At 73.7% G+C, this 54,573-nt stretch carries 55 protein-coding genes and 1 pseudogene (2 of these 56 cut by a window edge); 31 read left to right on the plus strand and 25 right to left on the minus strand.

Going from position 1 to position 54,573, the window contains the following annotated elements:
• On the plus strand, window positions 1–610 hold the 3' portion of the coding sequence (locus GA0074704_RS12550) for a peptidylprolyl isomerase (protein ID WP_088970671.1). It extends 149 nt beyond the left edge of the window; only the last 610 of its 759 coding nucleotides appear in the window; the start codon falls outside the window, past its left edge; its stop codon occupies window positions 608–610.
• A 125-nt stretch (window positions 611–735) separates the two neighbouring features.
• Here GA0074704_RS12550 and GA0074704_RS12555 read toward each other — a convergent pair whose 3' ends face one another.
• Window positions 736–1,965, minus strand: coding sequence for a LysR family transcriptional regulator (locus GA0074704_RS12555; protein ID WP_088970672.1), 1,230 nt, complete (start codon window positions 1,963–1,965; stop codon window positions 736–738).
• A gap of 230 nt (window positions 1,966–2,195) precedes the next feature.
• Here GA0074704_RS12555 and GA0074704_RS12560 point away from each other — a divergent pair, with 230 nt between their 5' ends.
• The gene (locus GA0074704_RS12560) at window positions 2,196–3,497 is read left to right on the plus strand and encodes a CARDB domain-containing protein (protein WP_157743660.1); all 1,302 of its coding nucleotides are present in this window, start codon (window positions 2,196–2,198) and stop codon (window positions 3,495–3,497) included.
• 601 nt (window positions 3,498–4,098) lie between these two features.
• Here GA0074704_RS12560 and GA0074704_RS12565 read toward each other — a convergent pair.
• Window positions 4,099–6,360 carry a catalase gene (locus GA0074704_RS12565; protein WP_088970674.1) on the minus strand — a complete coding sequence of 754 codons (2,262 nt, stop codon included), beginning with the start codon at window positions 6,358–6,360 and terminating at the stop codon, window positions 4,099–4,101.
• Between the two features lie 195 nt (window positions 6,361–6,555).
• Here GA0074704_RS12565 and GA0074704_RS12570 point away from each other — a divergent pair, with 195 nt between their 5' ends.
• From GA0074704_RS12570 to GA0074704_RS12590, 5 genes are all read left to right on the plus strand, one after another.
• Window positions 6,556–6,828 (plus strand): GlsB/YeaQ/YmgE family stress response membrane protein, encoded by a 273-nt coding sequence (locus GA0074704_RS12570; protein WP_088970675.1) that lies wholly within the window; start codon window positions 6,556–6,558, stop codon window positions 6,826–6,828.
• 89 nt (window positions 6,829–6,917) lie between these two features.
• Window positions 6,918–7,610, plus strand: a complete 693-nt coding sequence (locus tag GA0074704_RS12575; protein WP_088970676.1) for a YdcF family protein — start codon at window positions 6,918–6,920, stop codon at window positions 7,608–7,610.
• Window positions 7,611–7,789: 179 nt separating this feature from the next.
• A complete protein-coding gene (locus GA0074704_RS12580) occupies window positions 7,790–8,587 on the plus strand; it encodes a glycosyltransferase family 2 protein (RefSeq protein ID WP_088970677.1) in 798 nt (265 codons plus the stop codon).
• A gap of 151 nt (window positions 8,588–8,738) precedes the next feature.
• Window positions 8,739–8,957 (plus strand): hypothetical protein, encoded by a 219-nt coding sequence (locus GA0074704_RS12585; protein ID WP_088970678.1) that lies wholly within the window; start codon window positions 8,739–8,741, stop codon window positions 8,955–8,957.
• A gap of 43 nt (window positions 8,958–9,000) precedes the next feature.
• The gene (locus GA0074704_RS12590) at window positions 9,001–10,116 is read left to right on the plus strand and encodes an NHL repeat-containing protein (protein ID WP_231926837.1); all 1,116 of its coding nucleotides are present in this window, start codon (window positions 9,001–9,003) and stop codon (window positions 10,114–10,116) included.
• A gap of 72 nt (window positions 10,117–10,188) precedes the next feature.
• On the opposite strand, the gene GA0074704_RS12595 is transcribed toward GA0074704_RS12590, so the two are convergent.
• On the minus strand, window positions 10,189–10,638 hold the full coding sequence (locus tag GA0074704_RS12595; protein ID WP_231926838.1) for a CGNR zinc finger domain-containing protein: 450 nt from the start codon (window positions 10,636–10,638) through the stop codon (window positions 10,189–10,191).
• Between the two features lie 51 nt (window positions 10,639–10,689).
• Between GA0074704_RS12595 and GA0074704_RS12600 the strand changes: the two genes are divergently transcribed.
• Window positions 10,690–11,085 (plus strand): substrate-binding domain-containing protein, encoded by a 396-nt coding sequence (locus tag GA0074704_RS12600; protein ID WP_088970680.1) that lies wholly within the window; start codon window positions 10,690–10,692, stop codon window positions 11,083–11,085.
• Here the strand turns inward: GA0074704_RS12600 and GA0074704_RS12605 are convergent.
• A complete protein-coding gene (locus GA0074704_RS12605; protein ID WP_231926839.1) occupies window positions 11,039–12,301 on the minus strand; it encodes an MFS transporter in 1,263 nt (420 codons plus the stop codon). The genes GA0074704_RS12600 and GA0074704_RS12605 overlap by 47 nt on opposite strands.
• Before the next feature lie 147 nt (window positions 12,302–12,448).
• Between GA0074704_RS12605 and GA0074704_RS12610 the strand changes: the two genes are divergently transcribed.
• The 4 genes from GA0074704_RS12610 (at window position 12,449) to GA0074704_RS12625 (ending at window position 15,740) form a co-directional block, all read left to right on the plus strand.
• On the plus strand, window positions 12,449–12,949 hold the full coding sequence (locus tag GA0074704_RS12610; protein WP_377470871.1) for a SigE family RNA polymerase sigma factor: 501 nt from the start codon (window positions 12,449–12,451) through the stop codon (window positions 12,947–12,949).
• Window positions 12,942–13,868, plus strand: coding sequence for a hypothetical protein (locus tag GA0074704_RS12615; RefSeq protein ID WP_088970681.1), 927 nt, complete (start codon window positions 12,942–12,944; stop codon window positions 13,866–13,868). The genes GA0074704_RS12610 and GA0074704_RS12615 overlap by 8 nt, the downstream gene beginning before the upstream one ends.
• Window positions 13,869–13,994: 126 nt before the next feature.
• Window positions 13,995–15,362 carry an FAD-dependent oxidoreductase gene (locus tag GA0074704_RS29660; RefSeq protein ID WP_269458917.1) on the plus strand — a complete coding sequence of 456 codons (1,368 nt, stop codon included), beginning with the start codon at window positions 13,995–13,997 and terminating at the stop codon, window positions 15,360–15,362.
• Window positions 15,363–15,398: 36 nt separating this feature from the next.
• Entirely contained in the window at window positions 15,399–15,740 is a 342-nt protein-coding gene (locus tag GA0074704_RS12625; protein ID WP_088970682.1) for an MmcQ/YjbR family DNA-binding protein, read from the plus strand.
• Between the two features lie 6 nt (window positions 15,741–15,746).
• On the opposite strand, the gene GA0074704_RS12630 is transcribed toward GA0074704_RS12625, so the two are convergent.
• Window positions 15,747–16,571 carry an SAM-dependent methyltransferase gene (locus GA0074704_RS12630; protein ID WP_088970683.1) on the minus strand — a complete coding sequence of 275 codons (825 nt, stop codon included), beginning with the start codon at window positions 16,569–16,571 and terminating at the stop codon, window positions 15,747–15,749.
• A 164-nt stretch (window positions 16,572–16,735) separates the two neighbouring features.
• Here GA0074704_RS12630 and GA0074704_RS12635 point away from each other — a divergent pair, with 164 nt between their 5' ends.
• A complete protein-coding gene (locus tag GA0074704_RS12635) occupies window positions 16,736–17,464 on the plus strand; it encodes a hypothetical protein (protein WP_088970684.1) in 729 nt (242 codons plus the stop codon).
• A 43-nt stretch (window positions 17,465–17,507) separates the two neighbouring features.
• On the opposite strand, the gene GA0074704_RS12640 is transcribed toward GA0074704_RS12635, so the two are convergent.
• Window positions 17,508–18,152, minus strand: coding sequence for a response regulator (locus GA0074704_RS12640; RefSeq protein WP_088970685.1), 645 nt, complete (start codon window positions 18,150–18,152; stop codon window positions 17,508–17,510).
• On the minus strand, window positions 18,149–19,276 hold the full coding sequence (locus tag GA0074704_RS12645; protein WP_088970686.1) for a sensor histidine kinase: 1,128 nt from the start codon (window positions 19,274–19,276) through the stop codon (window positions 18,149–18,151). The genes GA0074704_RS12640 and GA0074704_RS12645 overlap by 4 nt, the downstream gene beginning before the upstream one ends.
• A 120-nt stretch (window positions 19,277–19,396) precedes the next feature.
• Here GA0074704_RS12645 and GA0074704_RS12650 point away from each other — a divergent pair, with 120 nt between their 5' ends.
• The 7 genes and pseudogenes from GA0074704_RS12650 (at window position 19,397) to GA0074704_RS12680 (ending at window position 26,346) form a co-directional block, all read left to right on the plus strand.
• Complete coding sequence (locus GA0074704_RS12650) at window positions 19,397–20,284, plus strand: ABC transporter ATP-binding protein (RefSeq protein ID WP_088973642.1); 888 nt, start codon at window positions 19,397–19,399, stop codon at window positions 20,282–20,284.
• The gene (locus GA0074704_RS12655) at window positions 20,281–21,279 is read left to right on the plus strand and encodes an ABC transporter permease subunit (protein ID WP_088970687.1); all 999 of its coding nucleotides are present in this window, start codon (window positions 20,281–20,283) and stop codon (window positions 21,277–21,279) included. Before GA0074704_RS12650 ends, GA0074704_RS12655 begins: the two co-directional genes overlap by 4 nt.
• A gap of 79 nt (window positions 21,280–21,358) precedes the next feature.
• Complete coding sequence (locus GA0074704_RS12660) at window positions 21,359–22,204, plus strand: SAM-dependent methyltransferase (RefSeq protein WP_231926840.1); 846 nt, start codon at window positions 21,359–21,361, stop codon at window positions 22,202–22,204.
• Between the two features lie 353 nt (window positions 22,205–22,557).
• A pseudogene (locus GA0074704_RS12665) lies at window positions 22,558–23,739 on the plus strand (quaternary amine ABC transporter ATP-binding protein); the annotation flags it as partial.
• A gap of 71 nt (window positions 23,740–23,810) precedes the next feature.
• Window positions 23,811–24,689 (plus strand): ABC transporter permease, encoded by an 879-nt coding sequence (locus tag GA0074704_RS12670; RefSeq protein ID WP_088970689.1) that lies wholly within the window; start codon window positions 23,811–23,813, stop codon window positions 24,687–24,689.
• Between the two features lie 91 nt (window positions 24,690–24,780).
• Window positions 24,781–25,662, plus strand: coding sequence for a glycine betaine ABC transporter substrate-binding protein (locus GA0074704_RS12675; protein ID WP_088970690.1), 882 nt, complete (start codon window positions 24,781–24,783; stop codon window positions 25,660–25,662).
• Window positions 25,663–25,809: 147 nt separating this feature from the next.
• Window positions 25,810–26,346, plus strand: a complete 537-nt coding sequence (locus GA0074704_RS12680; RefSeq protein WP_088970691.1) for a hypothetical protein — start codon at window positions 25,810–25,812, stop codon at window positions 26,344–26,346.
• Between the two features lie 85 nt (window positions 26,347–26,431).
• Here the strand turns inward: GA0074704_RS12680 and GA0074704_RS12685 are convergent, their stop codons facing one another.
• Both GA0074704_RS12685 and GA0074704_RS12690 read right to left on the minus strand, forming a co-directional pair.
• A complete protein-coding gene (locus GA0074704_RS12685) occupies window positions 26,432–27,052 on the minus strand; it encodes an L-threonylcarbamoyladenylate synthase (protein WP_088970692.1) in 621 nt (206 codons plus the stop codon).
• A gap of 54 nt (window positions 27,053–27,106) precedes the next feature.
• A complete protein-coding gene (locus GA0074704_RS12690; protein ID WP_088970693.1) occupies window positions 27,107–27,736 on the minus strand; it encodes a TetR family transcriptional regulator in 630 nt (209 codons plus the stop codon).
• A 122-nt stretch (window positions 27,737–27,858) separates the two neighbouring features.
• On the opposite strand from GA0074704_RS12690, the gene GA0074704_RS12695 reads away from it, so the two are divergent.
• Window positions 27,859–28,851: an aldo/keto reductase gene (locus GA0074704_RS12695; protein WP_088970694.1), complete on the plus strand. Its 993-nt coding sequence runs from the start codon at window positions 27,859–27,861 to the stop codon at window positions 28,849–28,851.
• 96 nt (window positions 28,852–28,947) lie between these two features.
• Here GA0074704_RS12695 and GA0074704_RS12700 read toward each other — a convergent pair whose 3' ends face one another.
• The 6 genes from GA0074704_RS12700 to GA0074704_RS12725 form a co-directional block, all read right to left on the minus strand.
• A complete protein-coding gene (locus tag GA0074704_RS12700; RefSeq protein ID WP_088970695.1) occupies window positions 28,948–29,952 on the minus strand; it encodes a sensor histidine kinase in 1,005 nt (334 codons plus the stop codon).
• A complete protein-coding gene (locus GA0074704_RS12705) occupies window positions 29,949–30,785 on the minus strand; it encodes an MEDS domain-containing protein (RefSeq protein WP_231926841.1) in 837 nt (278 codons plus the stop codon). Before GA0074704_RS12705 ends, GA0074704_RS12700 begins: the two co-directional genes overlap by 4 nt.
• 74 nt (window positions 30,786–30,859) lie before the next feature.
• The gene (locus GA0074704_RS12710) at window positions 30,860–34,159 is read right to left on the minus strand and encodes an ATP-binding protein (protein ID WP_088970697.1); all 3,300 of its coding nucleotides are present in this window, start codon (window positions 34,157–34,159) and stop codon (window positions 30,860–30,862) included.
• Window positions 34,156–34,824, minus strand: coding sequence for a hypothetical protein (locus tag GA0074704_RS12715; protein WP_088970698.1), 669 nt, complete (start codon window positions 34,822–34,824; stop codon window positions 34,156–34,158). The genes GA0074704_RS12710 and GA0074704_RS12715 overlap by 4 nt, the downstream gene beginning before the upstream one ends.
• Entirely contained in the window at window positions 34,811–35,911 is a 1,101-nt protein-coding gene (locus GA0074704_RS12720) for an endonuclease domain-containing protein (protein ID WP_088970699.1), read from the minus strand. Before GA0074704_RS12720 ends, GA0074704_RS12715 begins: the two co-directional genes overlap by 14 nt.
• A gap of 47 nt (window positions 35,912–35,958) precedes the next feature.
• A complete protein-coding gene (locus GA0074704_RS12725) occupies window positions 35,959–36,474 on the minus strand; it encodes a 2'-5' RNA ligase family protein (RefSeq protein WP_088970700.1) in 516 nt (171 codons plus the stop codon).
• 86 nt (window positions 36,475–36,560) lie between these two features.
• Here GA0074704_RS12725 and GA0074704_RS12730 point away from each other — a divergent pair, with 86 nt between their 5' ends.
• Complete coding sequence (locus GA0074704_RS12730) at window positions 36,561–37,070, plus strand: mycothiol transferase (RefSeq protein ID WP_088970701.1); 510 nt, start codon at window positions 36,561–36,563, stop codon at window positions 37,068–37,070.
• 45 nt (window positions 37,071–37,115) lie between these two features.
• Here GA0074704_RS12730 and GA0074704_RS12735 read toward each other — a convergent pair whose 3' ends face one another.
• The gene (locus GA0074704_RS12735; RefSeq protein WP_088970702.1) at window positions 37,116–38,162 is read right to left on the minus strand and encodes an NAD(P)-dependent alcohol dehydrogenase; all 1,047 of its coding nucleotides are present in this window, start codon (window positions 38,160–38,162) and stop codon (window positions 37,116–37,118) included.
• Window positions 38,163–38,633: 471 nt separating this feature from the next.
• On the opposite strand from GA0074704_RS12735, the gene GA0074704_RS12740 reads away from it, so the two are divergent.
• Both GA0074704_RS12740 and GA0074704_RS12745 read left to right on the plus strand, forming a co-directional pair.
• A complete protein-coding gene (locus GA0074704_RS12740; RefSeq protein ID WP_088970703.1) occupies window positions 38,634–39,011 on the plus strand; it encodes an SCP2 sterol-binding domain-containing protein in 378 nt (125 codons plus the stop codon).
• Window positions 39,008–41,083 carry an amylo-alpha-1,6-glucosidase gene (locus tag GA0074704_RS12745; RefSeq protein WP_088970704.1) on the plus strand — a complete coding sequence of 692 codons (2,076 nt, stop codon included), beginning with the start codon at window positions 39,008–39,010 and terminating at the stop codon, window positions 41,081–41,083. Before GA0074704_RS12740 ends, GA0074704_RS12745 begins: the two co-directional genes overlap by 4 nt.
• Before the next feature lie 9 nt (window positions 41,084–41,092).
• Here GA0074704_RS12745 and GA0074704_RS12750 read toward each other — a convergent pair whose 3' ends face one another.
• Together GA0074704_RS12750 and GA0074704_RS12755 are read right to left on the minus strand one after the other, a co-directional pair.
• The gene (locus GA0074704_RS12750) at window positions 41,093–41,833 is read right to left on the minus strand and encodes a Pr6Pr family membrane protein (protein WP_172880530.1); all 741 of its coding nucleotides are present in this window, start codon (window positions 41,831–41,833) and stop codon (window positions 41,093–41,095) included.
• A gap of 31 nt (window positions 41,834–41,864) precedes the next feature.
• Window positions 41,865–42,326, minus strand: coding sequence for a DUF427 domain-containing protein (locus tag GA0074704_RS12755; protein ID WP_088970705.1), 462 nt, complete (start codon window positions 42,324–42,326; stop codon window positions 41,865–41,867).
• A 102-nt stretch (window positions 42,327–42,428) separates the two neighbouring features.
• On the opposite strand from GA0074704_RS12755, the gene GA0074704_RS12760 reads away from it, so the two are divergent.
• Together GA0074704_RS12760 and GA0074704_RS12765 are read left to right on the plus strand one after the other, a co-directional pair.
• Window positions 42,429–42,896, plus strand: a complete 468-nt coding sequence (locus tag GA0074704_RS12760) for an LIC_13387 family protein (RefSeq protein WP_157743661.1) — start codon at window positions 42,429–42,431, stop codon at window positions 42,894–42,896.
• Window positions 42,897–43,015: 119 nt separating this feature from the next.
• Window positions 43,016–43,624, plus strand: coding sequence for a TetR/AcrR family transcriptional regulator (locus tag GA0074704_RS12765; protein ID WP_197697624.1), 609 nt, complete (start codon window positions 43,016–43,018; stop codon window positions 43,622–43,624).
• A 156-nt stretch (window positions 43,625–43,780) separates the two neighbouring features.
• Here GA0074704_RS12765 and GA0074704_RS12770 read toward each other — a convergent pair whose 3' ends face one another.
• Window positions 43,781–44,548, minus strand: a complete 768-nt coding sequence (locus GA0074704_RS12770) for a hypothetical protein (RefSeq protein WP_157743662.1) — start codon at window positions 44,546–44,548, stop codon at window positions 43,781–43,783.
• Window positions 44,549–44,650: 102 nt separating this feature from the next.
• A complete protein-coding gene (locus GA0074704_RS12775; RefSeq protein WP_088970709.1) occupies window positions 44,651–45,157 on the minus strand; it encodes a DinB family protein in 507 nt (168 codons plus the stop codon).
• Between the two features lie 121 nt (window positions 45,158–45,278).
• Between GA0074704_RS12775 and GA0074704_RS12780 the strand changes: the two genes are divergently transcribed.
• Together GA0074704_RS12780 and GA0074704_RS12785 are read left to right on the plus strand one after the other, a co-directional pair.
• The gene (locus GA0074704_RS12780) at window positions 45,279–46,166 is read left to right on the plus strand and encodes a DUF72 domain-containing protein (RefSeq protein ID WP_088970710.1); all 888 of its coding nucleotides are present in this window, start codon (window positions 45,279–45,281) and stop codon (window positions 46,164–46,166) included.
• A gap of 80 nt (window positions 46,167–46,246) precedes the next feature.
• A complete protein-coding gene (locus GA0074704_RS12785) occupies window positions 46,247–46,441 on the plus strand; it encodes a GTPase activator (RefSeq protein WP_088970711.1) in 195 nt (64 codons plus the stop codon).
• A 65-nt stretch (window positions 46,442–46,506) separates the two neighbouring features.
• Here the strand turns inward: GA0074704_RS12785 and GA0074704_RS12790 are convergent, their stop codons facing one another.
• Window positions 46,507–48,135, minus strand: a complete 1,629-nt coding sequence (locus GA0074704_RS12790) for an alpha/beta fold hydrolase (RefSeq protein WP_088970712.1) — start codon at window positions 48,133–48,135, stop codon at window positions 46,507–46,509.
• Window positions 48,136–48,373: 238 nt separating this feature from the next.
• Here GA0074704_RS12790 and GA0074704_RS12795 point away from each other — a divergent pair, with 238 nt between their 5' ends.
• Window positions 48,374–48,976 carry a GNAT family N-acetyltransferase gene (locus GA0074704_RS12795; protein ID WP_088970713.1) on the plus strand — a complete coding sequence of 201 codons (603 nt, stop codon included), beginning with the start codon at window positions 48,374–48,376 and terminating at the stop codon, window positions 48,974–48,976.
• Between the two features lie 102 nt (window positions 48,977–49,078).
• On the opposite strand, the gene GA0074704_RS12800 is transcribed toward GA0074704_RS12795, so the two are convergent.
• Window positions 49,079–49,732, minus strand: coding sequence for a GOLPH3/VPS74 family protein (locus GA0074704_RS12800; RefSeq protein ID WP_088970714.1), 654 nt, complete (start codon window positions 49,730–49,732; stop codon window positions 49,079–49,081).
• A 194-nt stretch (window positions 49,733–49,926) separates the two neighbouring features.
• Here GA0074704_RS12800 and GA0074704_RS12805 point away from each other — a divergent pair, with 194 nt between their 5' ends.
• Window positions 49,927–51,441: an APC family permease gene (locus GA0074704_RS12805; protein ID WP_088970715.1), complete on the plus strand. Its 1,515-nt coding sequence runs from the start codon at window positions 49,927–49,929 to the stop codon at window positions 51,439–51,441.
• Between the two features lie 66 nt (window positions 51,442–51,507).
• Here the strand turns inward: GA0074704_RS12805 and GA0074704_RS12810 are convergent, their stop codons facing one another.
• The 3 genes from GA0074704_RS12810 to GA0074704_RS12820 form a co-directional block, all read right to left on the minus strand.
• Window positions 51,508–52,302, minus strand: a complete 795-nt coding sequence (locus GA0074704_RS12810; protein ID WP_088970716.1) for an SGNH/GDSL hydrolase family protein — start codon at window positions 52,300–52,302, stop codon at window positions 51,508–51,510.
• Window positions 52,303–52,693: 391 nt separating this feature from the next.
• The gene (locus tag GA0074704_RS12815; protein WP_088970717.1) at window positions 52,694–53,071 is read right to left on the minus strand and encodes a hypothetical protein; all 378 of its coding nucleotides are present in this window, start codon (window positions 53,069–53,071) and stop codon (window positions 52,694–52,696) included.
• A gap of 50 nt (window positions 53,072–53,121) precedes the next feature.
• Window positions 53,122–53,748 (minus strand): hypothetical protein, encoded by a 627-nt coding sequence (locus tag GA0074704_RS12820; RefSeq protein ID WP_088973644.1) that lies wholly within the window; start codon window positions 53,746–53,748, stop codon window positions 53,122–53,124.
• 223 nt (window positions 53,749–53,971) lie between these two features.
• Between GA0074704_RS12820 and GA0074704_RS12825 the strand changes: the two genes are divergently transcribed.
• Window positions 53,972–54,573, plus strand: partial view of a SpoIIE family protein phosphatase gene (locus tag GA0074704_RS12825; protein WP_088970718.1) — the beginning only. Its footprint extends 1,201 nt past the window's final position; the window shows 602 of its 1,803 coding nt (coding positions 1–602); its start codon is at window positions 53,972–53,974; its stop codon lies off the right edge, out of view.

The raw sequence follows: 54,573 nt of genomic DNA on the forward strand, positions 1-54,573 counted from the left end.
CGCGTACACGCCGACGCCGGACGAGCCGGCGGCCCGGCCGGTGTCGCTGCCGCCGGACCCCCGGCGGACGCCCGACCACGGCACGGTCCGGGTCACCCTGCACACCAGCCAGGGACCGATCGGGCTCACCCTCGACCGGGAGCAGGCGCCCTGCACGGTGCAGAGCTTCCTGCACCTGGCCCGGCACAAGTTCTACGACCGCACGCCCTGCCACCGGCTCACCGCGTCACCTCGGTTGAAGGTGCTCCAGTGCGGCGACCCGACCGGCACCGGCGAGGGCGGCCCCGGCTACCGGTACGCCGACGAGCTGCCGACCGACCTGCCGCCGACGCCGATCGACCCGACCGGCGTCCGCCGGCTCTACGCCCGGGGCACCCTGGCGATGGCCAACGCCGGCCCCGACACCAACGGCAGCCAGTTCTTCCTGGTGCAGTCCGACTCGGCGCTGCGCCCCGACTACACCATCTTCGGCACCATCGACGCGGCCGGGCTGGCCACCCTGGACCGGATCGCGGCCGGCGGGATCGCCGCCACCCCGGAGAACCCGACCCCGATCGACGGCGCGCCGGCCCTGCCGGTGGAGATCTGCCGCGCCAAGCGGGGCGCCTGAGCGCCGGCCCGGCGGAGCGGACCACTCGCCCAGCCGGGCCCCCGAGGGCCGACCTGCTGTCCGCCCTGGCGAAGCCCTCCAGCGGGTCTTCACCGTGCGGAGCGGTCGGGTCGTCGGATGACCGCTCAAGCCTGGCGACGCGGTGTCGGGCCGGGTGCGGCGTGACAGGGCCAGGCCACGGGGTCGCCCCGCAACTCCGCGAGCAGTTCCGGCCGCCGTTCGGCCAGTCGCTGGATGTGCTGGTCACGCAGCCAGCGCGCGATCCACCGGGCGGTCGCGGTGGCCGGGCCACCACGTTGCCACCCGACGACCACCTTGACCCGTACGTCCTCGGCGAGGCGCACCGCCCGCGACGCGCCCGGTGGAACCAACGTCGCGCCCGTGAGGGCGACGGCGCCCCCCTCCTCCAGGATGTGTCGACCGCTGGGGCCGTTGAGGGCGGTGTGCCGGATCCGTGGTGCGAAGCCCGCGGCCCGACAGACGGCCAGGATCGACCGGTGGTTCCGGGTGCCGACCGGGCCGGTGAGCCAGTCGTGGCCGGCCAACTCACGCAGCCCGATGCTCGTCCGTCCGGTGTCGGCCCCCGGTGGCACGAGAGCGTACGCCGGTTCGTCGAAGGCGAGGGTCGTGTCCCATCCCGGTGGTGTGGTGAGGCTGGCCAGCGGCAGATCGGCGTAGACGCAGATGTCGGCTGCCACCATCTCCGGCACCCAGTCCGGACCGGGGATGCTCACGATGTGCTGCCGCACGTCGACGAGCGCCTCGTCGCGGAGCGCATCGAGCAGTCCGGTGAACCCGAACTCGCTGGCCACCTCCAGGTCGCACGGTACGGACGGGTCGTCGTCGGGCATCCCCGTCTCGGCCAGCCGGGCCAGCGCCCGCTCCAGGACCCGCAGGTGCGGCAGCAGCTCGACGAGCGCCGGGGTGGCGGACACCCCACCCGCGGCGCGATGGAACAGAGCGGACCCCCAACGCCGTTCGAGCCGGGTCACCTGGGCGCTCACCGACGGTTGGGGCAGTCCCAGGTGCCGGGCCGCGCAACCGATCGACCCTCGTGCGAGAACCTCGGTCACCACCCGCACATGCCGCACCGGCAGGACGTCGACGCCGACGAGCGTGCCGATCGCCGCGAGCGCGGCAGCCGTCTCGCCGATGGTGCCCAGCGCGGCCTGCCCCCGATCGGTGAGGCGGTACCGCGGCCCGGTCCGGTACAGCCATCTCGTGCCGGGGACGCCGACGAGCCGACGTAGCCGTTTGCGGACAGCGGTCTCGCTGAGCCCGAGCCGAGTGGCGAGGGACAGAACGTCGTCCCCGTCGGCGACTCCGAGTACCAGTCGCAGATCCACAGTGTCCACATCAACAGATGGTATGGGCTAGCGAACCTGTTGGTAATGCCGCCCATCGAGACATCCTGATGAAATTGCGGGGCCGGCCGGCCACATGGCGGCCGTCATCGGGCCGGACGAGCTACGGACGGCATCCCGATTCGTCCAACCTGGGAAAGGTACCTTTCATGTCAGGAAAATCGATTGTCAGGGTCGCCATGCTGGCGGTCCTGGGGCTCCTGTCCGTGCTCATAGCGGTCGTGACGCCCCCGGCGGGCGAACCCGCCGCTGCCGCCACCCGCACGTGGACGGGACTGGTGGACTGCTTCGGCAACGTCAAGAGCACGGGCCTCACCGTCAACAAGGGTGAGAGCGTGCAGGTCACCGCGACTGGTCTCTGCTACTTCTACCCTGGTCGGCCGTCCAACCATACCCCCGGTGAGGGCCTGCACTCCCGCATCGACGAGCAGGACTTCACCTACGGCGCCCCGACCACCGGTACCGCCCCGATCACCGGCGTCCTCGGCTTCTACTTCGGAGACAGCCTCTACACCGACAACTCGGGCTACGGGTACACCGTGACGGTCACCATCACCTCGGCCACTCCGTCACCCACGCCCAGCCCCACCGGCCCCGCCGACCTCGTGGTCATGTTCGACGTGCTCAGCCCGACGGTGGTGCAGAAGACCGTGGTGAACGGCAGCGCCTACTCGGTGAGAGCGTGGGTCAAGAACCAGTCCACGGTGGCCGCCCAGTCCGTCCGGGTGCCCTTCACCCTCAACGGTCTGACCATCGCGTCGGCCACGCCGAGCGTCGGATCGTGGAGCAGCTCGACGTCGACGTGGAGCGTGGGGACCCTCGCCGCCGGGCAGGAGCGACAGATCACCATGTCCGTGAAGACACCGACCGGGACCGCCACGTCGATCCTCAAGACGCTCCAGGTGAACACCAGCTCCGCCAACGCCGATCCGAACACGAACAACAACAAGGCATCGGTTCAGTTGGTCTCCCAGTCGCCCTCGTCGAAGAGCGCGGCGTGCACCAATGGGACGACCCAGACCCGTACGGTCACCTCGGTGGTGAACGCCAACGGGCTTCGCGCCGACGGGCTGTGGCGCGTCTTCCGTGTTCCGGTGGTCAGCGCGACCATGGTCTGGACCGGCGTCTGCATGGACGGCAGCGGCAACCTCAACGGTAACGGCAGCTACAGCGTGACCGCCCGCGGGCTCAACGGTTGGACCCTGAGCACCGTCGGCGCAGCCCAGTGCAGCGGCGACAAGAACGCCCGCCACTGCAACCGGTACGTCACTCTGCAGGCTCCGCCTGGGCTGACGTTCAACGACCTGACCGCTGTCGGCTCGATCGGCCTGAACCTGAACGCCGGAGTCACCGGCGCAGCGGAGACGGCGAGCGTCACGCTGAACCCGAACGTCAGCCTCACCGCGACCTGGGCGACCCAGAGCCGGTCCTTCAAGCTGCCGTTCAGCATGCTGATGCTCAAGGGCGGCTGCACCTGGGCCGCCGGGCAGGGCAACTCGGCGATCGCCAACTCCTGCTCGTAGCCGTCTGACGGGCTGTGAACCACCGGGGCCAGCCCGTTTGACTGTGCTGAATTTCCTCGCCGTCCTGCGGGCGGGCAGCCGAGGCGTCCCGGACGGAGATGGTTCGTCCGCGCGACGCGGGCCGGGCGTCCGGCCTCGCCACGGCAGCGGTGGGGGAGCTCGGTAGGCGCAGCGTCGGACGTGGCTCGTCTTCGCGGACGGGGCCGGTCGGGCGCTGCGCCCGTCGGGCCGCTCGCAGGTGATGCCGGCGCCGACGAGTCCACCCTGGCCGCCCGGCTGGGGCAGCCCCTCGATCCTGCTCTGGCACCTCACCGGTCCCGCCGTGGTCCGCCGCCTCCGCGCCGGCACACCGACCCGGCTGCGCCACCGGTCCTTCCCTTCCATTCGTCGGTCGCCCCGACCGCTGGCCAGCCACCTCCTGACGCGATCGTCGAGGCTGCGTCACCTGCACGATCGTGCTGCAAGCTGGTGGTAGTGGCCCCGAGGCAGGCACGAGGCCGCTACGACCAGGATCGAGTGCGATGTTCGCAGCGGGCCTGGACGGCGCGGGGCCGCCTACCGCGGTCTGCGGCGCCGGCGGCCCCTCGTCGGGTGGTGCGAGTCAGGCGATGGAGGCGGGGAAGCGGTCCCAGACCCGGTGAGCGGCCATCAGGCGTTGCACGGCATCGAGGACCTCGCCGCCGGTCCCACTGGTGACGACGCCCGGTGTGCCGGCCACCCCGGCCCGCTCCAGCACCGCGACGCCCGGGCCCCAGGCGCCGATCACCTTGGCGTGCCGCCAGCACTCCTGGACCATCAGCAGCACCCGCGGGTCGATCCCCGGCGCGCCCGGCGCCCCCGCCTTGTCGTCCCAGGCGGGCAGCGCGTCCGGCGCCGGGGCGGGCGCCCCGGCCAGCAGCAGCGCATCGAACTCGACCGACCGGGCGGTGGCGAAGCTGCGCTGCACCGGCATCCCGTCGACGGTGCCGCCGTGTGCGGCGACCAGCAGCGGCACCATGCCGGCGGAGAACACCGCCCGGCGTACCTGTCCGACGCCGTCGGGGTCGCTGTCGGCGTCCACCACGATGCCGACCGTCCGGCCGTCGGACGGCCACTCGCGGCCCAGCTGGGACAGTGCGGGGCTCGGCGCGACCTCGGCGAGCGGCTCGCTCGGCTGCGGCGCGGGCAGGCCCAGGCCGGCGGCCACCTGCGCGCAGAGCACCGGGTCGATGTTGGCCAGCGCCCGCAGCTGCCGTTCCTTGATCGCCTGGTGGTAGCACTTGCCCAGCTCGAAGGCGTACGCCCGGACGATGTGCTCCTTCTCCACCGGCGACATGCTCAGCCAGAACAGCCGGGCCTGGCTGAAGTGGTCGTCGAACGAGGCGGGACTGGCCCGTACCTTCGGGGCCTCGGCCACCGTGACCGGCACGTCGACGAACGGGTGGTCGTCCGGACCGGCTGGGAAGGGGTTGCCGCCGTCCAGCGTGTTCGGTCGGTACGGCGCCACCCCCGCGTGCACGGCCTGCTGGTGGAAGCCGTCGCGCAGCATGTCGTTGACCGCCGCGTGCGGCCGGTTGATCGGGATCTGGGTGAAGTTCGGCCCGGCGAGGCGGGTGAGCTGCGTGTCCAGGTAGGAGAAGAGCCGGCCCTGGAGCAGCGGGTCGTTGGTGACGTCGATGCCGGGCGGCAGGTGGCCCAGGTGGAAGGCGACCTGTTCGGTCTCGGCGAAGAAGTTCGTGGGCGTACGGTTCAGCACCAGCCGGCCCACCGGCTGCACCTCGGCCAACTCCTCCGGCACGATCTTCGTGGGGTCGAGCAGGTCGATCCCGGCGAAGGTCTCCTCCGGGGTGTCCGGGAAGACCTGGATGCCGAGTTCCCACTCGGGGAACGCGCCGGCCTCGATCGCGTCGTACAGGTCCCGGCGGTGGAAGTCCGGGTCGAAGCCGTTGAGCATCTGTGCCTCCTCCCAGGTCAGGGAGTGCACACCCAGCTTCGGCTTCCAGTGGAACTTGACCAGCACCGTCTCCCCGGCGGCGTTGACCAGCCGGAAGGTGTGGACGCCGAAGCCCTCCATGGTCCGGTACGAGCGGGGGATGCCCCGGTCGGACATGTTCCAGATGGTGTGGTGCTGCGCCTCGGTGTGCAGCGACACGAAGTCCCAGAAGGTGTCGTGCGCGCTCTGCGCCTGGGGGATCTCCCGGTCCGGGTGCGGCTTGCCGGCGTGGATGATGTCGGGGAACTTGATGGCGTCCTGGATGAAGAAGACCGGCATGTTGTTGCCGACCAGGTCGAAGGTGCCCTCGTCGGTGTAGAACTTCGTCGCGAAGCCGCGGGTGTCCCGGACGGTGTCGGCCGACCCGCGCGAACCGAGCACGGTGGAGAACCGGACGAAGACCTCGGTCTCCCTGCCCTTGGCGAGGAAGCCCGCGGTGGTCAGCCGCTCGGCGGTGCCGTAGCCGGTGAAGACGCCGTGCGCCCCGGTGCCCCGGGCGTGCACCACCCGCTCGGGGATGCGCTCGTGGTCGAAGTGGGTGATCTTCTCGCGGAAGTGGTGGTCCTGGAGCAGGATCGGTCCCCGCGGGCCGGCCTTGAGCGAGTGGTCGGTGTCGCGCAGCCGGGTGCCGTTGGCGGTGGTCAGGTAGGCGCCCTGCTGGCCCTTGGCGGTCTTGGGGACGCCGGTGCGGGCACCGGTCGGCGTGACCGTCTCCGGGGCGCCCTGTTCCTTCTTCGGCGGCAGCGGGTCGTGCGGAGTGGTGGGCTCCTCGAGCGGCGGCGGCGCGCTGCCGGGGGCGCCGGGCACGTCGGGGGTGAGTACGTCGGCCACCTTCTCCGCCGCGTTTCCCACGGCGTCCTTGACGGCCCTGGCGGGGTTGCTGGATTCCACTGGACGGATCCTTCCGTGGAGCTGGTTGCGGGTAGGCCCACCGATGCTCGTCGGGGCAGCCTGCTATCGCCCTACCCGGGGCGGATCAGGCAAAACGCACCGATCTGGTCGGAGTGTCTCCGGCGGTGGTTTGGCCGCGACCGGCATCGGGCAATGCTGGGGTCGACGTAAACCCCCTGGAAGGAACGGGCTCTCATGACTGTTACGGGCATCCTCACCGCCATCGTCATCGGTTTGATCATCGGCGCGCTCGGCCGGCTGGTCGTACCGGGCAAGCAGAACATCCCGATCTGGCTCACGCTGCTGATCGGTGTGGTCGCCGCGATCCTCGGCACCATCGTCGCCGGCGCGTTCGGCGTGAAGGACACGAGCGGCATCGACTGGATCGAGCTCCTGCTCCAGGTCCTCTTCGCCGCCATCGGTGTCGCCATCGTCGCCGGCACCTACGGCCGCCGCCGGGTGCACTGACCCTCAGAGCGTCACGACGCCGGCCCACCCCGACCCCCGGGGCGGGCCGGCGTTCTGCTGTCCGCAGCCGGGCGCGGGATACTGGGGCGATGGGTTCGCACGGGCGTACGCCGGTCGGCTCGGCGCCGCCGACCGCCCCGGTGCTGGTGGTCTTCGGTCGGGGTGTCGACTGCGTCGGCGGCGGCTACCGACTCGGCCCCGACGGGCTCGCCCGGGTCCGTGCCGCGGTGGACTACGTCGCGGCCCACCGCGGCGATCTCCAGCGCGCCGCCCGACGCGGCCGGCCGCCACGGATCATCTTCACCGGCGGCTGGGCCGAGGCGTGCGAGGGGGCGGCGGCGCCACCGGCCGGCAGCCGGGAGGGCGAGCTGATGCTCCGCGCGGCCCGGGCCGCCGGGCTGCACCGGTACGCGGACCTGCGGGTCGAGAGCCGGTCCCGCAGCACCCTGGAGAACCTGGTCCACACCGCCGCCGACGGCCTGCTGGCGGGCTGGGAGTTCGACGCGCGCCAGCCGTTGGGGCTGGTCTCCCATTCGTGGCACCTGCCCCGGGTGCGGCTGCTCGCCGCCAAGGTGCTCGGCCTGCGCGGCCCGGCGCTGCGCGACGTGCCGGTGTCCGAACCGGACCCCCGTGGGCGGCGCTCGGAGCGGGCCGCCCGCCTCGCCTGCCGAGTGGCCTACCTGGGCGTGGGCGACCCGGCCGCCCTGCTGCGCCGGGAGCGCGCGATGGTGGCCTCCCTGCGGCGAGTCGAACGGCTCGGCGCGGCGCTGGGCCGCCGCTGAAGAGGCGCCGCGCGGCGCGTCCGGGGGTCGGACCGGGGCAGGTGGGGGCGGTGCCGGAAATCGATGCCGGCGAGGGCGCGACGCGGCGACCGGAACTGGGTATGTGAGGCCGTCCGGCCCACCGGCGCCGCCGCCGACCACTGTCGACGGCGGGCGGCGCAGGCGACGAGAGGAAACCGATGATCGTTCTCCTGCCCGTGCACCAGCCCAGCGAGAAGCTGCCCGCGCTCGTCGGCGAGCTCCGCGCCGCCGCACCGGACCTCACCATGGTGGTGGTCGACGACGGCAGCAGCGGCCCCGCCCCGGCCGAGGCGCTGCGGGCGGCCCGCGACCTCGGCTGCACCGTGCTGCGCCACCGGCGGAACCTGGGCAAGGGCGTCGCCCTGCGGACCGGCTTCCGGTACGTCATCCGTACCTGGCCGGGGCAGGACGTGGTCTGTGCCGACGGCGACGGGCAGCACCGCACCGAGGACATCCTGCGGGTGGCCCGGCGGGTCCGCGAGACCGGCCGGATGGTGCTCGGCGTACGCCGGTTCACCGGCCGGGTGCCGCTGCGCAGCCGGGTCGGCAACGAGGTCACCCGGCTGCTGTTCCGCGCGGTCACCGGCTGCCCGGTGCGGGACACCCAGACCGGCCTGCGAGGTCATCCGGCGGCCCAGCTGGACTGGCTGCTGACGGTCCCGGGTGACCGGTTCGACTACGAGATGGCCGTGCTGCTGGCGGCGACCCGGACCGGTGAGGGGATCGAGCAGACCCCGGTCGCCACCCGGTACGTGGCCAACAACGCCTCGTCCCACTTCAGCTCCGTGGTCGACTCGGCGCGGGTCTACCGTCCGCTGCTCCGGTTCGCGGTCTCTCCACGGTCGGCCACTCGTCCCACGGCCGCCGAGGCCTGCCCGGTCGAGGGCCGCCCGGCCCCCGACGCCACCGGGGCGGAGCGGGCGCGTCCCGCCGACTCACCGGTCGGCGGCCGGTAGCGGTACGCCGGCCCCGGGGGCGGGGCAGAGTCACCCATCCGGCTGGTTGTGTGCGCGGTGCGTCACATTCCGGTGATCCTGCCTCCGCCGGGTGGTCACATCTGGTACCGCTCCCTGGGGCCTTCCCGCAGCCCACTGGTACGGTCGACAGGTGATCGTCGAGGAACACTGGTGGAACGGGGACGCGACCGTGCGTGGTCGCCGCGACGTCTACATCCGCACCGATGGTCAGCGCTGGGAGGTGCAGGCGCAGATCGGTGGTGAGCACGGCCGGTCCGAGGTGCTGGAGTGCTCCAGCCGCAGCTCCGCCGCGATCCTGGCCGACGCGTGGCGGGGTGGCGGCAAGGGCTGGCGGGAACTGCGGCACTGACCGGCACGCCGTACCCTGCGCCGGGTCTTCGGGAGGGCGGGCGATGAGGCAGCACGACCGGCCGGCCCGGGCGTTGCCCGTGGCGGCGCTGGCCGCGCTGGCTCTGCTCGTGGCGCCCGACGTGGCGGCGGCGGCACCGGCGGCCGGGCCGGGTGCGCCGGTCTGCGAGGTACGCGACCGCCGGCTCAACGAGTTGTCCGGGCTGGGCGTGGTCGGCGACGGGTTCGTCGCGGTGAACGACGGCTCGGACGAGGAGTCGCACCGGCGGATCTTCTTCCTGGACGCCGACTGTTCGGTGACCCGGGCGGTGCGCTACCCCTCGCCGCCCCGGGACACCGAGGACCTGACCGTCGCCCCCGACGGCACCGTCTGGGTGGCCGACATCGGCGACAACGACCGGGACCGGCAGACCGTCGGGGTGTGGCAGCTGCGTCCCGGGGCGAGCCGGCCGGTGCTGTACCGGATGGCCTACCCGGACCGGGCGCACGACGCCGAGGCGATGCTGGTGACCGGCGACGGCCGGCCGTTGATCGTCACCAAGTCCACCGGCACCCTGTACGCGCCGGCCACGACGCTCCGGGCCGGTGGCGTCACCCCGCTGGTGAAGCTCGGGGAGGTGCGGCTGCCCTCGACCACGACGCGCAACCCGTTCTCGTTCGTCGGCCGGACCCTGGTGACCGGTGCCGCCACCGCTCGAGACGGGAAGCGGGTGGTGCTGCGCACGTACGCCGACGCCTTCGAGTTCGACGTGCCCGACGGCGACGTGGTCCGCGCGTTGACCACCGGTACGCCGCGCGGCACGCCGTTGCCCGACGAGCCGCAGGGCGAGTCGGTCACCTACGGCCGCGACGGCCGCTCGCTGCTCACCGTCTCGGAGAGCGCCGGTGAGCCGGCCGGCGACCGTCCGGTGATCCGCCGGTACGCGTTGTCGACGTCCGGCGAGGCCACCACCCCTGCCGGCGCCGCGACGACCACCGGCGCCGCGACCGCCACGGCTCCCGCCGAGGCGACCGGTGCCGCCGCCGTGGCGGCGGCGGACGGGGCACGCGCCCGGGAGCGGGGTTCCGTCGGCTTCGGCGCGGCGGCCGCGCTCGGGCTCGGGGTCTTCGCGCTGGGGCTGGCCGGCCTGCTGCGCGCCCGCCGCTCCGGTCGCCGCTGACCAGTACCCGAACAGCCCGGGCCGCACCTGACCAGCACCCGCCCCTCAGCGGGGAGCCGCGTGGAACGCCGGTCAGTCGGCGGCTCCCGCGTCCGGGTCGACGGCCCCGCGTCGGCCGGTGCGGGTCGCGTACGCCCGGCGCATCTTGACCCAGTTGCCGCAGCCCGCCATCGAGCACCAGCGACGGGCCTGGTTGCGGGAGGCGTCGTAGTAGGCCCAGCGGCAGGTGTCCCGGTCGCACGCCTTGAGTCGACGCCAGGCGCCATTCGCGTCGCAGCGGCGGACGGCGTCGACCAGCCGGGCGAGCGCGTGGTCGAACGGCGCGTCGCGGGCGGCGGCGAGGTGGTGGGCGTCGGCGGTGAAGGCGAGCTGGACGGGCACCCGGGCCAGGGCCGCGTTGAGTCGGTCGAGCGCGGCCGGATCGGTGGCGTCGCGGTGGACCACGCCCGGGCGGCCGAGGACGCCACCGCGCTCCTGCTGCGGGGCGGGCGCCGACGGGTCGCCGCGATCGGGCTGGACCACGGTGCCCCCGTCGGGGCCGGGGCGCCGTACGTCCTCGGTTAGCGGCGGGCCCTGGACCGGGCCGGGCTCGGCGCACCCCCCGGCCACCTGCGGTCCGTCGACCGCCATCGGCGGGCCGACGGCTACCGGGCCGCCCGGGCGCTCCTCGCCGCCGACCCTCGTCCCGACGCCGTCGTCTGCTCGTCGGACCCGCTGGCCATCGGCGCGATGCGCGCGGCGTTCGACCTCGGCCTGCGGGTGCCGGAGGACGTCGCGGTGATCGGCATGGGCGACAGCGAGGAAGGGCGCTACTGGCGGCCGGCGCTCAGCAGCGTCTCCGTCGACACCGCCGGCCTGGCCCGCGAGGCCGTGGCCCGGATCGTGGCCCGGATCGCCCGGCCGGGCGCGCCTCCGGCGCGGATCACCGTGGCGCACTCCGTGCGGGCCCGGGCGAGCTCCGGAGGCTGACCGGCGGCGTCCTCGTCCCCGCTGTCCGCAGGCCCCAGCGGATGACGGACGGAAGCAGCAGCCCCGCGGTCGCGAAGATCGCGGCCAGCCCGAGCCAACCCGGTACGCCCCAGCCCAGCACCAGGGCGGTGAGCAGTGGTGGCGCCATCAGGTTGCCGATCTGCCGCCCGGTCTGGTGGGCGCCCTGGTACTGCCCCTGGGCCCACGGCGGCGGCAGGTCGAAGATCACCGCGAAGGTCGCGCTGGCCAGCCAGAGCTCGCCGAGCACGTGCACCGTCGCCGCGGTGAGCACCAGCGTGACGACCAGCCAGTCCGGGCGGTGCGCGGTCAGCCCGAACAGCACGCACGACGCGGCCACCACGAGGGCGCCCCGCCGGGCGACCGGGATCGCGTCGGTGGCCGTGCGGGCGCCCCGGGACGCCCAGACCTGGAGCGTCACGCAGCCGACGGTGTTGACCAGCAGCGCGGCCGACACCAGCGTGACCGGAGCGGTGGTGGAGGCGACCAGCCACAGCGGCAGGGCCAGGCTCAGCAGGGCGTTGTAGAGCGCCGCCACCAGCCCGTCCAGCACCGCGAAGGCGAGGAACGGCCGGTCCCGCAGGGCCACCATGGCCGGCCCGCCCGTCGGCGCGGTGACCGGGTCGACGTCGGGGAGCCGGCGCACGATCCCGGCCGCCAGCAGGTAGGTCGCCGCGTTGCCGAACAGCACGACGAGGTAGCCGGCCCGGGTGTCCAGGGCCAGCGGGACGCTGCCGGCCAGTGCGCCGAGTGCCACGCCGGCGTTGTTCGCCGAGCGGACGAAGGCCCTGGTGCGGACCCGGTCCGGCGGCGGCACGGCGCCCGCGATCAGCGCCCCGTTGGCCGCCTTCACGGTGGAGTCGGCGACCGCGAGCAGGCAGGCGAGCGGAACGAACGACCACAGCCCGTCGACCCGGGTCAGCCCGGCGAAGCAGGCGGCGGAGACGAGCAGCGCCAGGATCTGTACCTGCTTCGGGCCTCGCCGGTCGGCGACGTGGCCCATCGGGGTGGTGAGCACGACCCCGGCGAGGGCCGCGCAGCTCAGTCCGATCGCGACCTGGGCGGCGCCCAACCCGACCGAGCGGATGAGGAAGAGCGTGCCGGTGGCCAGGTAGGCGCCGTTGCCGAAGGTGTTGACCAGCGTCGCCGCCATCAGGATCCGCGGCGTGCCGGGTCGGGGGAGCAGCGAGCGGAGCACGTCCCGATTTAACAGTACGTACGTACGGTATGCAATAGTCGCGGAGTTCTTCGCGCTGGGGGCGAAAATCCGGCGGGGCAGGCAACCGGCGCCGGGTGTCCCGCGTGACTAGGGGTACGACAGGCCCGGAAGGGTCGGAGGGGGCAGATGTTGTCACGCGAGGACAGCTTCGACGGTTTCTACCGGGCGAGCCGACAACGGCTCTACGACTGCGTGTACGCACTCACCGGCAACGCGGCCGAGGCGCAGGACGCGGTGCACGAGGCGTACGCCCGGGCCTGGCAGCGCTGGTCGACCGTCGGCGAGTACGCCGACCCGGAGGCGTGGGTGCGCACGGTCGCCCGCCGGGTGGCGGTGAGCCGCTGGCGCCGGGCCCGCTCGGCGTGGACCGCCCACCGCCGGCACGGGCCGCCACCGGACGTGCCCGGACCCAACCCGGACGCCGTGGTGCTGACCGAGGCGCTGGCCCGGCTGCCGATCGCCCAGCGCACCGCGGTGGTGCTGCACCACCTGGTCGGACTGCCGGTGGCCGAGGTGGCCCGGGAGACCGGCGTGCCCGAGGGCACCGTCAAGGCTCGGCTGTCCCGGGGACGGCGGGCGCTGGCCAACCTGATCGAGGAGACCCCTACGGAGGCGCACCATGTCTGACGGATTCGAGCGTGGCTTCGAGTCGCTGCGCGGACAGCAGCCACCCGCTCCGTTCGCGGACCCCTCGGCGGTGCGCCACCGCGGCCGGCAACGCACCCGGCACCAGGCGCTCGCCGCCGGCCTGGCCGTGGTCGCCGTGGCCGGGGCCGGCTTCGGTTGGGCCACGAACGTCCGACCGGTCGGCAACCCGGTGGCCCCCGCCCCGGCGGCCACCTCGCCGACCGGGGCATCGCTGGCCCCCCGGCCCAGCCTCGCCCCCACCGTCTCTGGTGCGCCGGAGCCGAAGCCGAGCCAACCGTTCACCCCCTCGTCGGGCCCGGACACCGCCCCGGGCATGGACGCCCTGCTGCTCCGCCCGGACGACCTCGGCCCCGGTGACTGGCGGGAGCGCGTGCCGCAGGAGCCGTTCGAGGGCGACACCTGGCGGTGGGCGGACCTCTGCCCGGCCTACCGCAGCGCCGACTACCCGTCCCTCAAGCACCAGGCCGCCCTGGACTTCACCGGTTACGCCGCCGGCGAGAGCTACGTCTACGAGCACCTGCACCGGTACGCGGACGGCTGGGGCGAGCGGGCGTACAGCGACGTCATGGCCGTCCTCACCCGGTGCGGCGCCACGGTCGCGCCGCCGTCGTCGTCCCCGCCGCCACCGTCGGCCCGGCCCGGACAGCCGCGCACGACCACCTACACCATCCTGGCCAGCGGGCCGCTCGGGTCGACCGGCGGGGGCGAGGTGATCCTGGTCCGCGAGGAGAACTGGAGCTACGACGGCGACGTGCTGAGGAAGGAGCCGATGGTGACGTTCACCGCCGTGGTCCGGGTCGGCGACCGGGTGGCGACGCTGATGTTCTCGCCGGACCGCGACCAGGAGTACGCCAACAGGGTGGTCAGGACGACGGCGACCCGGCTGACGGCGTCGTAGCGGGACCGACGACCGGACCGGCGGTCGCTCGTTGAACGGTGGCAACCACCCCGCAGCGCCGGGTCGGGCCGCCGAGCCGCGGGCGGCCGCCGGACCGGCGCGGGCGCCTCTTCCCTGGAGGTCACCGTGTACCGACACCCCGCGCGCGTCTTCGCCCGCATCGGCGGCGACGGGCCCGCCCCGCCGCCCCGGACGGTCCTCGGCCGGGCCGTCGTCCTCGGCGCCAGCATGGCCGGTCTGCTGGCGGCCCGGGTCCTCGCCGACCACGCCGAGAGCGTGCTCATCCTGGACCGCGACGACCTTCCACCGGACGCGCGGCCCCGGGCCGGGGTGCCGCAGGGCACCCAGATGCACGTGCTGCTGCCCGCCGGCCGGCAGCAGATCGAACGCTGGTTCCCCGGCTTCTCCCGGGAGGCGCTCGTCGAGGGGGCGGTGCTGGTCACCGCCGAGTCCCGCCGCACCTACCACGACGGGCGGCGCAAGGTCCGCGGCTCCGACGTGGACATGATCGCCGCCAGCCGCCCCTTCATCGAGGCGCTGCTCCGCCGGCACGCCCTGGAGCTGCCGAACGTCACGCTCCGGCACGACCGGGCGACCGGCCTGGCGATCGGTGGCGGTGCGGTCACCGGGGTACGCCACGACGGCGGGACGGTCCCCGCCGACTTCGTGGTGGACGCCACCGGCCGGTCCAGTCGGCTCGGCGACTGGCTGGAGCAGGCCGGCTGGGAACGCCCGCCGATGCGCCGGCTGGCCATCGGACTGAACTACGCCACGGCGCTGTTCCGGCGTACCGAGGAACACCCGGTCCCGAACGCCGTGCTGGCCGGGTGCAGCGCCGAGCGCGGCGGGGACGTGGCCGGCGCCGGCCTGTCCGCGATCGAGGGCGACCGGTGGATCGTGATGCTCGGCGGCTACGGCCACTGCCGGCCCGGACGGGACCTGGACGACCTCCTGCGCCGCTGCCGGGAGGACTTCCCGCCGGAGTTCGGCCGGGTGGTACGCAACGAGCTGCTCGGCCCGGTCCGCACCTACCGGCAGGCCGACAGCCGGCGGCGGGACTTCCACCGGCTCGCCCGGCTGCCCGGTGGCCTGGTGGCCGTCGGAGACGCCGTCGCCTCGTTCAACCCGATCTACGGTCAGGGCATGTCGTCGGCAGGGTTGCACGCCTCCTGCCTGTCGGCGTACCTCCGCTCGGGCGCGGACCCCCGCCGCCCGGCCCGGGAGTTCTTCGCCCTGCAACGGGTGGTGGTGGACGCCGCGTGGGACATGTCCACCTCGGCCGACCTGGCCCGCCCGTCGGTCACCGCGCCCCGGCCGCGCGGCTACCGGCTGTCCCGCTGGGTGAGCAACCAGATCGTCGCCGCCTCGGTCACCGACCCGACGATCGCCCGACGTTTCGACGCCGTGGTGGAGATGCGCAGCCATCCCCGCTCGCTGGCCAGCCCCGCGGTGCTGGCCCGCGCGGTCCGGGTCAACGCGATCCGGCCGCGCTGACCGCGCCCTGTCCCACCCCACCGGTACGGTCCCGGCATGGTCACCGTCGCCGACGTACGGGCCCTGGCGCTCACCCTGCCCCGCACCACCGAGCACCTGATCCGGGACCGGGTCAAGTTCCGGGTGGGGGCGATCGTGTACGTCGCCTTCTCCCGCGACGAGACCAGCATGGGCTTCGCCCATCCCCGGGAGGAGCGTGACGCGCTGGTCGACGCCGAGCCGGAGCTGTTCTTCCGGCCCGGCGCGGCGGACCTGCGCTTCAACTGGGTGTGCTGCCACCTCGACCGGCTCGACCACGACCGGATGACCGAGCTGGTCTGCGAGGCGTGGCGGATGGTCGTGCCGAAGTTCCTGGCCCGGCAGCGGCTCGGCGCCTGAGGCGGGTCAGGGCTTGCGGGCCAGCCCCGCCCAGTAGTACGCGGCCCGCGGGTCGGCGGGCGGTTCCCCGTCCGGACGCCACGCCATCACCGGCGTGAGTCCCGGCTCGACGAACTCCCAGCCCTCGAAGAAGCGCTCGACCTCGCCCCGGCTCCGCGCCACCAGCGTCATGCCGGCCTGCCGAGCGGCGGCCACCGCCGCGCCCACGGCTTCCGGGTTGAAGTCCTGGGTGGGGTGGGTGATCGCCAGGTAGCTGCCCGACGGCAGCGCCTCGGTCAGCGCCCGCAGCGTGCCGGCCGGATCGTCCTCGTCGGCGATCAGCATCAGGATGGCGATCAGGGTGAGCGCCACCGGCTTCGTCAGGTCGAGGGTGTCGGTGAGCACGGGGTGCTCCAGGATGCTGCGCGGCTCGCGCAGGTCGGCGTCGACGTACGCGCTGCGCCCCTCCGGTGTGCTCACCATCAGCGCCCGCGAGTGGGCCAGCACCACCGGGTCGTTGTCGACGTACACCACCCGGGTTTCCGGGGCGATCGACTGGGCCACCTCGTGCAGGTTGGGTCGGGTGGGAATGCCCGCGCCGACGTCCAGGAACTGCCGGATGCCCTCCTCGGCGACCAGGTGGCGGGCCACCCGGTGCACGAACCGCCGGTTCTCCTTGGCCATCGCCGGAAGCGTCGGGATCGCCTCGGTCATCGCCGCGCCCATGGCCCGGTCGACCGCGAAGTTGTCCTTGCCGCCCAGCCAGAAGTCGTAGACCCGCGCCGAGTGCGGCACGGTGGCGTCCACGGCGGGTGCCTCCGACTCGCTGAGCTGCTGTCCGTCCTCGGTCACGACACGCTCCCTCCGTCGGTGATCCACAGTAGACGAGGTCTGGCCTGCGTGGTGTCGCGGGACCGACCATCCAGATCGGATAGCCGCTATCGGTGTCGCCCGATGCCCCGGGGTACCCCACGTCGTCGCTGCCACGGAACGGGGGCGGCAGGAGGAGCTGACTCATGGGGATCAGGACGATCGGAAGGACCGCGCTCGCTGTCACGCTGGCCGGTACCCTGCTGGCCGGCTGCGGCGGGAAGGGTACGGGCACGGCGGCCGAGCCGAGCCCGAAGGAGAACGGTGTCGCCGCCCTCGCGCCCGAGGAGGCGCTGAAGCGGTCGACCGCGGCGCTGGAGAAGGCGGGGTCGTACCGCGTCAAGGGAGGCATGCAGGACGACGGCAGCGCGATCACCGTCGACCTGGCGGTGGCCGGCACGGATCTCGGCGGCACCATGACGATGGACGGCGGAAAGATCGACCTGCTCGCCGTCGGTGGTCAGAAGTATCTGCGGGCGGATGAGAAGTTCTGGGCCAAGGTGGTCGAGCCGAACGCGGCCGACGACGCCGCCAAGTTGTTCGGCGGCAAGTGGATGAAGGTGGACCCGGAGAACAAGACCGCAAGACTGTTCGACTTCGCCACCCCGCAGAAGCTGCTGAAGGCCGACGCCCCGCTGACCAAGGGGGAGACCCGCGACGTCGACGGCCAGCCCGCCATCGGTTTGGTGGAGAGCGACAGCAATGGTGGCACCCTTTTCGTGGCCACCACCGGTGAGCCGTACCCGGTGATGCTCACCAGCGGCAAGGACACCCAGGGGGAGATCCGGCTCAGCGACTTCGGCGCGACGTTCGACCAGATCAAGGCGCCCGCCGAGGCGGACGTCGTCGAGATGAAGGACCTGAAGCGCAAGTGAGCTGAGCGGCGCCCGGCCCGGCCCACCCCACCGGTGGGCTGGGTCAGGCCCGGTTCTCCCAGCCCCAGGCCGCGATCTCCACCCGGTTGCGGGCCCCGAGCTTCGCCCCGATCGCCGCGAGGTGGCTCTTCACCGTGCTCAGCGAGATGAACAGCTCGGCGGCGATCTCCTGGTTGGTGCGGCCACGGGCCACCGCCCGGACCACCTCCCGCTCCCGCTCGGAGAGCGGCCGGGCCGGTGCCCGACCGCCGGTCCCGGCGGTCGCGGTGAACTGCCGCAGCAGCCGTACGGTCACCGTGGGGGAGACCAGGGCGTCGCCCGCGTACGCCGCCCGGACCGCCTCGACCAGCAGGGCCGGGCCGGCGTCCTTGAGGATGAACCCGACCGCCCCGCTGCGCAGCGGGCCGTGGACGTACTCGTCCAGGTCGAAGGTGGTCACCACGACCACCCGCAGCGGATGGACGGTGCCGGGGCCGGCCAGGGCGCGGGTCACCGCCAGCCCGTCCAGGCGGGGCATCCGGATGTCGACCAGGCAGACGTCCGGGCGCAGCCGGCGCGCCTGGGCGATCGCCTCCACCCCGTCCGGCGCCTCGGCCACCACCACGATGTCCGGCTGGTCCTCCAGGATCAGGCGCAGTCCACTGCGTACCATCGCCTGGTCGTCGGCGACCAGGACCCGGATGGTCATCGCGGCGCCCGACCCGGCAGCGGCAGGGTGGCCGCCACCGACCAGCCGGCGCCCGGCCGCGGCCCGGCCCGCAGCGTGCCGCCGAGCGCCGTCACCCGCTCCCGCATGCCGACCAGGCCGTAGCCATCGCGCGCCGGACCGGCCGCCGGGGCGGCGTCGTCGGTGACCTCGACGGTGACGACCGGCCCCTCCTCGGCGACCACCACCGACACCGACCGGGCCGCCGGTGCGTGCCGGGCCACGTTGGTCAGCGACTCCCGGACGATCCGGTAGACGGTGCCGGTCACGTCGGGCGGCCAGGCCGGATCGGGCGGCGACTGCCGCAGCCGCACCACCCGGCCAGGCGCCTCGAAGCGAGCCACCAGGTCCCGCAGCGGTTCCGGCCCGGCGCTGCCGGGGCCGTCCCCAGGCTCGCGCAGGATGCCCACCACCCGGCGCATCGCGGCCAGCGCGTCCGAACCGGCGGCCTCGATGTCGGCCAGCGAGGTGGGCAGCCGGTCCGGGTCGCGGCGGGCCACCAGCGGCGCCACCTGGGCCTGGAGCACGATGCCGGTCAGGTGGTGGGCGGCCACGTCGTGCAGCTCCCGGGCCAGCTCCAGCCGCTCGGCGCGGCGTACCTGCTCGACCGTCTCCCGGCGGCGGTGGTCGGCGAGCCGGAACCCCAGGCCGCCGGCGAGCGCCGCCAACCAGCCGGCGCCGGCCAGCGTCGGGACCGGGGTGAGCCCGCCGGTCGCCGCGCTGCCGGCGGCGACCACCAGGCCCAGCGCCGCCACCGTGACCGCCGGCCGGGTCGGCAGCGTCCGTACCGCCGACCCCACCAGCACGGCCAGGCCCAGCACCGCCGCCGGACCGGGCTCGCGGGGCAGCCCGGCCGCCTCCGCCACCCCGACCGCGACCGCCGCGACGACGCCGCCGGCCACCGCCGTGCCGAACCGGTGCGCCCGCCGGGCCAGGGCGAGCCCGCAGACGAGCACGCCGGCCACCAGGTCGACCACCCACCAGCCGGCGCCCCAGCTGGCCCGGATCGCCATGGCGGTGACGACGAGCGCCACGGCGAACACCACACCCAGGCCGACCTCCACCGCGAGCGCGGCCCGACCGGCCGGCAGCCACCGATGTCCCATGGCTCCCAGGCTAGGAAGCCGGGCCGCCCGGGGTGAACCGGTCAAAAGTACGGTCACCGCGGCCGGCTTCCGTGCCGTGGGCCGATGCCCGGCCGCCCCGCGATCCGCAGGCTGAACGGCATGCGAGACGACGAATCCCGTCCGGTGCTGCGCGCCGAACGGCTGACCAAGCGGTACCGGCGGCGCGTGGCGCTGGCCGACTGCGACCTGCACGTGCCACCGGGCCGGGTGATCGGGCTGGTCGGCCCGAACGGCGCCGGCAAGTCCACCCTGCTCCAGCTCGCCTGCGGCCTGATCCGGCCCAGCTCGGGCACCCTCACCGTGCTGGGTGCCCGGCCCGCCGCCGACGCCGCCCACCTGGCCCGGGTCGGCTTCGTCGCCCAGGACACCCCGGTGTACGCGGCCCTCACCGTCGCCGACCACCTGGCCATGGGCGCCCACCTCAACCCCCGTTGGGACACGGCGCTGGCGCGGCGCCGGGTCGAGCAGGTGGGGTTGCCGCCGGGGCAGCGCGCCGGCCGGCTCTCCGGCGGCCAGCGGGCCCAGCTCGCCCTGACCGTGGCCGCCGCGAAGCGGCCCGAGCTGCTGATCCTCGACGAGCCGGCGGCGGCGCTGGACCCGCTGGCCCGGACCGGCTTCCTGGACAACCTGGTGGACTTCGTCGGCGAGCTGGGCGCCAGCGCCATCCTGTCGTCGCATCTGCTCGCCGACGTCGAGCGGGTCTGCGACCACCTGATCGTCCTCGCCGACGCCCGGGTCCAGCTCGCCGGTGACGTGCGGGACCTGCTCGCCACCCACCACCGGGTGGTCGCCGGGCCCGCCGTGCTGGACCGGCTGCCCGCCAGGGTGACGGTGGTCCATCGGACCGAGGGCGCCGCCCTGGTCCGGTCGCCCGGTGCGTTGCCACCCGGCCCGTGGCGGGCCGAGACACCGGGGCTGGAGGAACTGGTCATGGGCTACCTGACCCGGGCCGCCGTCGAACCGCACCGGCAGGAGGTGACCCGATGATCTGGATGAGTTGGCGGCAGTTCCGCACCCAGGCCCTCGTGGCCGCGGCCGTGCTGGTGGTGGTCGCGGCCTGGCTGCTGGTGCTGGGCAGCCAGATCCGGCACCAGTACGCCACCGAGGTCGCCCCCTGCCCCGGCGACTGCGCGGCGGTGGCCGGCCGCTTCCTGGACACCTACCGGTCCCGGGTGTACGCCCTCGACGCGCTGCTGCTGGCCGTACCGGCACTGCTCGGGGTCTTCTGGGGCGCGCCGCTGGTCGCCCGGGAGCTGGAGACCGGCACCCACCGGCTGGCCTGGAACCAGAGCGTCACCCGGCGGCGCTGGCTGGCCGCCAAGCTGGCGGTGGCGGCGCTGGCGGCGGCGGTCACCGCCGGTGCGCTCAGCGCGCTGGCCGGCTGGGCGGTCGGCCGGTACGACCAGGTCGCGGCGGGGCCGTACGACCCGCTGGGTGCGGGCCGCTTCTCCACCCTGCTGTTCGGCGCGCGGGACCTCACCCCGGTCGGGTACGCGGTCTTCGCCGTCGTGGTGGGCGCGCTGCTCGGCCTGCTGCTGCGCCGTACGGTGCCGGCCATGGCGGTGACCCTGCTGCTCTTCGTGGCGGTGCAGGTGCTGGTGCCGAACCTGGTCCGGCCGCACCTGATGCGGCCGGCGCACGCCGACCAGCCGATGACCGCCGAGCGGTTCGAGCGGCTCGCCGGCCTGGGCGGCCCGTTCAGCGACACCACCGTGAAGGGCCTGAAGATCCCCGACGCCTGGGTCACCTCGACCAGCCCGCTGCTCACCGCGACCGGCCGGCCGCTGAGCACTGCGGAGTTCCGGGCCTGCGAAGGGCGTTCCTGGCAGTGCCTGGCCGACCTCGACCTGCACGTCGCGGTGGCGTACCAACCGAACGACCGCTACTGGGCGTTCCAGCTGCGGGAGGCGGGGATCTTCCTGGCGGCGGCGCTGCTGCTGGCCGGGCTGGGCGCGGTACGGATCCAGCGCCGACGGGACTGAAGGCGCACCCTCTACGATGGTCACCGAACCTGCCGCGCCGCTCCCGGCCGCGGCGGGTCCGGTGACCTGGGGAGGTCTCGTGACGGCACCATCCACGCCGGACGCCCACGCAGGTAGGGGCGCCGACCGGATCGACACCACGGTCGTGCACCCGGCCCGCCGCTACAACTACTGGCTCGGCGGCAAGGACAACTTCGCCGTCGACCGGGAGTCCGGTGACCGGATCGCCGCCGTCTACCCGGGGATCCGTACCCTCGCCCGGGAGAACCGGGCGTTCCTCGGCCGCGCGGTGCGCTTCCTCGCCGAGGAGACGGGCATCCGCCAGTTCCTCGACATCGGCACCGGCATCCCGAGCGCCGACAACACCCACGAGGTGGCCCAGTCGGTGGCCCCCGAGTCCCGGGTGGTGTACGTCGACAACGATCCGATGGTGCTGGTGCACGCCCGGGCGCTGCTGACCAGTGCCCCGGACGGGGCGACCGCCTACCTGGACGCCGACCTGCGGGAGCCGGAGCGGATCCTCGCCGACCCGCAACTGCACGCCACCCTCGACCTGACCCGGCCGGTGGCCCTGGTGCTGGTCGCGGTCGCGCACTTCCTGACCGACGAGGACCGTCCGCACGAGAAGGTCGCCACGCTGCTCGACGCGCTGCCCTCCGGCAGTTGGCTGGTGCTGACCCACTTCACGACCGACCACATTCCCCCGGCGATCGTCGAGCGGATGTACGCCGAGTTCGCGTCGGGCCGGATGAAGCAGGACACCGTGCCGCGTACCGGTCCGGAGTTCGCCCGGTTCTTCACCGGGCTGGAGCTGGCCGATCCCGGGATCGTCCCGGTCACCGAGTGGCGGCCGCAGGTGCCGGCGGACCAGCGTCCCGCGCTGGCCGAGGCGTCGATCTACGGCGCGGTCGCCCGCAAACCCTGACCCGCCTGTCGCGTGGCCCGGTGTCCGCTGTGTGCGGAGATCGGCATTTTCGTGGACTGAAATCTGCCGGGTGCGGCGAGTCGACGCATCGCCTCGCGGGTGACGGCACGTCGTCGGCAAGGTGCCGTCCTGCGCGTGCCGGCACTGCCGGGATGACCGGTTTCATTGTGGGATGGTCCACAGGTCCACGCTGAGAGGTGCCTGAGAATTGGATTCGCGTTCCCTGTTCGGATACGTTCCGACCGGCCCTGAGCGCCTCCCGACCGGATGGCGCGGCCCCCGATGAGACCGAACGAGTAAACGACGGGCGTCGATGGCGTGATCCGCTGACGGTGTTCGACGGAAAGGCGATCGTGTCTGCTGTCGCAGTGAAGTCGCTCTACAAGATCTTCGGCAGTCGACCTGCCGAGGCGGTACGCCGGCTCGAAGGCGGAGCGCCCCGCGCGGAGGCGCTGGCCGGGCTTCCCGCCACCACGGCCGCGGTCGTCGACGCCACCTTCGAGGTGCGCCCGGGCGAGATCTTCGTCGTCATGGGGCTCTCCGGCTCCGGCAAGTCCACGTTGATCCGTACCCTCAACGGCCTGCTCCGTCCGACCAGCGGCAGCGTGGAGATCGACGGCGTGGACGTCGGCAGCCTCAAGCCCGCCGCGCTGCGCAAGCTGCGCCGGGAGAAGATCAGCATGGTCTTCCAGCACTTCGCCCTGATGCCGCACCGGACCGTGCTGGAGAACGCCGGCTACGCCCTCGAGGTCGCCGGGCTGCCGAAGGCCGAGCGTCGCGAGCGCGCCATGGAGGCGATCCGCATGGTCGGGCTGGAGGGCTGGGAGGACAAGCTCCCCCAGGACCTCTCCGGTGGCATGCGCCAGCGCGTCGGCCTGGCCCGCGCCCTGGCCGCCGGGACCGACATCCTGCTGATGGACGAGGCGTTCTCCGCCCTCGACCCGCTGATCCGCCGGGAGATCCAGGACCAGTTGCTGGAACTCCAGGCGGAGCTGGGCAAGACCATCGTCTTCATCACCCACGACCTCAACGAGGCGATGCGCCTCGGTGACCGGATCGCGGTGATGCGCGACGGCCGGATCGTCCAGATCGGCACGGCCGAGGAGATCCTCACCGACCCGGCCAACGACTACGTGCAACGGTTCGTCGCCGACGTGGACCGGACCCGGATCCTCACCGCCTCGTCGGTGATGGAGAAGCCGCACAGCGTCGTGGACGTCAACGCCGGACCGCGGGTCGCCGCGCACGCCCTGCGCCAGACGCAGACCTCCGTGGTGTACGTGACGGGCAGCCAGAAGCGGTTCCTCGGCACGGTCACCGAGGACGAGGTGGGCCGGGCGCTGCGCGCCGGACGGCCGAACCTCGACGGGTACGTCACCACCGGCCAGGTCCGTACCGTGCACGCGGACACCGCCGTGGCCGACCTCTTCGCCGAGGTCGCCGAGAGCACCCACCCGGTCGCCGTGCTCGACGACCGGGACCGGCTGGCCGGGGTGATCCCGCGGATCACCCTGCTCAGCGCGTTGGGCGGCCTGGCCGATTCCCCGACCACGACCGAGACGGCCGACGCCGTGCCGGTGGCCGCCGCCGGGAAGGGAGAGCCGGCATGAGTACGACCGCCGCACTGCCCCGGGTGCCGCTGGGCGAGTGGACCGAGAGCGCCGTCCAGTGGGCCACCGACACCCTGGGCCCGGTCTTCGACGGCGTCGCCATCGTGGTCGACGCCCTCGTCGACCCGCTGACCCGGCTGCTCACCGGGGCGCCCGCCCTCGTCGTGGTGCTGGTCCTCGCCGCCCTCGGCCTCTGGCTGCGCGGCTGGAAGTTCGCCCTCGGTACGGCCGTCGGGCTCGGCCTGGTGGCCGGCATGCCGTACTGGGAGGAGACGATGAGCACGCTGGCGCAGGTGCTGGTCGCCAGCGCGTTGTCGCTGCTGCTCGCCGTGCCGCTGGGCATCTTCGTCGCGGAGAACCGGCGTGCGTCGCAGATCGCCCGGCCGGTGCTGGACCTGATGCAGACCCTGCCCGCGTTCGTCTACCTGATCCCGGCGATCTTCTTCTTCGGCATCGGCACCGTGCCCGGCGTGCTGGCCACGCTGGTGTTCAGCATGCCGCCCGGGGTGCGCCTGACCGAGCTGGGCCTGCGCCAGGTCGACCGGGAGATCGTCCAGGCCGGGGAGGCGTTCGGCGCCTCGCCGTGGAAGATCCTGCTCCGCACCAAGCTCCCGCTCGCGCTGCCCACCATCATGACCGGGGTCAACCAGGTCATCATGCTGGCCTTGTCCATGGTGGTCATCGCCGGCATGGTCGGCGCCGGTGGGCTCGGCGACGTCATCATGTTCGCCCTGGCCCAGGTCGAGGTGGGCAGCGGCTTCGAGGGCGGCATCGCCGTGGTGGTCCTCGCCGTGGTGCTCGACCGGCTCACCGACTCGATCGGCGGGCGGTTCCCCGCCGCCCGGGCGCAGCGCGCCATGCAGCAGCAGTCCTGACCGCTCGGCGGTCCCCAACAACCGCGGCCGTCCGGCCGGCGGCGCGACCCTTCGCGCCCACCGGCGGCCAAGGCAAGGAAGGAAATTCTCGATGTTCTCAACCGTGAAGCGCGGCCTCGCGCTCGCCCTGACCGCCACCCTGGCCCTGGCCGGCGCGGTCGCCTGCGGCGAGTCCGACGGCGGGTCCGACGACAAGAAGATCACCATCGGCTACATGGCCTGGGACGAGGCGATCGCGGCCTCGCACCTGTGGCAGGAGATCCTGGAGAAGGACGGCTACCAGGTCCAGCTGAAGAACCTGGAGGCCGGGCTGGTCTACGGCGGTCTCGCCAATGGCGACATCGACCTGTTCCTGGACAGCTGGCTGCCGCAGACCCACGCCTCCTACCTGGAGAAGTACGGCGACAAGCTGGAGAAGCTGGGCGTGTGGTACGACGACGCCAGCCTGAGCATCGCGGTGCCCGACTACGTGCAGGGCGTCGACTCGCTGGAGGACCTCAAGGGCAAGGCCGGCACCTTCGGGGGCGAGATGATCGGCATCGAGCCCGGCGCCGGGCTCACCAAGGCCACCCAGGAGAAGGTCCTGCCGGACTACGGGCTGGCCGACTCGATGAAGCTGAAGACCTCGTCGACCCCGGCGATGCTCGCCGCGCTGGACGGCGCGATCGCCGACAAGAAGCCGATCGTGGTCACCCTCTGGCACCCGCACTGGGCGTACGCCAAGTACAAGCTCAAGGACCTCACCGACGGCAAGGGCACGCTCGGCGCCGCCGAGGAGATCAACACCCTGGGTCGGTCCGGCTTCGGCAAGGACTTCCCCGAGGTCGCCGCGAAGCTGAAGAAGTTCACCATGTCCGACGAGCAGCTCGGCTCGCTGGAGGACCTGATGTTCAACACCCACAAGGGCGACGAGGCCAAGGCCGTCGACGAGTGGCTGAAGGCCAACCCCGACTTCGAGAAGTCGCTGGCCTGACCCGTACGACGACGGCGGGCGTCCGGGGATTCCCCGGCGCCCGCCGTTCGCGTCTCCGCCGCCGAGCAGGTCGCCGCCGGAGCCGGCCGCCGCCCACGCGCCCGGCCGCCGAGGCGGTCCCACCGTCGGGGGCGGTACCCTGCCGGCGTGACGGTCGGCGACAAGGGCGAGCGGCTGGCGGAATCGCTGGCCAACCGGCTCGACCGGCTCGTCTTCACCGACCTGACCACCGACCAGGTGACCGCTCGGCTGATCGACGCGGTCGCCGGGTGGGCGGGGGAGCGGGGCTGGCGGGTCTACCGGCGCGCGCCCAGCGTGCTGCCGCTGCCGCCGCCGATGTCCGCGCAGTTCTCGGTGCTGGACGTCGCGTGCGCCCGCCCGGACGGTCCGCCGGTGGTCGTCGAGGTGGACCACGGCACCCGGCGACGGACCTGGGAGAAGTTGCTCGCCGAGGCGGCGGCCGGGCGGATCCCGCTCTGGGTGCGGTGGGGCGCCGGCCGGTTCACCGCGCCCCCGCCGCCGATCGGCATGGTGGCGTGCGGGGTGACCCGGCGTACCGGCCCGGACGGCCCGCTGCACAGCCGCGTCCCGGTGACCGATCGGCCGCCGCCGGCGCACTCCGCCGCGGAGCTGCACTCGTCCGACGCCGTCGAGCTGCCGCTGCCACCGGCCGGCGACGGGTGAGCCGTCGGCGTCAGGGCGTGTGCATCCGGAGGACCCTGCGGTCGGTGCGGGCGGTCTGACCCGTGCGGGCGGGCAGTGCGTCCCGTCACTCGAAGCGGGACGGGTCGCCGGCGCCCACCCGCAGGATCTCCGGCACCCCGTCGGAGAAGTCGACCACGGTGGTCGGCACGGTGCCGCACTCGCCGGAGTCGACCACCGCGTCGAGCACGTGGTCCAGCCGCTCCTTGATCTCCCAGCCCTGGGTCAGCGGCTCCTCCTCGTCGGGCAGCAGCAGGGTGCTGGAGAGCAGCGGCTCACCCAGCTCGGCGAGGATCGCCTGGGTGACCGTGTGATCGGGGATCCGTACGCCGACGGTCTTCTTCCTCGGGTGCAGCAGCCGGCGCGGCACCTCCTTCGTCGCCGGCAGGATGAAGGTGTAGCTGCCCGGGGTGGCCGCCTTGATCGCCCGGAACGACGCGTTGTTGATCTGCACGAACTGGCCGAGCTGGGCGAAGTCCCGGCAGACCAGGGTGAAGTGGTGGCCGCTGCCCAGGTGGCGGACCTCTCGGATCCGGTCCAGGCCGTCCCGGTTGCCCAGCCGGCAGCCCAGGGCGAAGCACGAGTCGGTCGGGTAGGCGATCAGGCCGTCCGCCCTGATCAGGTCGACCACTTGGTTGATCGCCCGTGGCTGCGGATTGTCCGGGTGCACGTCGAAGTACTTCGCCATGCGCGGAGCTTAGTGGTCGGCTCCGGAGGTCCTTCGGGGGTTTGGGCGTTGGTCTCAGTGCGGACGAGGGAACATGCGCTCGACGGCGGTCACCAGTGCGGCGCGACGGGCGGTGATGGAGGGGTCCACGGCCTGGTCTGCGGCAGCGGCGGCGATTTCGGGCTGACCTGCCCAGGTCATGGCGATCTGGTTGATCAGGGCGAGGATGTCGACCGGGTCCCAGGCCGGGTCGAGCAGCCCGGTGCGCTGAGCGTCGCGGAGTTTGTCGAGCTTGCCGGCGATCGTGGCCTGGAGAGGGCTGGTGGTGTTGTCTGCGGACTCGGCCAGTTCCAGGCGACCCCACGTGATCAGGCGGTAGTGGTCCGGACGAGCCGCGAAGTGGTCGAAGAGGATGCCGGCGTAACCGGGCAGGTCGGCCGGATCCAGCTGAGTCGCCTCGACGAGCGCGGTCGTCTCGCGTTCGGCGACGTGCGCGTAAAGGGCTTCCTTGCTGCGGAAGTAGGCGTAGACACGTTCCTTGCTCGTCCTGGCCTGCCTGGCGATGCGGTCCACGCGGGCGCCAGCGATCCCATGCCTGGCGAACTCCTCCTTGGCTGCGGCGACGATCCGCTGGCGCGTGGAGTCGGTGGACTCGCTCGAGGTGGCGGCGTCCGGGGTCCGGCCAGGGCTGGTGGAGCGAGGCATGGGCCCAGGATAGGCGACCGAACCGTTCGGTTTTGCGCGGCACTCCGGACAGGCGTATGGTCATACCGAACGGTTTGGTTTGGTCAGCTACAGGCTGCCGATATGACACGAGGAGCGATCTCATGCAGCACCGCACCCTGGGACAGCAGGGACTGCGCGTCTCCGCGCTCGGACTGGGCGTGATGGGGATGTCCCTGGCCTACGGCCCCTCGAACGACGAGGACGGCATCTCCACCATTCACCGCGCCCACGAACTCGGAGTCGACTTCTTCGACACCGCCGAGCTGTACGGCCAAGGCACCGGCAGCAACGAGACGCTGCTCGGCAACGCAGTCAACGACTTCCGCGACGAGGTCGTCCTGGCCACCAAGTTCGGCTTCGACATGACCAGCAAGACGTTGGGGAGCGGCGTCAACAGCCGCCCGGAGAACATCCGCGAGGTCGCCGAAAACAGCCTGCGCTACCTCCAGACCGACCGCATCGACCTCTTCTACCAGCACATCTCCGACCCCGACGTACCGGCCGAGGAGGTCGCCGGCACTGTCGGTGACCTGATCACCGAAGGCAAGGTGCAGTACTTCGGCCTGAGCAACGTCGGCCCGCAGTACATCCGCCGCGCCCACGCCGTCACCCCGGTCACAGCCCTCCAGTACGAGTACTCGATCTTCGAACGCGAGGTAGAGGACGAGATCCTGCCGGTCCTGCGGGAGTTGGGGATCGGCCTGGTGCCGTACTCGCCGCTCGGCCGCGGCTTCCTCTCCGGTGTGGTCAAGCCCGCCGACGAGTACCCCGAGGACGACATGCGCCGCTGGGACGAGCGCTGGCAGGGCGAGAACTACGCCTACAACCTGAACGCCGCCGAGCAGCTCCGAAAGCTCGCCGCCACCAAGGGCATCACTCCCGCCCAGCTCGCCCTGGCGTGGCTGCTCGCCCAGGGCGAGGACGTCGTCCCGATCCCGGGCACCCGCAGCGCCACCCGTCTGGAGGAGAACGTTGGCGCCACCGACGTAGAACTCACCGAGGCCGACCTGGCCCGTATCCGGGAGGTCCTCCCCCAGGGCTCCGCAGGCAGCCGCTACCCGGCCTCGATGATGGCCGGCTTCCGCACCGACTGACAGCCCGTACTCCACGTTCGGTGGTCCCGGGCAAGCGGCGGCGCACGCGACGGACCCGACCCCACCCGAGGTGCCGGATTGTCGCCGGCCGGCCGGTCAGCCGGCCGCCGCCGCCGTGACGTCGGCCGTGGTCACCCCGTCCGACCGGAAGTGCGGGTTCCCGGCGGTCAGCCGCACGGTGAACCCGTCGGCGTCGCGGTAGTGGGCGACGTGGTTGCACGACTGGTGGGTGATCCACAACCCGAGCCCGCCGGCGGCGCCGTCGCCGGTCGGGAGCAGCCCGGCGAACGGGTACGCCGGACCGGAACCCCGGTCGGTGACGGCGACGACGATCCGGTCCTCCCCGGCCCAGACCCGCAGCCGCACCGACGGTCGGCCGTGCCGCAGGCCGTTGGTGACCGCCTCGCTGACCGCCACCACCAGGTCCTCCATCTCGTCGACGGAGAGCTGGCCCTGGTCGGCCGCGTACACCGCACGGCGGGCCTCGGACGCCGTCGGGTCGGTCAGCTCGACCAGCGGCGGGGCCAGTTGCAACGGGTCGGTCACCGGAGGGCGGTTCTCCGACAGGTAGTCCGCCGGGTGGGTGTAGTCCGGGCTCGGCAGGTGCCGCCCCTCGGCGGTGGCGTACCGGGGATGGGTCCGGGCGATGTCGGCCTGCACGTGCGGCGGCGTGATCCGGGTGTCGTACGCGCACATGCTCCAGAGCGGGAAGTCGTCGTACGCGTGGTTGATCGCCGACTCGTACCGGGCCCACCAGTCCCAGGTGACGCCGAACGTCTCCGGCGCCAGCTCGCCGATGATCCGGATCTGCCCGGCGCCCCCCGCCACCAGGTCGGTGAGCAGCGTTCGGTAGGAGCGGATCGCGCCGGTGGGGCGGGCGTACACGTCGCCGCCGGAGAGGAACTGGACGCCTGAGTCGGCGGGCAGCGCGGACCGGACCAGGTCGGCGCTGCGCGGGCCGAAGGCGACCAGGGTGGGCTCACCGGCAGCCACCCCGCCGAGCAGGAACGGCACGGTGACGGCCAGCAGTTCCGCGTCGGAGCCGTAGCAGACGGCCTCGTGGTAGTAGCCCCGGTGACCGGCGGCGGCTCCCGTCCTCACCGGGTCACCTCCACCCGCACGTCGGGCAGGCCCAGCAGCTCGACCAGCCGGGGCGCGGCGGACAGCGTGGTGTGCAGGACGGCGGTGACGCCGCGCCGGGCGGCGTAGCCCTGCAGGTGCAGCAGGCAGCGGTGGTCGATGAAGCGCAGCCCGGGGGCGCAGAGCCGCAGCTCGCCGTCGACCGGGCGCAGGTCGGCCCGCTCCAGCGCGGTGGCGAACAGTTCGTGGTTGGACGGGTCCAGCTCGCCGGCCAGCACCACGCAGTCGTCCTGCCGGTGGCCGCACGCGGAGAGGGTGAACAACAGCCCCGGGGCGTTGGTCCGGGGGTGCATGCACGCCAGCTCGGCCACCGCCCGGTCGCCCAGCTGGCGCCGGTCGTAGGCGCACATGGCGGCGAACGGCCGGGACCACATGTAGCGGTCGACCAGGTGCTCGTAGCGGGCGAACAGGTCCCGCTGCTGCGGGGTGCGGGCCAGGTCGGTGGCCTCGGCGACCACCCGCAGCCCGGTGTAGCCCTCGGCCAGGGCCGCCTCGGTCGCCGCCGCGTAGGCGCGCACCTGGGCGCTGGGGTCGAGCTTCTCGTCCTTGTCGTACGCCGAGCCCGTCGCCACGATCCGGACGGCGCCGGTGCGCAGCCCCTGGTCGAGGCCCGGCAGGCCGCCCAGGCGGGCCCGGGCGGACTCGGCCCCATCGGGCCCGACATACCAGACCTGCTCACCGTCGGCGAGCCCGCGGGAGAGGTATCCACGGGCGGCGGCGTCGAACGCCGCCGGGTCGTCGTAGGACCAGCAGACATGGTCGGGCGGCGCGGCTGATCGCTGCGCGTCGGTCACGTGGTCCCTCCCATGCAGGTCAGTGTAGGCCGGGTTTCGACGACGGTCGACGTGGGTGCTGCCCACGGGCCGGCTCATCCGGCCGGCCGGGCCCGGTCGAGCACCTCCTCGGGGGTGAGCGGCGCCTTCGGGTGGTGGGTGAGGCAGAGCGGGGTGCGTACCTTGACGAACGAGAAACCCTCCCCGGCGGCGTAGAACTCGCCGCTGTCGAGCAGGCCGATGTCCGGCAGCCGACCGCCCTTGGCCGCCGCCAGGGTACGCGCGGCGTCAATCTGCGCCGGCGCGTTGAGCAGCCCGAAGAACTGGGTGGTCGCGTTGCCGGAGATCTGGTTGTGCAGGCCCTTCGGTGCCTGGGTGGCGAAGACCAGACCCAGCCCGTACTTGCGGGCCTGCGAGGCCAGCGCGATCGAGCTGGCCGTGCACGGGGTGTTCCCGGTCGACGGGGCGAGGGTCTGCGCCTCGTCCATCACGAACAGCCCACCCAGCGGCCGGTCGCCCGCCGGGTGCCGCCGGATCCAGGCGAAGAGCGCCATCTGGAGCTGGTTGACGAAGCTCTGCCGCTGCTCGTCGGAGTTCAGCCCGACGAAGCTGATCACCGAGACCCGGGCCCGCCGGCCCGGCGCGGGGGTGAGCAGCACGCCCGGGTCGGCGGGCGCCCCGACACCGCCGAAGAGCGGATCGGTGACCATCGCGGCCTTCAGCGTCTCGGCCAGCTCGGCGGCGAGCCGGTCGGCGCGGGCCATCCGGCTCACCCCGTCGGGCAGGTCGGCGAGGAACTCCACGAAGCCGGGCAGGCCCACCATGCCGCTGCGGGCGTACGCGTGCAGCGCCTCGGTGAGCACGGCCCTGCCCTGCTGGGCGAGCCTCGTCGGCCGGTTCACCCCGGCCCGCGGGGCCAGCGCCTCGACCGCCGAACGGATCGCCTGGTCGAACTCGTCGGGCGAGTCCCAGACCGGGGTGAAGTCGGGCAGCGGTTGGAACGCCAGCGGGCGGCCGGCGAGCAGCCGGGGCGTCCACACGACCACGTCCGTGTGGTCCAGGTAGTCCCGGGCCCGCCCCTCGTCGCCCGGCCCCCAACCGGCCGGTGGCCGCGGCCACGGGTCGCCGAGCCGGGCCAGGTCGTTGTTCGGGTCCAGCACGATCGACGAGACGCCCTGGCGGGCGCACTCCTCGACCAGCCGGCGGATCAGCACCGTCTTGCCGGAACCCGACCCGGCGAAGACGACGGTGTGCCGGCGCAGCGACTCCAGCCGCACGCCGAAGGGCGCCCCGCCGTCGACCGTGTGCCCGAGCGTGAGCACCCCCTCCCCGGGCTCCACCGTCCCGACCTGTGCCGCACCGCCGCGCTCCACGGTCCCGGCCTGTGCCGCGCCGCCGGGCTCCACGGTCCCGGCCTGTGTCGCACCGCCGGTCGTTCCCTCCGCCGCCGGGGGACCGGCGGTCGGGTTGGCGTCGGTGGTGGCCGGTTGGCGCGCCGGCACCCCGGGGTCGCCGAGCACGTCGCGCAGGAGCGCGGTGCCGCTGGCCGGGCGGCGGGACACCAGCCACTCCGGCAGCCGGGCGTCGGGCGTCGCGGCCAGCTCCCGCAGCGCCGCGAAGACCCGCAGGTCCGCCTCGGTGACGGCGTGCACGACGCCGCCGGCCGCGTCGAACGCCGCCAGCACCTGTCGGGTACGCGGACCCGTCGGCCACGGCCCGTTGCGCAGCAGCACCAACCGGCGCTGCGGGATCTCCCGGTCCAGCCCGGCCATCGTGCAGGCGGCCCGGACCCGGCTGAGCACGGCGATCGCGTTGCCGCTGGCGATGGCCCGGAAGCACCAGTGCGCCTCGTTCTCGGTCGCCTCGTCCAGCACCTCGATCAACCGGCCGTGCAGCGCCGGCTTCCGCCCGGGCGGCGGGTCGTGTTTGTAGGTGGCGCCGGTCGGGGCCTGCTCGGCGGTCCAGGCGGCCAGCCCGGCGGCGAGCAGCTCCGGCATCCGGGCGTCCTCGGTGGTCGGGTCCAGCGCGTCGGCGACCCGGGCGGCGGCGACCAGCTCGGCGAAGCGCCGGTCCAGGTCGGTCAGGTCGTCCAGGTCCCCGGTCCCGGCGCCAGCGCCGGGGGTGAGCCCTGGGCCCGAGGTCACGCCGACCCGTTCCGATCCCGCCGCGCCGGTCGTCGACGCCGTGCCGGCGGCCGGTGGGCCCTCGACCAGTCGGGCCAGCTCCACGACCTCGCCGGCGTCGCGGCAGGCGGCGACGTGCCGGTCCACCCGGCGCAGCAGCGCGCGGGGGGTGAGGTCCGGTGCGTCCTCGAACGCCTCCGGCCGGATCGGCCAGGTCGGGTACGGCGGCACGAACCGAAGGTCGGCGAAGGCGGCGGTGAACCGCTTCTCCACGATCGCCCGGCCGATCTCGGCGGTCGGGATCCGGTCGGGCAGCAGCGCGGTGCGGAACCGGTCGGTGACCGGGGTGGGGGCGCTGCGGGTCAGCAGCTGCCAGGTGTCGGGCAGGCAGGAGACCACGGTCAGGGTGCGCCGGGTGACGTCACGCAGGGTCAGCAGCCCGTCGGCGACCGGCCCGAACGCCCGGGCGTGGGCGTCCTCCAACGCCTCGTGCTGGTCGAACAGGGCCGTGCTGGTCTGCGCGAACAGGGTGTCCAGCTGGTCGACGGCGATCACCGTCGGCGACAGGGTCAGCGCCATCAGGCGGGAGATCTCCTGCACGATCTGCTGGGGCGTGCGGATGGTCGGCGTGAGCCCCCACTCGGCGCGGGCGGCCGGGTCGCCCGGCTCGGAGATCAGGTGGGCGTAGCCGACGTCCTGGGCGGCGAAGTCCAGCGCCCCGTGCAGCACCAGCGCCCGGGCGGTGTCCTGGGCGTCCCGGCCGACCTCCCGGTTGTAGGTGCGCAGCGCCCGGATGAAGGTGTCCAGGTGCTCCCGGGTCAGCGGGGCCAGGCCGGCCACCGCGTCGCGTACCTCGGCCGGGATGCCCAGGTAGGCGCTGAGCCGGCGCAGGAACGTCTTGAGCTGGGTGCCCCAACCGGCGGCGTCCGGCCGGCCCATCCCCTCCACCAGGGACAGCGCCACACTGGCCCAGAAGGTACGGCCGTTGATCATGTTGACCAGGAAGAAGTAGCCGCCGTCGCGCTGGATGGTCTCGCGTACCGCGCCGAGCAGGTGGGTCTTGCCGGCGCCCGCCCGGCCCTGCATCGCCACGCCCAGCGGGCGGGCGGTGTCGTCGGTGCGGGCCTTGTTGACCCCGCCGAGGATCTCCCGGACCACCCGCTCGTGCAGTTCCGGCACGTCGAAGGGGGAGGGGAGCCAGACGTCGTCGGGGGTGGCGGCCGGGTTGAACGTCAACGCCTCCAGGGCCGTCCGCTGCTCGGGACCGATCATGCCACGCCGATCGACAGGGCGTGGTTGTCCTCGTCGCCGATCCGGACGGCCGCCGCGCGGTCCCGCGCGGTCAGCGACTTCGAGTTCGCCACCGGGATGACCCGTACGCCGTCCCGGCGGGCCAGCGCGCGCAGCGCGGCGTCCACGGTGGACCGGTCGTGACCGGCGAGCCGGTCCCGGACGTCGGCCAGCCGTACCCACTCGCCGGTGGTCCCGGCCAGCTCCCGGTACGCGTCCCGGATCGCCGCCTCCACCTCGGCCGTCGAGGCGGGCGCGTCGGCGACGACCGCCGGCTCCTCGATACCTGCCTGCTTGAAGAACTCGCCGTGACTGACCCGCAGCCGGTCCAGCGAGCGGTGCAGGTTCGCCAGCAGGGTCACCAGCGACCGGGTGGCCGAGCCGCTGCGGGCCGGCGGCCCGGCCCGGTGCAGCTCCCGCACCACCTTCCAACCCCGGTCGGTCAGCTCGTGGGCGAAGGGGCGCTGCGTCCGGTCGGTCTCCACCAGGCCCGCCGCCACCAGCCGGGCGTTGTCCTTCCCGGTCAACGCGAAGCCGGCCAGCTCCTTGAGCTCGGTGTTGGTCAGGCTGCGCGCCTCGGCCATCAGCACGACGAGCGCGTTGATCTGGTTCGGGGTCAGATCCGGTCCGTCGTCAGTGGTCGGCATGGTGCCTCTTCTCCTCGTGGTGCGGGCCGGCCGCCCGTCTGGTGGCCAGCAGATCACGGATGCTCCCGAGCACGGCGGGCACGTCGGTGAGCACCTGGTCGTTGGTGAACCGCAGCACGTCGTACCCGAGCAGCTGCAGGTGGACGTCGCGCCGCCGGTCGTCGGCGAAGCGCACCCGCCCACGATGCTCGGGCCCGTCGACCTCCACCGCAAGGCCCTCGGCGAGCCAGCAGAGGTCCAACCGGTACGCCGGGCCGAGCGGATGCCCCTGCCAGGTGTGGTTCCACCGCCGGCCGTACGCCCACCCGTGGCGGGACAGCGCCCGCTCCAGGGTCTGCTCGGCGGGGCTGTCGGCGCGCGGCAGCCCGGACAGTGGCGGGCAGCTCACCAGCGCCCCCGTCGGCGCCGGCCCGCCACCGGCCGCCGGTTCGGCCACGGCGCGCACCTCGTGCGGCAGCGTCACCGTGACGACGGGCACCCGGTCGACCGTCCGCAGTGGCCTCCCGGCCAGCCACACCGTGAACCGGCCGTGCCCGGCCAGCCACTCGGCGCTCGCGGCGAGGACCCGTTCACCCTCGGCGGTGAGCCCGTCGGGCACCTCGACCAGCAGCACCACGCCGGTGCGCCGGTACGCGTCGGCGAGCACCCGGGCCAGCCCGGCGGCGCGTACCTCCGCCGGGAAGCGGGACCGGCCGGCGTGCCGGCTCCCGGCCGGCGGCCCGGACCGGGCGGCCAACGCGCGTCCCGCCAGGTCGGTGAGGAACGGGCCGAACGCGGCCGACCGGGCGGCCGCCGCGGCGGCCAGCGACCGGACCGCCGCCGCGCCCAGCGGGTGCGGGCCGTCGAGCCGGTCGGCGCCGGGCAGCCAGCTCGGGAAGAGCGCGAGCGCGGCCCGGTCCAGCTCGGTCAGGAGGGCGGCGACCTGTTCGCCCGCGGTGCGTCCGGGCAGCCCGTGCACCCGGAGCACCGCCGGCGCGCCCGGCGGCAGCGGGTCCAGCGCCACGGCGAGCAGCTCCGGGTCGACGTCGGGCAGGAGACTCACCCGGTGGGCCGGGGGCGCGTCCCACCACTGCGCCGCCCCGGTCATGGCCCGACCATACGGGTCGATGGTCGTCCCCGGCACCCGGGCCGACCTCAGGCCAGCGGGTGGGCGATGCCCCGGGCGTGGTCGGCCAGGGCCGCCCCGACCACCGTGGCCTGCAACGGCAGCATCTCCAGGCAGCGGCGGACCGCCGCGGACATCAGCGCGTTCGGCACCCGCATCGACAGCGTGCAGTGCGGCACCCAGTGGCCCGGCCGGTAGTGCTCGAATCCGGCGATCCCGGCCCGGGTCAGCCGCTCGTGCACCCGGGCGTGGTGGTCGAGCAGCTCGGCGGTGGGGGTGGCGCCGAGCCAGAGCACCCGGCCGACGAACTGGCCGGCGTACTGGAAGGTCAACCGCAGCGGTGGCGCCACCGGCAGGCCGGCCAGCGCCTCGGTCACCCGGTCCGGGTCGAAGCGGGACGCCACCGCCAGCGAGACGTGCGGCCGGTGCCGCTGCTCCAGCAGCGACCGCAGGCTCTGCACCCCCTCGGACTCCAGCGCGTCCCAGAGCACCCGGATCCGCCGGGTGGCGTCGGTGTCCAGATACAGCTCCAGCGCCGCGACCATGACGATCACCCTAGGCGCGAGGTTTGCCGCCGCCGCCCGGCGGTACTGGTCCCAGGCGAGCAACCACGATCGAGAGGCGGTGCCCGGTGGACGCGAACGACCTGCTGACCGAGGTGTACGGGCGGTTGCCCGACCTGGTCCGCTCCGCGGTGGACGGCCTCTCCGCCGAGCAGCTGCGCCGGGCTCCCGCGCCGGGGGCCAACCCGGTCGGCTGGCTGGTCTGGCACCTGACCCGGATCCAGGACCACCACGTCGCCGACCTGCTGGGTGAGGAGCAGATCTGGGTCTCCGGCGACTGGGCGCCCCGCTTCGGGCTGACGGCCGACCCGGACGACACCGGATTCGGGCACGGCCCCGACCAGATCGCGGCGGTGCGGCCGGAGGGCGGCACGGCGCTGATCGGCTACTTCGACGCGGTGCACGACCGCACGAGCCGTTTCCTGGCCGGGCTGACCGCCGCCGACCTGGACCGGGTGGTCGACGAGGCCTGGGACCCGCCGGTGACCCTCGGCGTCCGGCTGGTCAGCGTCGCCGACGACGACCTCCAGCACGCCGGGCAGGCCGCATACGTACGCGGGCTGGTCCTGGCGGACTGACCGTGGGCCGGCCGGGACGATCCGCCCCGGCCGGCCCGCACCGGCTCACGGCACGATCACCGCGCGGCCCTCCAGCGTGCCGTCGCGCAGCTGGTGGTACGCGTCGACCGCCTGGTCCAGGCCGAACGTGGTGATCTTCGGCTTGATCAGCCCCCGGGCGCCCAGGTCGAGCACCTCGATCAGCTCCGGCCGGCTGCCCCAGTAGACCGTCTGGATGCTCACCTCGTACGGCACCCCGAAGAACGACACCGGCAGGGTGCCGCCGCCGAGTCCGACGATGGTCAGGTCGCCCAGCGTCCGGGCCACCGACACGCCGAGCTTCAGGGTGGCGTCCGCGCCCACGAAGTCCAGCACCACGTCCGCGCCCCGACTGCCGGTCGCCGCGCGGATCCGCTCGGCGGCGTCGGAGTCCGGGCGCAGCGTCAGGTCGGCGCCGTACTCCCGGGCCAGGGCCAGCGCGTCGTCGCGGGTGTCCACCGCGATCACCCGGGCCGCCGTGGTGGCCTTGAGGATCTGCACGCCCACGTGTCCGAGACCGCCCACGCCGATCACCAGGGCGGTGCTGTCCGGCAGCAGCTTCGGCAGGGACCGGCGGATCGCGTGGTACGGGGTGAGACCGGCGTCGGTCAGCGGCGCGGCGGCCACCGGGTCGAGCCCCTCGGGCAGCGGCACCAGGTGCCGGGCGTCGGGCACCAGCAGGTATTCGGCCATTCCGCCGTCCAGGCCCAGCCCGCCCCCGCCGCCCGGCACCGGGGCCGCGGCCGGGTTCTCGCAGTACGTGTCGACCCCCACCCGGCAGCGGGCGCAGGTCCCGCAGCCCCACGGCCCGTAGACGGCCACCGGCTGTCCCTCGGTCAGCCCGGTCACCCCGGCGCCCAGGGCGTGCACCCAGCCGGCGTTCTCGTGGCCCAGGGTGAACGGCGGGTTCCAGGGCACCGCGCCGGCCTCGAAGTCGTGCATCAGGTGCAGGTCGGAGTGGCAGGCCCCGGCGCCGCCCACCTTGATCACCACCTGGCCGGGTCCCGGCTCCGGTCGGGGCACCTCGGTCAGTTCCGGCTCGGATTTCCAGTTCGGCAGTCGCAGCGCGCGCATCGGGTGAACTCCCGTCCGTGTCGTCGTCCCTGCCGCTGCGTGCCCGGCGAGGCAGCGGGCAAACGGCCCGCCCCGGCTCCTACTGCCGGCCGATGTCCAGCCGCCCGCCGCCGCGTACGCGAGCAGGTGGAACGCCTGCCGCCCGAGGCTCTCGTCCCAGCGGGCCGCGTAGAGGCCGGTGCGCGGGTCCAGAGCCCTCGAGCAGGGCGTGCCCGGCCACCCCCTGCTCCCAGGACTGCCGCTGCATGGCCAGCAGCGCCGTGAGCACCCGGTCCGCCGACGTTCCGTCCAGTCCCATCGCGCCTCTCCCGTCCCGGTCGTACCGGTCCCGCACTACCCGCGATTCGCGTTCCGACTCCGGCTCGTCCGCCGGATCCGGTCCCGACCGGATCACCCCGACCGGGTGAGCCGGGCTCACCCCCGGCCGGGGGACGCTGCGGGGACCAGTGACCGTGGGAAGGGGCGGATTCGATGGCCATGTCGGCGGCGGAGCATCTCGCCAGCCGGGTACCGGGTCGACATCCCGACCTGCCGGAGACCACGTCCGGCACCCTGCGGCTGGACATCCGCGAGGACGGGCACACGGACCACTGGCACCTCACCATCGACCACCAGACCGTCCGGGTGAGCCGGTCGTACGAGGAGGCCGACCTGATCGTGGGCGGGGAGCGCCCGGTCTTCGACCGGCTCGCCGCCGGTGGGACGCACATCGGTTCGGCGTTGCTGCGCAACGACGTGACGGCCCGGGGGAACCTGCGGCTGCTGATGTCGCTGCGGCGGTTGTTCCCGGGGCCGCCGGACGCCCACCACCCCCGGTCGTACTGCCTGGACGGGGACGGGGACCGATGAGGCAGGAACTGGTCCACGTGATGGCCGGCAACGCCTTCGCCGTGTCCGACGCCCAGGGGGACATGCGGCCGGACCCGAAGGCGCCGACCGGCCTGTTCTCCTTCGACACCCGGTTCCTGTCGCACTGGGTGCTCACCGTGGACGGCACCCCGCTCAACGTGCTGTCCCGCGACGACATGACCTACTTCGAGGCCCGGTTCTTCCTGGTGCCCGGCACGGCCAGCCACTACGTCGACGCCGACGTCTCCGTGATCCGTCACCGTTCACTCGACGAGGCATTCAACGAGCGGATCACCGTGCTGAACCACTCGGCGGAGCCGGCGGATCTCACCGTCCGGTTGCAGGTCGGCAGCGACTTCGCCGACACCGCCGAGATCGCCGGGCCGCGCCGCCGCACGGTCGACGTCGACGTGGTGCCGGAGAAGAGCCAACTGTGCCTGCGCTACCAGCGGGAGCGGTTCGCCCGGGAGACCGTCGTCACGGCCACCACCCCGGCTGACGTGGACGCGGACGGGCTGACCTTCCGGATCAGGATCGAGCCGAACGAGTCGTGGACCACGGACCTGCACGTCGCGTGCGTCATCCGCGGCGAGGGCACCCGTGACCTGCGTGCCGACCTCGAGGCGCACCAGCAGCGGGTCCGCCACCACATGCGGGCCGACCTGCGGGACTGGCTGGACCGGGCGCCGCAGCTGATCTCCGGCCGGCAGGCGGTGTCCGAGATCTACCGGGCCTGCCTGACCGACCTGGCGGCGCTGCGCTACTCGCCGCTGGCGTACGCCGAGGCGGTGCCGGTGGGCGGGTTGCCCTGGGCGATGAGCCTCTACGGCCGGGACGCCCTGATCACCTGCCTGGAGACGCTGCCGTTCACCCCGGAGCTGGCACCGGCCACCCTGCGGGCCCTGGCGCTGGCCCAGGGCGGTCAGCTCGACGACCGCCACGACGAGGAGCCCGGAAAGATCCTCTCCGAGACCCGGTACGGCGAGTCCGCGGCCTTCGGCGAGCAGCCGACCTCGCTGTACTACGGCGCGGCCGACACGACCCCGTTGTTCGTGGTGCTGCTCGACGAGTACGAGCTCTGGTCCGGTGACGCGGACCTGGTGCGGCAGCTGCGGCACCCGGCCCGGATGGCGCTGGACTGGATCGACGCGTACGGCGACCTGTGCGGTGACGGCTACCTGCGGTACCGGTCCCGCACCCCGCACGGTGGCGTGCAGAACCAGTGCTGGAAGAACTCGCCGGACGCCATCCGGGACCGGTTCGGTCGGGTGCCGGCGCTGCCCCGGGCCACCTGTGAGCTGCAGGGCTACGCGTACGACGCGAAACGGCGGGGCGCCCGGCTGGCCCGGGAGATCTGGGGCGACCCGGAGTACGCCGACCGGCTGGAGCGGGAGGCGGTGGCGCTGCGGGAACGGTTCAACCGGGACTGGTGGCTGCCCGAACGGGGGTACTACGCGCTGGCCCTGGAGCCGGACGGCACCCCGGTCGACGCGCTCGCCTCGAACATCGGCCACCTGCTGTGGAGCGGGATCGTCGATCCCGACAAGGCCGACGCGGTGGCCGGGCACCTGCTCGACCCGCGGCTGTTCTCCGGCTGGGGGGTGCGCACGTACGCCGAGGGGCAGCTGCCGTACAACCCGGTCGGCGCCCACCTGGGCGCGGTGTGGCCGTCGGACAACGCGCTGGTCGCGGCCGGGCTGCGCCGGTACGGCTTCGACGTGGAGGCGGCCCGGATCACCGACGCCGTGTTCACCCTGGCCGAGACGCTCGGCGGTTCGGTGCCGGAGCTGGTGGCCGGCTACGACCGGCAGGTCACCCGCTATCCGGTGCGGCTGCCGGCGGCCGGTCGTCCGCAGTCCTGGGCCTCCGGCGCGTTGCTCATGCTGCTCGCCACCACCCTCGGGTTGCGGCCCTGCGGGGACAACCTGCTGGTGGACCCGGCCCTGCCGGCCGGTTTCGGCCGGGTCGAGCTGCTGGACATCCCGGGCCGGTGGGGGTACGCCGACGCGTACGGCCGGGACCGGGCGGCGACGAAGGCCCCGCGTGGCCAGGGGGCCCGGACCGGCGGCTGAGCGGCCGGCTCACCGCTCGGCCGGCGCCTCCACCGACGCGCCGCGCGGTCCCGCCGCGTCCGCCGCGGCCGGCGCCCGCTCGGGGGCCGGCGCGGCCGCGGGGACCGGTGCCGGCTCCCGGGGGGTGCGTCGGCCGAGGAGCCGGTCGACGCCGACGAAGAGGAGGCCGAGCAGCCAGAACACCAACGCGAAGCCGACCGCGCTGATCGAGACGCCGTCGTAGCCGAGCTGCCCGGCGTCGATGAACGGGTACGGGTAGCGGTGCACCACCAGGCCGCGCAGCAGCGCGAACCCGAGGTACGCCAGCGGGAAGGCGAGCCACCAGGCGGCGTACCGGGGGCGGAGCCGGCCACGCCGGTCGAACAGGGCCCAGTCCGTGACGGCCAGCAGCGGCACGACGGTGTGCAGGAACTGGTTGCCGAGCGCCTCGCCCAGCGCGCGCTGCGGCTGGACCATCGCGAACGGGCTGGCCGGGTTGGCCAGCACCAGGTGGTAGACCACGCCGGTGATGGTGATGTAGAGGGTGACCGCGCCCTTGAGGGCCGACGGCGGCTCCGGTCGCTCCCGCCAGGCGCACCAGGCGGCGTAGCCGGCGAAGATCCCGACCGCGACGTTGCTCTGGATGGTGAAGTAGGGCAGCAGGCCGGTGACGGTGGCCGGACCGAGGGCGGTGAGCACGATCCCCGCCAGCACGCTGATCACGATCGCCAGGCGGAAGAGCATCGCCACGCGTCGACGCCGCAGACTCATCGGCGCAAGCTACCAGCCGCCCGTCGGGCGGTCACCAGCCCAGGGTGCCGGGAGCGCCCTTGAACGGTCCGACCAGGTCGGCGGTGATCCAGCCGCCGTAGAAGTCGCCCGGCTGGACCTGGACCCGTTCGCCGTCCACCCGGCACTCGTCGACCCGGCCGGGATAGAAGGCGACCGCGCCGGCCAGGTCCGCGTACGGCGGGGTGGGTCGCTCGTACGACCAGGCGGCCTCGCGGACCCGGACGTCGCCGACGGCCAGGTCCCAGTAGCTGGCCTCGCCCTTCCACTCGCACCAGGTCCGCCGGTCGGTCGGGACCAGCCGGGCGCCGGTGATCTCGTCCCGGGGGACGTAGTAGACGGGTGGGTGGGAGGTCTCCAGCACCCGCCAGCAGCGGTCGCTGTCCACCACGGTCACCCCGGCGTGCACGACGGTGATCCGGCGGAGGGTGCGCTCCAGCCGGGGCGGGCGCGGATAGTCCCAGACCGATTCCATGCCGCCACGCTATCCAACCGTCGTCGGCGCCGGCACGGCCTTCCACCGTACGGTGGCGTATGTTAACGTCCTTCCATACGCACCCGTATGGAGGTGGTCCGGATGGACAGCCCACGTGTCGACAACCAACCCCTCGACCGGCGGCTGCGCCGGGCGGTCCGGTTCGGCGCCGGCTGCTTCGTCCTGGCCGGCGCCGGGCACCTCGCGATCACCGCCGCCGCACGACGGCGTCCCCCCTCGACCCGCGAGGCCGCCGCGCACCGGGCGATGCGGGCCGTCCCGGTCCGGCTGCTCGGCCACGGCCACGACATGGCCGCGCTGCACCAGGGCTTCAGCGTGACGATGTCCCTGCTGGCCGTCGGGTACGGGTCGCTGAACCTGCTGGCGCTGCGCGCGGCGCCGCAGGCGTACCAGCGGGACCGCTCGCTGACCGCACTCAACACGGCGGTGGCCGGCGCCGGCTTCGCGATCTCGCTGGCCGCGTTCCCGACGCCGCCGGTGGTGATCTTCGGGGCGGGCCTGGTGGCACAGCTGCGCGCGCTGGCGCTGACGCCGGGGCGACGGAGATGAGGGCGCGGGCACGGGGCCGCACCCTCATCCCGCGCCGCTCCGCCGCCGGTCACGGCCCCACCCCGCCGGGGAAGCGTGGGGTGGTCCGGGGCCGGCCGGCGGGACGGTACGTTACGGCGGTGGGTGCGGACGGGCGACGGCGCCGCCTCAGCGCCGAGGACTGGGCGCGGGCGGCCCTGGAGATGATCGGTGAGCAGGGCCTGGCCGGGGTGGCGGTCGAGCCGCTCGCGGTCCGGCTCGGCACCACCAAGGGCAGCTTCTACTGGCACTTCGCCAACCGCGACGCGCTGGTCACCGCCGCACTGGCCAGGTGGGAGCGGGAGCACACCGAAGGGGTCATCGAGGCGCTGGGCGCCCCCGTCGACCCGGCCGCCGCCCTCCGCCAGCTCTTCGCCAGCACCACCACCACGGCCGCCGCCGGGCGGCTGCACGTCCGGGTGGAGGTCAACCTGCTCGCCGCCGCCGGTGACCCGCTGGTCGCCCCGGCCGTGCACCGGGTGGTACGCCGACGCGTCGACTACCTCCGGACGCTCTTCGAGGATCTCGGCTTCGATGCCGACGAGGCCGCCCGCCGGGCGCTGCTGGCGTACAGCACCCACGTCGGGCACCTGCAACTGATGGTCCGGATGCCCGAGCTGGTCCCGGACGGGAGGGCCGACCAGTTGGCGTACCTCGACACGGTGATCGGCGTGGTCACCCCCCCACGGAACGACAGTGCCGACCGGTGACCGGCTCCCCCCGGGGCAGCGCCCCGCCGAGCTGACCCGCTTCGGCCTGCCCTGGTTCGGGCGGGCTGCCGGGTTGCGGCGTGGCGGGCCGTCGAGGAACGCGGACGGCGCGAGGCGCGGCACGTCGGGTCAGGGCCCCGAGGTGGCTGCGCCCGGTCAGTGACTGCCGGGCCCCGGCGGGGCGGTGACAGCGGGGGAGGCGGGCCGCCCGGGCGGGTTCAACGGCTCCGCCGCCGGCCGGTCGGGGCGCCCGGCCGGCTGGCCGGTGGACCCCGCGCCGCCCCGTTGCGTCCCCGGCGCGGTCGACTCGGACCGTCCGGAGTGCTGCTCGAGCAGCCGGTCGCAGTACCCGGCGACCCGGTCCCGGCCCCCGGCGGAGGCGATCAGCCCGGAGAAGACCGGGTTCTCCAACGCCCGGCCCGAGTTGCCGCCGGCGTCGGCGCGGTACGCCCGGCACAGCCCGGCCGTCGACGCGGACGTGGCGGGTGCCGGCCGCGCCGGCCCGGAGGGCGACGGTGCGGCCGGCCCGACCGCCGGCAGGGTCGGGTGCGCCGGTGTGCTCGACGGGGCGGGCACGGGGTCGGGGCGGTGCCGCAGCGGACCGGGCAGGTTGCCACCGGCGGCGGCGAAGGCCACTCCGCCGGTGGCCGTGACGGCGACGACGACCGCGGCCAGACGCACGCCCAGCCGACCCGCCAGCCCCGTCCGGGGCGCCGCCACCGGGCGCAGTGGGACGGTCGAGCCGGCCCGGACCATCCGGTACGCCCGCAGCGCCTCGGCCTCTCCGCTCAGCTCGGCGGGGCGCGGCGCGGCGCGGACCGCGGCCAGCAGCTGCACCAGTGCCGGGGGTCCGTCCGCGGGGTCGACGACCGGACCGACGAGCAGGCGCTCGACGGTTTCCTGGTCCATGCGGTGTGCGTTCATCTCGTGTCCCTCAGCGCCGTCGGGCGCTGGGACGTCACATCCGCGAGGGGTGGGTGACCTGTGCCACCGGTCAGCGAACGCCGGTGGCCCGGCCGGGCCGGCTCAGCCCATCGTCTTCGCGCCGTCGATCGACTCGCGGATGACGTCGGCGTGCCCGGCGTGCTGCGCGGTCTCGGCGATGACGTGCAGCAGCACCCGCCGCACCGACCAGGCCGCCCCGGGCTCGAACCAGGGCGCCTCCGGCAGCGGGTGGCTCGCGTCGAGGTCGAGCGTGGTGACCAGGGCGTCGGTCCCGGCGGCCACCCGGTCGTATTCGGCGAGGAGCCCGGCGAGCGTCTCGCCCTCGGCCATGCGGAACTGGCCCGCCCAGTCGATCGGCGTGCTCTGCATCGCCTCGGCGCCACCGACGGCGAACCGCGCCCACCGCTCCTCGGTCACCGCCACGTGCTTGAGCAGGCCGCCGAGGCACAGCTCGCTGGCGGTGCTGCGCTGCGCGGCCTGCTCGTCGGTCAGGTCGCGGACGGTGTGGCGCAGGAAGCCCCGGTGTCGCTGGAGGACGGCCAGCAGATCGGCCCGTTCACCGGTGCGGACCTGGTCGGAGACGCTCATCGCCGCCTGCCTTTCGTTCGTCGTCCTGCCCGACCGTACGCCGCCCCACCGACACTTCCCGGCGTCCACGCCGGACCGCCTCCGGTTGCCGAACCGGACGGGTCGGGGTGAACTGAATTACATGGGTGTCATCAAGGTGGGGACGTCGTCCTGGGCCGACCAGATGCTGGTGCGCTCCGGCTGGTATCCGCGCCAGGTGAACAATCCGGCCGGCCGGCTCGGCTACTACGCCGACCGCTTCGGAGTGGTCGAGGTGGACACCTCCTACTACGCGGTGCCGGCGCCGGAGACCACCACCGGCTGGGTCGACGCCACGCCGCCCGGCTTCACCTTCGACGTCAAGGCGTTCAGCCTCTTCACCGGTCACCACACCCCGGTCGCCGCGCTGCCCAGGGACCTGCGACCGGCCGGTGGGCCGAGCCGGATCCGGTGGCGGGACCTGCCCTCCGGGACGTACGACGAGGTCTGGAACCGGTTCCGGGCGGCGCTGGAACCGATCGCGGCGGCCGACCGGCTCGGCGCGGTGCTGCTCCAGTTCCCGCCGTGGCTGGCCCGCGGCGAGGCGGCCCGTCGGCGGATCGTCGAGCTGGCCGCCCGCTGCCGGCCGTGGCGGGTGGCCGTGGAGCTGCGGCACGCCTCCTGGTTCGACGGCCCGGCCGCGGTGGACACCCTGACCTTCCTCTCCGCGCAGGGCCTCAGCTACGTCTGCGTCGACATGCCGCAGGGCCACACCTCGTCGGTGCCGCCGATCCTGGTGGCCACCGCCGAGCTGGCCGTGGTCCGGTTCCACGGTCACAGCGCGGCCTGGACCAGCGGGGACAAGCAGGAGAAGTTCCGCTACGCGTACGGCGAGCAGGAGTTGCGGGGCTGGGCCGAGCGGCTGACGGAGCTGGGCGAGCAGTCCACCGAGCTGCACGTGCTGATGAACAACTGCTGCGGGGACCAGGCCCAGCGGGACGCGGCCCGGCTGGCCGAGCTGCTTCCCGAGGCGGCGCCGGCGGTCTCCTGACCCGGGCCCGTGCCGTCGCCGGGTTTCCCTGGCGGCCGGCCGGGTACCGGCGGTGCCGAGGCACCACGGAGGGGGAACCGATGAGCGAAGTACCGCAGCGGGACCGGCGTGACGAGCAGGCGGCACGGCCCGACGGCCGCGACCCGGAGGCGACCCGGGCGGCGGAGGAGGCGCACGGCGGCAGCATGGCGCCGGGCCTGGTGGACGACACCGGACGTCCCGTCGTCGAGCCGCCGGCCATGGGCGACCCGGGGGAGGACGGCACCGGCAGCTGACCGGACGGAAAACGGTGCGGGGTGGTGCCGACCGGCACCACCCCGCACCGTTCGTACGCGACCGGTCAGCGGGTGCCGATCAGCTTCTGCAGCTCCCGACGGTCGAGGTCGCCCGCTCCAGCGGCCGGGGCAAGGCCCGGCCCGGTGGCGCGGGCGGCGGCACCGGCCGGGACCGGCTGCGGAACCGGGTCGCACCGCACGTCGGAGCGGCGGCCGTCGACCCGCTCCGGCAGCGCGCCGGTGGCCAGGTACGCGGCGATGGTGTCGTCGGTGCAGGCCACCCCGCTCAGCGAACCGGAGTGGGTGGTGCCGCCGACCCCCTCGACCAGCACGGCCTTGGGGAAGCGGCTGCGTACCTCCAGCGCGCCCGGGTACGGCGTGGCGGCGTCCAGCGTCTCGTTGATCAGCAGGATGCCACCGACCGTGCCGCCGTCGATCCGCACCGGCTTGCCGACCTCACGGGACCAGTACCGGCACGGGGCGTTGAACCAGGCGTTGCCCCAGGTCTCGAAGGGCGCCTTGAGGAACGTCCGCCAGTTGTCGACGCGCCACTTGTTCCAGCTCTTCGGCCACTGCACGTCGGTGCACTGCACCCCGAGGTAGACGGCGAAGCCGTTGTCCGCGCCGGGGCCCTGCGGGTTGCCGGCGTCGTACAGGTCCTTGAGGGTCTGCCAGTCGCCGTCGTGCACCCAGCCGGCGAAGGCCTGCGCGACCTCCTCCCAGCCGTAGACGTAGTAGCCGGCCTGGAGGAAGATGTCGGACCACTCGTCCGGGCCGATCACCCCACCGGCGGGCCGCTTGAGCAGCTTGAGCTGCTCGGCGTAGAAACGCCGTTCCACCTTCGCGCCGGTGTCACCCAGGTGGTAGACCGCGTCGTTGCGGGCGATCCAGTCGAAGTACACCTTGATGTTGCGGTCGAAGGCGACGTCCTGGTTCAGGTTGGCCTCGTACCAGACGTCACGCGGGTCGACGTTGCCGTCCAGCACCATCCGGCGGACCCGCTGCGGGAACAGCGTCGCGTAGACCTGGCCCAGGTAGGTGCCGTACGAGAAGCCGTAGTAGTTGATCTGCTGACGGCCGAGCGCCTTGCGGATGACGTCCATGTCCTTGACGGTGTCGGTCGTCTTCAGGTGGTCCAGCAGTTCGCCGCCGGCCGCCGTGCACGCCTTCGCGTACCCCTCGGACCGCTTCAGCCAGGTCCGCTCCAGCGCGGGCGTGACCGGCACGTAGTACGGCCGGTCGTAGCCGAAGTAGCTGCCGTCGCAGCTCAGCGCCGGCTCGGAGGAGCCGACCCCGCGCGGGTCGAAACCGATCCAGTCGTACGCCTCGCCGGCGCCGTTCGGCACGTACTCGCCGAGCACCGAGAGGGTGAGGCCGGAGCCGCCGGGGCCACCCGGGTTGACCAGCATGACGCCCTGGTAGTCGGCGTCGGAGGTCTTGTGCGCGATCCGGGAGACCGCGAGCCTGATCTTCTTGCCGGTCGGGTGGTCGTAGTCCAGCGGCACCTCGACGAAGCCGCACTGGCCGCCCCGGCGGGCGAGGCCCGGGCTGGCGCACTCGCCCCACGCGATCGGCGCCGGGTCGAAGGAGACCTGGCCGGCGGTGGGCCGGGTCTGCGACGCCGCCTGCGTCGGCGCGCCCGTGCCACCGAGGATCAGCCCGGCGACCGCGGCGACCGCCACGATTCTCTTCATACCGTCCCTTTCGGTCTGTCGCACCGCGGCGTTGCGGAGCCACGGCGCCGCAGCCGAGTCTGCTCCCCGCGGCTGCCGGAGGGAAGAGGTGGACGACCGCCGATCCGTGCGGTGCCGGTGGCCCGCGGTGTCCGGGGCCTGTGGCGGAACGAGTCCCGACTGGTAGCGTGCCGGGTCGGTTCGATGTAGACACAGTGCGACCAACCGGTCGCCGGTCAGGGTGCGGGAGAGAAGCCAGATGGTGCAGTGGCAGGGCGAGATCCGGCGGGCGTCGCCGGACGACGCGAAGGCAGTCGGCGCGCTCCTCGGGGAGGCCTTCATGGCCGACCCGGTCAGCGGCTGGATCTTCCCGGACGAGCAGCACCGGGCCCGGGTGCACGCCGCGTTCTTCGGGGAGTTCGTCCAGCTGGCGCTGGACGGCGGCGAGGTCTGGCTGGCCGGTGACGGCGCGGGCGCCACCCTGTGGCTGCCGGTCGACGGCACCGACCACGGTGACGACGGCAGCGACCTCTACCGGTCGCTGGAGGCGGGGGTCGGGGCCGAGGCGATGAAGCGCTTCGCGGTCCTCGACGAGCTGATGACGGCCAACCACCCGGCCGAGCCGCACTGGTACCTGCCGTTCATCGGCGTCCACCCGGACCACCACGGCCAGGGCGTCGGCAGCGCCCTGCTCCAGCACCAGCTGACCCGGCTGGACGCCGAGGGGCACGCCGGATACCTGGAGGCCAGCTGCCCGCGCAACGCCGCCCTCTACGAGCGGCTCGGCTTCCGACGTACCCCGGTGACGCTGGAGCTGCCGGGCGGCCCCAGCCTCTACCCGATGTGGCGCGACCCGGCCTGACGGCCGTGTCGGCCGCCCACCCCGCCGGGGTGGGCGGCCACATCGACCGGTGTGAACCGGGCCACAGCGTCCCGCATACCGGCACCGGGCCGGCTGCGCGGGTCAGCGGCGGACGGCCACCGTGGCCGCGTCGAGGGCGGTGACGACCGCCGCGACCAGCCCGTCCAGCGGCGGCGGAAGGAACTTGCGGCAGTCCCGCATCTTGGCGGTGACCTGCTCGTCGAAGGCCACCTGACCGACCCCGACGGCCCCGGTGAGCGAGGCCAGCAGCAGGGTCTCCACGTCGAGCTGGCTCTGCTCGTGGCGCATCAGCAGCGCGGTCAGCCGGACCCGGGGGGCGGCCGCCTGGTTCGGGTCCACCGCGGGCCACCGCACGGTGCGGCGCAGGCCCCGGCTCTGCTCCCGGCGGACCACCCCGTTGTTCACCAGGCGGGTGCCGACCCGCTCGCGGATCTGCTGGTGTTCTCGCAGGTAACGGATCCACAGCCGGGTCGGGTGGGCGCCCTCCCGGCCGAGGATCTCGGTGACGATCAGGTCGGTGAGCGGCTCCTGCCAGAGCCGTCGGTCGATCGCCACCACGTTGCCGTTGTCGATGGTGATCCGGCGTTCGAAGATCAGCTCCGCCATCGCCGCGCCGGCCAACGCGAACTCCAGGCGATCGGTGGCGCCGTGGGGTTTGCCGGAGAACTCATCGTGCCCGATCAGGAACAGCGCATCGGCGAGTCGATACGCGGAGTGTGCACTGTGGTTGGTCATGGGCATCCTCAGCCAGGCCGCTACGAGCGTCGACACGGCACGGTACGGCATGCACACGCGCTGTTCAATTCGGGCGATCATGTGAACACCGGTGCAATGATCTCCGAAGTGGACTTGTGACGATCCGTGATCACCAATACCCTGCCACAGGATCTCTGATCGCCCCTCAAGTCTCACCCCCCTCAGGAGAAACCTTGTCCTCCGATCCGTTCTTCGACAGCGGCCTGCGCCGCGGTCGGCTCGGCACCGCGCACCTCGTCTTCTTCACCGTCGCCGCGTCGGCTCCGCTGACCGTTCTCGGCGGCGGCGTCACCACCATGTACGCGGTCAGCGGCAACGTCGGCGCCGCGCTGAGCTTCATCCTGCTCGCCGCGGTGCTGGCGATCTTCGCGGTCGGCTACGCCGCGATGAGCCGGCACGTGGCCAACGCGGGCGCGTTCTACGCGTACATCGCCAACGGCCTGGGCCGGGCCGGCGGCGTGGCCGGCTCGGCGGTCGCCCTGGCCGCGTACAACGCGATCCAGATCGGCCTCTACGGCCTGTTCGGCGCGATCCTCCAGGAGTTCATGGACACCAAGTTCGGCATCGACCTGAAGTGGTGGATCTGGGCCCTGCTGGCCTGGGTCGTCGTCGGCCTGCTGGGCATCCTGCGGATCGACCTGAACGCGACCGTGCTGGCCGTCCTGCTGGGCCTCGAGTGCGTCATCGTGCTCATCTTCGACCTGGTCGCCCTGGGCAACCCGGCCGGCGGCTCGATCACCTTCGACGGTCTCGCGCCGGGCAACCTGTTCACCGCGGGCTTCGGCGCCGTCCTGGCGTTCGCCATCGCCTCCTTCACCGGCTTCGAGAGCGGCGCCATCTACAGCGAGGAGGTCAAGGACCCCCGTCGTACGGTGGCCCGGGCCACCTACATCGCGGTCGCCTTCACCGGCCTGTTCTACGCCTTCTCGGCGTGGGCGCTGACCGTGCTCACCGGCCCGGAGAACGCCGCCGCGGCCTCCGGTGAGGCGGGCGCGGGCGTGGTGTTCGGCGCGCTGGACCAGTACACCGGCACTGTGATCGCGGACATCGCCAACGTGCTGTTCATCACCTCGGTGCTCGCCGCGCTGCTGTCGTTCCACAACGGTGTGGCCCGCTACCTCTACGCCCTGGGTCGCGAGAACGTGCTGCCCCGCTTCCTGGGCGCCACCTCCAACCGCAGCGGCGCGCCGATCGCCGGCTCGCTGGTGCAGACCGCGCTCGCGCTCGTGGTCTTCATGGCCTTCGTGATCACCGACCGCGACCCGGTGGTGGACCTGTTCACCTGGCTCTCCGGCGCCGCCGCGGTCGGCGTGGTGCTGCTGATGACGCTGACCTCGGCCTCCGTGGTCGGCTTCTTCCGGGGCCGGCCGGGCCCGGAGACGGCGTGGCAGCGGGTGATCGCCCCGACGCTGGGCACCATCCTGCTGGCCGCCGTGCTCGGGGTGCTGCTGGTGAACTTCGACTCCCTGCTGGTGCCGGGCAGCCCGGCGTACCTGAAGTGGCTGCTGCCGGCGATCCCGGTCGCCGCCCTGGTGATCGGCCTGATCTGGGGCGTGGCCCTCAAGTCCGTTCGGCCCGAGGCGTACGCCCGGATCGGCCGGGTCACCGAGGAGGGCCTGCACGAGCCCGGCCTGCACCCGGTGCCGGACGCCGAGCGTGAGGCGTGGGCCACCGGCCACCGCCGCTGACCCACCTGGGACGACAACGGCCCGACCGCCTCGCGCGGTCGGGCCGTTCGTCGTTTCCGGGGTCGGTCAGCCGGTGACGGCGGTCAGCGCGGGCAGGTAGCCCGAGGAGTAACCGGCGGCCTTCGGGTGGTACGACTCGACGATCGGGAAGGTGGTGCCGTTGATCCACGGGGTGGCGGCGCAGACGCCGTGCCCGGCGAACCGGCCGCGGACGTCGGCGTAGGTGAACCCGGCCGCCGCGGCCCGCGCGGAGATGACGGTCGCGATGGTGTCCGACCCGCCGTTGAGCAGGCCGCGCTTGTACTCGTTGATGCTGCCGAAGCCGCACCAGCCCAGCTCGAACAGGCGCGGGTAGCCGAGCACCACCACCCGGGCGTACGGGGCCCGGCTGCGGATCGCCTGGTAGGTCTCGTCGAGCCGGCCGGGCAGGGTCCCGGTGATGTAGGACTTGGCGTTGTTGACCGCGGACAGGCAGCCGCTGTCGGTGCCGAGCCGGCAGGTGGTCACCACGTCGGCGAAGCCGGCGTCGTTGCCGCCGATGCTGATGGTGACCAGGTCGGTGCCGGAGTTCAGCGCGCCGAGCTGGTTGCCGAGCACCTCGCGGGTGGTGGCGCCGGAGCAGGCGACGAACTGGAACGTCGACACGGCGTGGCTGTTGACCCAGAGCCGCGGGTACGCCTGCGGGCTGCGCAGGCAGGAGCCGCTGGTGCCGTCGTAGTTGTTGGTGCCGACGCCGGAGGAGTACGAGTCGCCGAGGGCGGCGTAGTCGGTGCCGGCCGCGGCGGCCGGTGTCGCCAGACCGAGGGTGAGCAGCAGGCCGGCGACGAGTGCGCCGACGGTGGGGGTGATGCGGATGCGCATCGGTGGGCCTCCAGGGGGATGGGGGCCCACTTCGTAACATGTCGTCTACCCGCTGGTAACATTCCCGGTGCTCGATCTGACACCTGGTGTGAATGTCGTCGCTCAGGCTTGCGATCCGGGCGTGTATCGAAGATCATGGATGCGTTTGTGTCGACGGCGCCGAGGGTTCGGAGCGCCGGACGTGCCGAAGCCGCCGACCCGGGCGTTCAGGTCGACGGCGAGTGTCGTCGAGGGTGTGCGGCGGACAGTGTGCTCCGCGCCGGACCGGCGGCGTCCTCCTCGGGGAACCGGTCAGGCGTACCCCTGGGTGGCGGGGGTCAGGGCGTCGTCCACCTGCGGGCGGGCCGGGTCCGGGGCGACTGCCCCTGAACCGGCCCGCCGAATCGTGCGCTCAGTCCCGGCTGATCCCCTCCGGGTGCATCCCGGTCGCCTCCTCCAGCGCGTTGTCCGGCAGGTCCCCGCCGGCCGCGTCGTCGGGGAAGGACCGGCGGGCGGGCGCCGGGTCGGGCGGCGCCCCCGGACCGGCCTCCACGGGCCGGCCCGGTTCGACCGACCCGAAGCCGTGCCGGCCGGCCGGACCGGTCGGGGCCGCCGGCTCCCCGGCGCGGCGCTCGCCGCGCCGCCCCGGCGGTACGGCGGCCTCCTCGCTGCCCTCGCCCATCGGGTCGTCCTCACCCGCGCCCCAGGGCGGTCCGGCGTCGAAGCCGTCCGTGGTGCCCCACGGGCCGACGGACTCCGGTCCGCCGTGCGCTGCGTCGTTCGCCGTCATCGTCACCTCACTGGTCGTCTCCGCGCCCGTCGGCGATCAGGTGCCACGCCTCAGTGCGACATCGCCATCCGGCGCTTGACCGCGGCCATCGCGGCGACCTTGCCGGCCGTCTTCGGGGCGCTCAGCATCCCGCCGGCCCGACCCAGCACGCCCCGCAGGACCTGGCCCGGCTTCTGCTGCTCGCTCATGTACGCGGTCACCACGACCAACGCGCCGGTCAGCGCGGGGATCGTCCACTGCAGCAACTTCATCTGCCGCTGCTGCGCCGCCACGTCCGACGGCGTCTGGTAGTTGGGCTCGGTGGTCCCCTCGACGGACGGGTTGCCCGCCTTCTCCAACTTCATCCCGAGCAGCCTGCTGTAGCCGGTGACGGCCAGCGCGCCGACGGTCAGCGCCGTCTTCACCGCGCTCATCTTGGCCACCCCGCGCTGGGTCATCACCCGCGGGCTCTCGGTGGCCAGCTCGCCGACCGCGCCGGCCAGATGGGCGCCGATCGCCGCCGCGTTCACCGGTGTCCACCGGGACCAGCCCGCCGAGGCGACCGGAAGTCGCTGGGTCGAGTCGCTGATCTGTGCCGCCGCCCCGTTGACGCCCAGCGCCCCCATCAGCGAGCCACCGAACCAGGCCGCCAGGCCCAGATCGTGCATGGAGCGCAAAGCGGTGTGCCGTTCGGACATCTGTTCCCCCTCAACCGTGTTCGGGCGCAGCGGCATACCCACCGATCGCGGTGCTACTCGCCTCGGCCCGGACGGCTCCCGGCTGCGGCGTCCGTCCTGATCCGGCGGGGGTGCGGCAGGACTTCTCCTTCGGCCGGCGGGTAGGCGGGGGAGGGGACGAACGCGCCACACCCGGCGTACCCGGGGGGTTCGCCGGTGGCCCGGCGGGGCATCATCGGCGGCGATGATCGACAGGAGCGGCATGGGCGGGGCGGTGGACGGGCCGGACGGCACGTCCGTGGTCGACCATGCCCGGCTGTTCCGGTCGACCCCCACGCCGTACCTGGTGCTCACCCCCGACCTGACCATCGTCGAGGTGAACGACGCGTACCTTCGGGCGACCGGACGCACCCGCGCGGAGCTGCTCGGCCGGTACCTCTTCGACGTGTTCCCCGGCAACCCGGACAGCTCCGACCCGACCGGGGTGCCGAACCTGCGGGCCTCCCTGATCCGGGCCCGGGACAGCGGCCGGGCCGACACGATGGCGTTGCAGCGCTACGACATCCCCGACGGCGCCGGTGGTTTCCTCACCCGGTACTGGAGCCCGATGAACGTGCCGGTACGCGACGACGCGGGGCGCACTCTGCTGCTCGTGCACCGGGTGGAGGACGCGACCGACTTCGTCCGGGAGCGGGAACGCAGCCGCGCCCACCGGGCCCGGGGCGAGGACTTCCGCCGGCGGATGGAAGAGGCCGAGCTCGACCTGTACGCCCGGGCCCGGGAGCTGCGCGCGGCGCTGGAGTCGGAGGGCCGTGCCACCCGGCAGCTGACCACGCTGGTGGAGCT

The sequence above is a fragment of the Micromonospora siamensis genome (genome assembly GCF_900090305.1).
Classification (GTDB): Bacteria; Actinomycetota; Actinomycetes; order Mycobacteriales; family Micromonosporaceae; genus Micromonospora; species Micromonospora siamensis.

Excerpts from the sequence above, each read along its gene's own strand:
- GA0074704_RS12570 (WP_088970675.1), top strand. The coding sequence starts at position 6,556 with ATGACTGTTACGGGCATCCTCACCGCCATCGTCATCGGTTTGATCATC.
- GA0074704_RS12575 (WP_088970676.1), top strand. The coding sequence starts at position 6,918 with ATGGGTTCGCACGGGCGTACGCCGGTCGGCTCGGCGCCGCCGACCGCC.
- GA0074704_RS12580 (WP_088970677.1), top strand. The coding sequence starts at position 7,790 with ATGATCGTTCTCCTGCCCGTGCACCAGCCCAGCGAGAAGCTGCCCGCG.
- GA0074704_RS12590 (WP_231926837.1), top strand. The coding sequence starts at position 9,001 with ATGAGGCAGCACGACCGGCCGGCCCGGGCGTTGCCCGTGGCGGCGCTG.
- GA0074704_RS12610 (WP_377470871.1), top strand. The coding sequence starts at position 12,449 with ATGTTGTCACGCGAGGACAGCTTCGACGGTTTCTACCGGGCGAGCCGA.
- GA0074704_RS12615 (WP_088970681.1), top strand. The coding sequence starts at position 12,942 with ATGTCTGACGGATTCGAGCGTGGCTTCGAGTCGCTGCGCGGACAGCAG.
- GA0074704_RS12625 (WP_088970682.1), top strand. The coding sequence starts at position 15,399 with ATGGTCACCGTCGCCGACGTACGGGCCCTGGCGCTCACCCTGCCCCGC.
- GA0074704_RS12635 (WP_088970684.1), top strand. The coding sequence starts at position 16,736 with ATGGGGATCAGGACGATCGGAAGGACCGCGCTCGCTGTCACGCTGGCC.
- GA0074704_RS12640 (WP_088970685.1), bottom strand. The coding sequence starts at position 18,152 with ATGACCATCCGGGTCCTGGTCGCCGACGACCAGGCGATGGTACGCAGT.
- GA0074704_RS12645 (WP_088970686.1), bottom strand. The coding sequence starts at position 19,276 with ATGGGACATCGGTGGCTGCCGGCCGGTCGGGCCGCGCTCGCGGTGGAG.
- GA0074704_RS12650 (WP_088973642.1), top strand. The coding sequence starts at position 19,397 with ATGCGAGACGACGAATCCCGTCCGGTGCTGCGCGCCGAACGGCTGACC.
- GA0074704_RS12655 (WP_088970687.1), top strand. The coding sequence starts at position 20,281 with ATGATCTGGATGAGTTGGCGGCAGTTCCGCACCCAGGCCCTCGTGGCC.
- GA0074704_RS12670 (WP_088970689.1), top strand. The coding sequence starts at position 23,811 with ATGAGTACGACCGCCGCACTGCCCCGGGTGCCGCTGGGCGAGTGGACC.
- GA0074704_RS12675 (WP_088970690.1), top strand. The coding sequence starts at position 24,781 with ATGTTCTCAACCGTGAAGCGCGGCCTCGCGCTCGCCCTGACCGCCACC.
- GA0074704_RS12685 (WP_088970692.1), bottom strand. The coding sequence starts at position 27,052 with ATGGCGAAGTACTTCGACGTGCACCCGGACAATCCGCAGCCACGGGCG.
- GA0074704_RS12690 (WP_088970693.1), bottom strand. The coding sequence starts at position 27,736 with ATGCCTCGCTCCACCAGCCCTGGCCGGACCCCGGACGCCGCCACCTCG.
- GA0074704_RS12695 (WP_088970694.1), top strand. The coding sequence starts at position 27,859 with ATGCAGCACCGCACCCTGGGACAGCAGGGACTGCGCGTCTCCGCGCTC.
- GA0074704_RS12710 (WP_088970697.1), bottom strand. The coding sequence starts at position 34,159 with ATGATCGGTCCCGAGCAGCGGACGGCCCTGGAGGCGTTGACGTTCAAC.
- GA0074704_RS12715 (WP_088970698.1), bottom strand. The coding sequence starts at position 34,824 with ATGCCGACCACTGACGACGGACCGGATCTGACCCCGAACCAGATCAAC.
- GA0074704_RS12720 (WP_088970699.1), bottom strand. The coding sequence starts at position 35,911 with ATGACCGGGGCGGCGCAGTGGTGGGACGCGCCCCCGGCCCACCGGGTG.
- GA0074704_RS12725 (WP_088970700.1), bottom strand. The coding sequence starts at position 36,474 with ATGGTCGCGGCGCTGGAGCTGTATCTGGACACCGACGCCACCCGGCGG.
- GA0074704_RS12735 (WP_088970702.1), bottom strand. The coding sequence starts at position 38,162 with ATGCGCGCGCTGCGACTGCCGAACTGGAAATCCGAGCCGGAACTGACC.
- GA0074704_RS12740 (WP_088970703.1), top strand. The coding sequence starts at position 38,634 with ATGGCCATGTCGGCGGCGGAGCATCTCGCCAGCCGGGTACCGGGTCGA.
- GA0074704_RS12745 (WP_088970704.1), top strand. The coding sequence starts at position 39,008 with ATGAGGCAGGAACTGGTCCACGTGATGGCCGGCAACGCCTTCGCCGTG.
- GA0074704_RS12750 (WP_172880530.1), bottom strand. The coding sequence starts at position 41,833 with ATGAGTCTGCGGCGTCGACGCGTGGCGATGCTCTTCCGCCTGGCGATC.
- GA0074704_RS12755 (WP_088970705.1), bottom strand. The coding sequence starts at position 42,326 with ATGGAATCGGTCTGGGACTATCCGCGCCCGCCCCGGCTGGAGCGCACC.
- GA0074704_RS12760 (WP_157743661.1), top strand. The coding sequence starts at position 42,429 with ATGGACAGCCCACGTGTCGACAACCAACCCCTCGACCGGCGGCTGCGC.
- GA0074704_RS12770 (WP_157743662.1), bottom strand. The coding sequence starts at position 44,548 with ATGAACGCACACCGCATGGACCAGGAAACCGTCGAGCGCCTGCTCGTC.
- GA0074704_RS12775 (WP_088970709.1), bottom strand. The coding sequence starts at position 45,157 with ATGAGCGTCTCCGACCAGGTCCGCACCGGTGAACGGGCCGATCTGCTG.
- GA0074704_RS12780 (WP_088970710.1), top strand. The coding sequence starts at position 45,279 with ATGGGTGTCATCAAGGTGGGGACGTCGTCCTGGGCCGACCAGATGCTG.
- GA0074704_RS12785 (WP_088970711.1), top strand. The coding sequence starts at position 46,247 with ATGAGCGAAGTACCGCAGCGGGACCGGCGTGACGAGCAGGCGGCACGG.
- GA0074704_RS12790 (WP_088970712.1), bottom strand. The coding sequence starts at position 48,135 with ATGAAGAGAATCGTGGCGGTCGCCGCGGTCGCCGGGCTGATCCTCGGT.
- GA0074704_RS12795 (WP_088970713.1), top strand. The coding sequence starts at position 48,374 with ATGGTGCAGTGGCAGGGCGAGATCCGGCGGGCGTCGCCGGACGACGCG.
- GA0074704_RS12800 (WP_088970714.1), bottom strand. The coding sequence starts at position 49,732 with ATGACCAACCACAGTGCACACTCCGCGTATCGACTCGCCGATGCGCTG.
- GA0074704_RS12810 (WP_088970716.1), bottom strand. The coding sequence starts at position 52,302 with ATGCGCATCCGCATCACCCCCACCGTCGGCGCACTCGTCGCCGGCCTG.
- GA0074704_RS12815 (WP_088970717.1), bottom strand. The coding sequence starts at position 53,071 with ATGACGGCGAACGACGCAGCGCACGGCGGACCGGAGTCCGTCGGCCCG.
- GA0074704_RS12820 (WP_088973644.1), bottom strand. The coding sequence starts at position 53,748 with ATGTCCGAACGGCACACCGCTTTGCGCTCCATGCACGATCTGGGCCTG.